Here is a 57,671-nt window from a genome sequence, read left to right on the forward strand (position 1 = left end):
TTTGAGGGTCGTTGTAGACGACGACGTTGATAGGGTGTAGGTGTAAAGACAGTGATGTCAAAGCCGAGCACTACTAATTGCCCAAAGCTTTCAGACACAGATTATTTTCATCCGTTGTGATTTATTTAATCATACATTTTGCTTGTAGATATGTTATTGATATTATAAAGGTATATCAGGCGGTTATAGCGGTGGTGTTCCACCTCTTCCCATTCCGAACAGAGAAGTTAAGCCCACTTGCGCCGATGGTACTGCAATGCAATGCGGGAGAGTAGGTAGCTGCCTTTTTTTTTAGAGAGAGTTTAGTTGAGTAATCAGTTAAGCTCTCTTTTTTTGTGCTTGTATCAGAAGAGGAGCTTGAAGGCATTAAAAAGGAACATCAAAAACACTTATTGAACACTAAATATCTACGTTCCCATATTATGCTTGTATCAAAAGAGGAGCTTGAAAGCATTAAAGAAATACACAATGAATACTTTTTAAGGTCAGAGAGGAAATATTAGTTGGTTAGGTCTGAATGGACTTAGAGGTTAATGAGTATTTGTTCCCCCAAAGCAGAAGAAGGCCTTTTCTATGCATTTATGGAAACCACTTCAGACCAAAGTCCCAATAGATGACTTATGCAGAGAACCTTGTATAGGCCCACAAACACAAATTATAAAGCATTAAAGGCTTGTCTTAGCGACCAGTAAGGAAATACTTCTTAAATAGAAAAGAATGGCTTAGAGGGGATATCTATACATAAGGAAGAGAGTGTGTATCTTGAAGAAATCTTTCTTTTTATTTAAGATAGATATGTTATTGGGAACTTATCAATTTAAAATATGAGATTAATGTAATAAAAAGTGCTGTAAAACCTTATTATGATTAGGAGTATTTTTGTACATTTGTAAGAGACAAAATAAATAAGACGGTCTTAACTATTAATCTCATGAAAGCAAAAGATGTGCCTTGTGAGAATCTATAACCAAAGAAACAAGTTTATGATAAATACAAAAACTACTCCCATGAAAGCATATATTGCGCCCAGAATCCTTTGTGTTCCTTGTGAATGCATTAATTTAATATGTTCAACGGCTCCGCAAGTGCACAATGAGCATAGTAGAGAACGACAACTTTCTCATCCAGACTTTTTACCAACAACGATTGATAATGAGGACTATGAGGAAGAAGATAATTAATAATAACTTTACATATAGATGAGATTCTTAATTGAGATATTTAGAAATCTGATACCAAATAGGTATATTCTATATGAGGAATTAATGTAAGTTACTAATCAAAAATAATATTCTAGAAATATACAAACAACTATGAGAACAATTATTTTAAGTCTTTTATTCATCTTTTCGATATCTCTTGCTCATGCAGAAGAGCTGGTGTTGTATCGTTTTGTAAGTGATCTTAGTACCTTAAAAGTGGGCGATCAGCTTGTTATTGCTAATCCAAAAGCACATGAGGCGATGGGAAAATTCCCTTATACCAAGGGAAGTCATAATCGAGATGCTATTCCATCTCATTTTATTTCCGAAACAGAATTACTTATAAACCCTGAATTTATTGCAGAACTTGTGCTTGAGGGTGATCCCGATGCTTGGCTTTTAAAAGATGAAGAGAGTTATTTGTCTGTGAAGGTAGGAGGGAAAAATGAGCTTTTTGTTGCTTCTTCTCCAAGTCACTCTAGGCGGAATGGGGATAAAGAAACCTTTCTTACCATTTCATTATCAAGTGATAAACGTCACCATAATCTTGTCTTTAATGTCAAATCAAGTTCAAGTTGGATACCCAAACAGCTAACTTATAATGCAGGACTTTATTCTTGTTATTCTAAAAGAGATTCTGAAGTAGCTCTTTATCGCCGTGAACGGATTGTTGATGCCATTGTAATTGATGAGCTTAAAATGGCAACTTATTATTATGGAACAAAGACTTTTGCACTTTCCGAAGGTCTAACCGCCTATACTATTCATGCAAATAATGGAACGTTAATAAAGGGCAGAACATACAAAGGTAATCAGGTTCTACCAGCAAATCAAGCAGTGATAATTGAAGGATCACAAGGAGTGTATTTCTTAAAAGAAGCATCTACCAGCGAAGTAGCCGACCCTGAGAATCTATTACGAGGCAGCGATGTACGCCAAAGCATAGAAGCTGCATCGCCAAATGAGAAGTTATACAAACTAAGTATTGCTGAATCGGAGGGCATAAGTAGTCTTGGTTTCTATTGGGATAATGAAACTGGAGATAGAATCGTTAATCGTCCTCATAAAGCTTACCTTGCTTTTACGCAATCACCAACTTCAACTTTGCATTTTATCAGTATGCCAGTGCCTATAACAATGGGTGTAACTGCCATTCGAAATTCATCTAAAAATGATGTGATATACAATCTGTCAGGGCAAAAAGTGACTCGCCCTGTATCGGGAATATACATCATAAATGGTAAGAAAGTGTATCTAAAATAAATGATTTAAAGCTTTTATCGTATTCATCAGCGATGAATACTTTGTATATTTAGATAGAATATTGTAGATGATCCCTTTCAACAATTAAAGAAATAGGAGTTGTATTGGAGAATAAATGATATAAAAATAGGCTGCGTCAAGATAGTTATTTACTTGACACAGCCTATTTTTTTGTTCAAACTTATTTTTATTTCTCAAGCACCTTGAACTCAGCACCTGCTGCAAAGTCCTGTCCGTTCTGTTCACTTAAGGCAGTAAAGCGAATGAAACGAGCCTTTACAGGAGTGGTAAGCAAGATAGATTTTTCCTTTCTATTGTTCTCAAACTCACCTTCAGCAACAGGTTTGCTCCATGTTTTGCCATCATTGCTAATTTGAATGGTGTATTTCTTAATATTACCATTATTGCTGTTTTGGCGTGGAAGATAAGTAAATCCTTTGATATTCTTCACACTTCCGCAATCGAAATCCACCCAATGAGGAGGAATTGCCACTGTAACAGAGTACATAGTGTGCCAATAAGTATTTGGATTCCCATCTGTTAAGTGAGTTGCATCACCCTCACCACTCTCTTGACTTGATGTAAATACGACAGATAGAGGTATGCTTTCGATGCGTGAGAATGATTGACGTGCCTTGAGCCATTCATTCTCTTTGGTCCATACAGTGATGCTTCCGCCATTGCGAAGATTGATAACCCCAGTATATTTAACAGGCTTTTTGCTGTCATTGATAGTATAGAAGATATCACCCTTCACACCATTTGCATTAATGGTAACATTACCTTGTTCGTCTCTTGCAATGGTAAGCGGTGTTACACTATTAAGACTTATATCCGACTTGTTTAAAAGTTCCTTGCTATCTTTTGAACTTACAGGGCGAATGATGTATCCAAATGTGTGTGGAGTTGCCATTACACGGTCGTGTAATAAAGGACCACCTTGTCCGCAACTGTTACCTCCTAAACCTGTTATAGCCATATCTAGGTGCAAATAAGTGTAATCACTTTGTGGCAATTCGTGTGGGTGATTAGCCATTGCGATAGCATTGTCCGACCAAGGAAGAGCAGAGAAGCTCATCTTATCTTTTGCAATAAAGATTGCCCCAGCATGTGAATTTTTGCTATTGTCAAAGCCTGTGAGCGACAACCAACGAGTATCTTGGTGGTTACCTGTATCTTGTGGCTTAGGGAATGGTACAAATTCGTTGTTTACATCTTTTTGTTCATAGAGTCCAATCATTTGTCCTGTCTTGCGATCAGGGTAGTTATCCACCATACCACGACCATAATAGTTCAGTGTGCTGAGTGATTTTGGTACACGAATAGTGTAACCTAGCTTTGCAAGTACTAAACTAGGCTTGTTACTTGTGATAGAACTCTCGCTTTCAATGCTTCCATCTGGGAATACAGTGTAAACCACTTGGGTGTTAAAGCGGAAGTCGTCCTTTCCAAAAGGCTTATCTTTAAACTCAATAAGCTTCTTCCAATTGGCATTACCACCTTCTAAACGATAGCCATGTGGAGCTTGCGACTCTATACTAAACACAATAGATACAGAACCATTGTTATTTACATGTGTTGTATAGTTGGTGCATTTGTGTTGCAAGTTGTTCAAACCATTAGCATACCAAGCCTCATAAGCCCAGTTATCATTGTTGGTCCATGCACGGAAAGCGTTGAGTTCAGGTCCACAACCATCTTCAATGATAGTCTTACCATCATATTTAAGGTTATAGATAGTACCTTTAGTAAGGTCGAAAGTAGTACTGAATTGATCACCAGAAAGAACTATTTGATTATTCTTTGGTGCTGTTACATTCACTTTTCCTTTAACATCCAATGCAGGACGAACCACTGCTAGCTGCACAGGTAATTGTTCTTCAGCCTGAATATATCCAGCTTTTGCCCATGGCATATCGTGTTTTAGGCGATAAGTGATGTGGAGTAGATATTCTTTATTAGGCTGAAGTCCTTCATTGAGTCCGTTGATTGTGATGTATTTGTGTGTTCTTGCAGGTACACTACCAAGTTCTAAACTTCCTTCTTTAACAGGAATACCATCGGCAGTCAGTGTATAAACCATTTGGTAGCTGCTTAAATCATTAGAATAATAGTTCTTGTTGAACACATCTAATGTAGCAGTTTTAGCGTCTTTCCATGTTGTTCCAATATATTGGTATACCTTTTTCACTTCAAAGTATTGAGGTTTTGGAGCTTCATCACCAAAGATAATACCATTCATAACGAACTGTCCGTCGTTAGGAGTATCGCCAAAGTCACCTCCATAAGCAGCATAACGCTTGCCATCTTTAGTATAATGGTACATACTTTGGTCGATCCAGTCCCATATTGCACCGCCCATGAAGAAGTTTGTAGACTCCATTGCGTCCCAATAATCAACAAGATTGCCTACTGCATTACCCATAGAATGAGCATATTCCGATATATGGAAAGGATATTTGATACCCATTTTACCTTTAACAGCATCACGAGTCCATGCAATACTTGGGTATTGATTAGATCCCATGTCCACAATATCATTGTTACGTTCGTATTGTACGGGTCTTGAAGCATCGAAAGCCTTTAGTGAATCGTATGCAACTACGAAGTTATGACCAGGTCCTGCTTCGTTACCAAGACTCCATATCACGATAGAAGGATTGTTAACAAGTTGATGTGCCATAGTCATTACACGATCAACGTGTGCATCTTGGAACTCTGGAACGTGTGAAAGCGATGCTTTTCCATAGAAATATTCGTGACTCTCAATGTTTGCTTCGCTCTCTAAATAAATGCCATATTTGTTACAAAGGTGGTAGAAATAAGGGTCATTGGGGTAGTGAGCGGTACGGATATGGTTGATATTAGCACGCTTCATCAGCATAATTTCACGCTCCATCTGCTCTCTTGAAATAACTTTACCCGTCAATGGGTTTGTATCATGGCGGTTAACACCCTTGAGTTTTAATGCCTTTCCATTGATATAATAGTATCTTCCAGTCAAACCAAATTCGTCTTCGTGTGCAGGAGTGTCCTTTATCTCAACACTGCGGAAACCAGTTTGGAAACTAATAGTTTCAATAATCTTTTTACCTTGCATCAATTCTCCAACAAGAACATATACATTTGGCTCCTCAGCTGTCCATGGGGCAGCGTTGTTTAAGGTAATGGTTTGCTGAAGATGAGCTAGTTTATTACCACTACATGCAGTCTTTTCCTTTGTTGTTTCAAAGGTAGTAACCAACTCATTATCATCAGAATATAACTTATTTCGATAGATGCTCCAACGTACACTTAGATCTTTTACATTCTTCTTAGTTAGATTTTGAAATGTAGTATTAATGTTAATCGTTCCATTTCCATCTTTATAAGTAGGAATAGCCTTCACATCAGCAATGTGCACTTTAGGTTTTGCAGTGACACTAATATCACGGAAGATACCAGGAAGGCGGAACATGTCTTGTGCTTCAAGGAAACTTCCATCAGAAGAGCGATACACTTCCAATGCAATTTCGTTCTTTCCCTTGTTGATATATGGAGTAATATCGAAATGTGCAGTGTTACGTGAGTTCTTAGAGAAACCTACATAGCGTCCATTAATCCAAAGATAGAAGAAAGAGTCTACACCATCGAAGTTGATATATACTTCCTTTCCGTCCCAATTTGCAGGAACATCAAAACTTCTTCTAAACGAACCCACTTCATTTCTATATTCGTATGTGGTGTAGTTCTTTGGTGGTTCACGCATAACACCCTTCTTCCAGTCGCCTGGTTCGATGTTATATTTAAAGATAACCCATTGATTAACATAGATGGGTACACCATATTTCAATGTTCCATCTTTCTGAATTCCAGCCATATTCCAGCTTACAGGTACCTGTAGTCGGTCCCATTTGCTATCATCATAGCCTTTTATAAAGAAATCTTTTGGACGTTCATCGGGATTCTTAGCAAAGTGAAAGCTCCACTCTCCGTTAAGAGATAGGTAGTCTTTTGCAAATTCTGGCAATACTTTTCTTGCCTCGTTAACAGATGAGAAAGAAGAAAAAAGCGAACGAGCAGGTAGTTTATTATATCCCAACATACCTGGATTTTGCCATTCTTGTCCTGTAGGTGCCATGTCTTGGCCAAATAGATAGCCTCCAACAGGAAGGTTGTCTGCCTGTAAAGGCATGGCTGTTAAAGATGATAACAGCAACGAAAATAACAATTGTTTCTGCATAATAGAATGTTGTTATACTTAGTTATTGTATTAATGGTAGTCCTTCTTAAAAGGAAATGAAAGTTTGTTGTGTAATAAAACCTTAAATAGATATAGATAACACATCTCAGTTCCATTGTCTACAAAGTTAATAAAAAAGAACTAACAAACAACTATTGGCTTGGAATTCCTATGATAATTCCAGTTCTTTTATTCTTTAAGTAAACATATAGCAGAAAAATAGTGATTCTTATGCAGTTTCTTCCATTTCTTGTTCTTTATTCATTCGTCTGAAATAGCATTGCTTTTGACTTGCAATAGCATTGCTTTTGTGGTGTAATTGCATTGAGTTTAAACGATAAAAGCATTAAGTTTGTTTGATAGCTTTTGTATGTTAGCTTGCGAAGCTGTTTCATCTTATTTTCAGATAAATAGCTTATTCAGTAGAAGTGTCTATCCTTTAATCTCCCAATCATAACGACATTAGGGTAAGGACGTGGCTAAATAAAATAGTGAAAATAATTAGTAAAAGGTTTATTTTGAAAAATAAAAAAATATATATACCTTTGCATTACTAACAAAAGATTTAGGATTTAAGCTATATTGCCGATATGGCTCAGTTGGTAGAGCAATTCATTCGTAATGAATAGGTCCCCGGTTCGAGCCCGGGTATCGGCTCTTTTGTGAGAGCAGAAACTTGTAATTAGAATTCTCTAAATTGGTTATTTGAAGAGAGAATTCATTTTTATTCAATTTATTTATTGTAAGAAAGTTGTGAGTTACTATTCTTTTAAAGATAAAAAGAGTAGTATAAGCGTGTGTTTATGCTTGAAATTTAGTTCATTGAGGCGTTATTCTAAAAACCGAAAAACTGTTTTTGGAAACCTGAACGCAGTGGATCAAAACATAGTTCGCCTGTTATATCCTGCTTTTTTGTGCTTATTTCAATTGGATTTGTTTGAAGCCTACCAGCTGATAGGTGCGTTCTCCCTTACCTTTAAAATAGACATAGGCTTGATATGTGTTTTCAGTTTGAAAGAAATTACCTTCTGTTGGGAGGGTGGTGATAGTGCCATTAGGCGTTTTAAGAAGATATTGATACGAGTAATATCCCTGTTTAAGGTTAACAACAGCTGTGTATGCCTTTATTTCTTCGTTATAGGTTAAGCGATATTTTTCAGTAAAACTATTGTTAGTCCACTGACCATTAAGATATATTTCGCCCACTTGTTTGGGAATAGCAAGGGTGAAATGCACATTGATATAATCAGAAGCAGTGTTGTTTTCGATGTTATCACTATTGCGAATATAGAATGCTCCATTAGCATCTTCATCGTAAACATAAGCAAAACGTGCGGTAGTGGGCCATAAAAAGGCGTTGTAGCTATTGTTGTTCCACACCATTCGCTCTACACCCATAGAGGGTTGTGAAGTGTGAAGCGTCTCAAATTTGTGATATTCGTTACCTGCATCAAATATCAATTGCTTGTTGTGTTGCCATATCATCGATTCGGTTGTAACGATTTGAGGCATAAAATCCTTTCTAATGTTATCGAGACGATTATTTTGGGTCACCACAATTTTGAACTCTTCTTTAGGATCTTGCGACACATTAGGTGGGTAATTAAGTACAATGTTCAATTGTTGATGTCGATTGTTGATATCTAAGTCTGTGTTTGTTGTAGCCTCAATACCTATTTTTACTTTAGGATCTACCACCATAAAGTGAGCAACAAGAATTTTAGAATCATTGTTGTTATCATCGTAAACCGTTACCCTATAATTGCCACTCATAAGCAATTGGCACGATTCGTTGGGTATTGAGAACGAATAATGGGTGTATTCTGTGTTGGTATTGATAGAAGGTTGAATGTCTTCTATATTCAAATAGTCTGAAAAGCCTCTGATATAGTCGCTTTTAAAGAGTTGTTTCGACACCGACCAATCGTCTTCGCAATGTTCAACAGTATAAACATAACGATGATAATTGTGGCTTTTTTCGTCGAAAGAGATGTTGATTGGAACGTTATCGTTAAGCGAAATGACAGGCGGTTTGAGCCATTTATTGCCTGCAACAATCTGCAATGAGGCGATATTAGAATGGATTATTCTATTTTGTTGCGCCCATGAAGCATTGCAACACAGCAGGAGTAGAAAGGCAAAAAGACTCTTCATATTAAAAATCTATTGATAAACGTGCATTGATTTGACGACCTGTTAAATAGTTAGGCACGGCATATTGATTATTGGTTACATCGGTAATCCAATAATAAGAGTTTACATTACTTATTCCAAAGAGATTCAAACAATCTACTCCTAACCACATATTCTTAATGAATTTCTGATTGTTTTTGCTATTAAGAAGATTGTAGCTCATACCAATATCAACTCGTTTGTAGGCTGGAGCACGGAAAGTATTGGTCTCTAAGTCTTGATGTGGGGTTGAAAAAGGTAAGCCATCGGCGAATGCAAGCTTAAGAGACATCTTCCAACGCTCTGTTCCTGGGAAGTAATCTGTAAAGAATAGGTTCACAGCATAGCGTTGATCGGTGGGCAATGGAATTTTCTTTCCATTTAAGTTCATTTGTGTATTCATCAAAGAAAGACTTATCCACGAGTCGGTTCCTGGCACGAATTCGCCATAAAGCTTAAGGTCTAAGCCTGCAGCATGGCCGTTGCAGAGCTGATCTCCATAGTAAATAACCTTTACATTGTTGACACTATAAGGAATAAGGTTGCTTAAAGCTTTGTAATAAGCTTCGGCTGTGAATTTATATTGGTGTTCTTTGATCTTAAAATTATAATCTAATCCTGCTATAAATTGTAGCGATCTTTGACTTTTTACCTTGTTATTAAATTGCGCATAAGTCACTCCATTCGAGATGGTTGTATCTCTTAGCTCTTTAAAGAATGGTGCTTGATAATATAAACCAGTGGCGAAGCGCATGGTGACATTATGGTTAAAGGCAGGTGTAATGCCTAAAGACACACGTGGACTGATGATTGTTTCTTTATTGAAACTCCAGTTACTCACTCTAATTCCATAATTAAGTGTGAAGAGAGTGTGTTCGTGTTTACTTGTAAAGCGATAGGTGTCTTGAATATATCCTTCGATTCTTTGACTGCTTAACTCGTTCTTTGCACGTAAAGAATAAATCATATTAAGTGCTTCTGGCGTATTGGGAATGTTGTAACCGCTAGAGTCTCGCATTTCATATTCATTCGAAATCTCTTTGATATTCTCCCATTTCATGGTGAATGCACTCTCTATATTGTGCTTTGAAGTTTTGTGATTAAAAAGCAGCTTTACATTCTTTATGTTGGCTTTTAGATAGTTTCTTGAATGCTGAAAATAGGTTCCTACACCAAGGTTTTCGCTTGTTTCGGTTTGAGTTAGCCAGTATTGACCCTGTATGTCGTATTTCTCTTGCTCCTTAGTAGAGAACGCAGAGGCAATAAGAGATAACGAAGTGTTTTGTGTTAGGTTACGCTTTAAACTGAAAGAGCCGAAGAAGGTTTGGAATAAATCGTTTTCTTGTCCATCGAAATAAACCTTGAAATTCTTTACATTTTTAAATGTTCCGAACTTCGTTTCTCTGTTTTCTGGGGTGAAAGTGTAATGATTATCCGATATACTTCCAATGAATGAGAGTTCCCATCTCTTGTTGGGTTTATAGTTAAAGTAGGTCTGATAATCTAAGAAACGAGGCATATATTCGCCCTTAGTCTCAAGAGTTCCCAATAAATATTTATTGGTTTTGTAGCGAATACTATTACTCCACGAAAGTTTTTGATTGCCTATGGCTGCGTATAAGCCTGCTCCGAGCATACTGATATATGCCGATGCTTCTGACTTTTGTGGTGTTTTATAGGTGATATCTAATGCCGAAGACATCTTATCTCCATATTTAGCGTCGAATCCTCCCGTTGAAAATCCAATCTTTTCAACCATATTTGGGTTGATAATAGATAAGCCTTCTTGCTGTCCACTGCGTACAAGAAAGGGACGAAATACCTCTACATTGTTGATATATACACTATTTTCATCGAACGAACCACCACGAACATTGTATTGAGACGATAGCTCGTTGTGGGTAGAAACGCCCGCTTGACTTTGTATTAACTCTTCAACTGCATTGCCAGTGGCCGACGGATTGTTCTTTAAATCTTCGGTTTTGATATGCTGCATCTGTCCTGTTTGCTTGCGAGCACCCTTCACTGTCACCTCTTCAATCATGTTATCTGAATATAATACGATTTGAAGTTTCAGCTTACCTTTAGGCTTTTGTAATATTCTTGTTTTGGTTTTATATCCTACCATCGAGAATTTTACAGGCACAGAGTCGGCAGTATGCAAGGTTAAAGAGAACTCTCCACGAGGTGAAGTCATCGTCATTTTACCTTGTTTTGCAACAGATACAGTTACGAGTTCAATGGGTTGTTGTTGCTCATCGACAACTTTTCCTTGAAGAGTGAATGTTTGTCCGTGCATTACTACTGCATAGAAGAAACATATAAAATATAGTGCAATTCTTAATTTCATATAAACATTAAACGCAAAAAACGCTGTTATATTGTTTAATTGGAGCGATATAGATAAAAGAAATTACCGTCAAACAAGTATAAATATGCTTGAATGACGGTAATAAGTCTTTTCTATTGAGATCTGACGATTAGTAAACTTCGTCGTCTTTCAATTCTTCTTTGTCTAGTTTTTTCTTGTCCATTACATACCAAACGTAAGCTATATAAGCCACAACGAATGGAACAAGGATTGAAACTACAGACATTGTTTGAAGTGTAAACAAGCTACTGCAGCTGTTTGATATGGTTAAACTACTTTGAATATCAATGTTTGATGGATAGTAAGCAGTGTGATTCCAACCTGCACAGAGTAGTAGTGATAACACAACTAGTACCACTCCGATGCCTGCAAACCATATTCCTTTGGTATAGTTCTTTGTGAATAGAGTCTTACCTAGAGCGTAAAGAAGCATCAAAACACCAACCAATAGCACTACTAATAGATACCACATGGTAACGAAGTTATTAAGATACTTCATTGGTTCCATATAAATGCTACCATCATTTACATTCTCTGCGAATCCATCTTTAAGAAGAGTGCGGATCAAGAATGAAAGGAATAGCACCAAGAATGGAACTGTATTAACCAAAAGTTGTCTCTTTGAGCGTTCTTGTATTACTGCATCATTTACGTTATTGATGATGTAGAATGTACCAAGAATACGTGAAAGGAACATAACTGCCAAGCCAAGTACAAGATTCCAAGGGTCTAATAGAGCATCAAGTCCGTGTGAACCATTAGCCCATTGGCTAATAACAGGTTGTAGACTGTTGGTGATGTTCATCTTGTTCACAACGAAGTTAGATCCATTGAAGAATGTTGCAACAGCTCCACCAAGTAGAACTGGTCCAACAATTCCATTGAGAACTAAGAACCATTGAAATGTTTTTGCACCAAAAATGTTACCAAGTTTGTTTTGGAATTCATAGCTCACAGCTTGTAATACGAATGAGAATAGAATAATCATCCATAACCAATAAGCGCCACCAAAGCTGGTACTATAGAATAAAGGGAATGAAGCAAAGAATGCACCACCGAATGTTACGAGGGTAGTAAAGGTGATTTCCCATTTGCGTCCTGTTGAGTTTACAACCAAACGGCGTTCCTCTGGGGTGTGTCCTAATGAGAAAATAAGAGAATTTGCGCCTTGTACAAACATTAAAAAGACGAGTAATGCTCCTAATAAAGAAACCAAGAACCACCAGTAGTGTTGTAATAATGTGTATGACATAATATCTTGTTTAAATTATTTTGTTATCTTTTCGCTCTCGATTGTGTATTCAGGTCCTTTCTTAATTTGCTTGCAAAGGATATTGATTTCAGTGATAAGCATCGCTGTAAACAACACTAAGAAGATGAAGAAAGTAACAATTACTGAACTAGCTTGAATGTTAGAAACAGCCACCCAAGTAGGAAGTATATCTTGAATTGTCCAAGGTTGACGTCCCATTTCAGCAACAACCCAACCTGATTCTGTTGCAATATAACCTAAAGGAAGTGTGATGATTCCTGCAATAAGTAACCAACGGTGTTTGGTTAGGTCTTTCTTATACACCATAAATAATAGTACTGCAAAGAAAAGAATAAACAAACAGCCAAGTCCAACCATAAGTCTGAACGACCAGAAGCATACAGGAACATAAGGAACTACTTGGTCTGCAGACTTAATATAGCCGTAACCAAAGTACTTCATGTTCTCGTTTAATATCTTAAGATTAGCTTCAATACCTGCTTTGTCGTTAGCTTTTTTAGCCTCACGATAAGCTGGAAGAGCAGTAATAGCTTGTTTACCACGAGCAATCTTCTCTTGAAGTGATGGCTCTTTTACTCCTTCATTGTTGGTATATCCATTGATAATGTCGTTGATTCCTGGTACATATCCTTCGAAATCGTTTGTTGCAAGGAATGAAAGAGCAAAAGGAATATCAATCTTACAAGGATGTTTTGGACAATCTTTAAACTCTGGTTGTGAGAAAGGATCAACCAAACCGAAAGTTGTTAGCGGTTGTGCTTTACCACCATTGTATAGTGCTTCCATTGCAGCAAGCTTCATTGGTTGAGTCTTTGCCACCATATGTGCAGAGTGATGTCCTGTTATTCCTGCTAAAATAGAAGCGGTAAGACCTACAAATGCAGCAATTTTTAAGCTCTCAGTAGCAAGCTTTACTTCTCGTTTCTTAATTAAATAATAACAGCTAACAGCTACAGTAAACACCGCACCAATAATCCAAGAAGAAATTACTGTGTGTAGAAATTTATCAATAGCGAATGGACTAAACGCTACTTCTAGGAACGAATTGAATGATGCAAGCTCGTTTCTCATTGTGTCAGGGTTGAATGTATGGCCCACAGGATACTGCATCCAAGCATTCGCAACCAATATCCACCAAGCAGAAAGAGTAGCTCCTAAGCCTGTTAACCAAGTAGAAGCGAGGTGAAAACCTGCTGAAACTTTCTTCCAACCGAAGAACATTACTGCCACGAAAGTAGACTCCATGAAGAATGCTAGAATACCTTCAATAGCTAAAGGAGCGCCGAAGATGTCACCAACTAACCATGAATAGTTACTCCAGTTAGTACCAAATTCGAATTCAAGGATGATACCTGTGGCAACACCCATAGCGAAATTAATACCAAAAAGCTTTTGCCAAAACTTCGCAACATCTTTCCAAAATGGTTTCTTTGTGCGATAATAGCAAGTCTCAGCGATGCCCATTACAATGGCAAGGCCTAGAGTTAGAGGTACAAAAAGCCAGTGATAAATGGCTGTAAGGGCAAATTGTGCTCTCGACCAGTCAATAGTACTGCTCGAGATGTCTAATAAAAGATGATTAAACATAATGTATTGTTGTTTTAATTATTTTACTTTGAACGTTGAATTAGCTCTTTTGAGACGTATTCTGGTTCGCTTCCTTTTTGTGTCTGATGTTTTATATGATTGGGAAAGAAGAATACTTTTAAGATTGCAAACATTATAAATAGTTTAATTGCAATGATTAACCATAATGTTTTGCCAAGCTTCATGTTCTTAAATCCGTCATAGTATAGATAAAATATCTTTTTAAACAAATTGTTATTGCTCATCTAAACAATTATTCTTTATTGTCGCACAAATATAAATATTTATCCTCAAAGATGAGGATGAGTAGTGCGTTTTTTAATAAAATATGTGAGAAAAGGTACCTAAAACTTTAAATTTGAGGCTCAATAAGGCCATATTTGAATGAAAAAGTCTTTAAAATAGAGTTTTTTACCTTGAAATGCAAGTCGATGAAAAGTACTCTTACATTCTAATAGTTTCCCTCTAATTCCTGTATTTTCTCGTAAACACGATGAACGGGAAGTCCCATTACATTGAAATAACTACCTTTAATACTTGTAATTCCTATGTAACCAATCCACTCTTGAATACCATACGATCCCGCTTTGTCAAAGGGTTTGAATTGCGATACATAATAGTTTATTTCCTCATCTGATAGCTCTTTGAAGCACACCTCAGTTACATCGCTAAACGATATGCTTTTGTCAGAGGTCTTTAAACACACACCTGTAGCCACAGTATGGGTCTTATTACTTAAAAGACGCAACATTTCAAAAGCCTCTTTCTCGTTCTTTGGCTTACCTAAAATTGTGTTATCCACAATCACAAGCGTATCGGCTGTAATTAAAATCTCATTGTCTGCAACCTCATAATTACTGGCTTTCTTCTTCGAAAGATATTCTGGAACATCTAAAGCCGATAGGGTTGAGGGGTAAGACTCGTCGATATCGTTTTTTACCCTGATTGTTATTGATTTGTTTAAGCCCGACAATAACTCTTTACGTCGAGGCGAATTACTGGCCAACACCAGTTGATATTCTTTTTTATTCATTTCTGTTTATAATATAATAAGGTGACAGCTCATTACCAACCGAAGGCAATATTGCTTTCCATCCATTTGCCTTGAGCCTTTAGCACCTGCTCGATAATATCTCTTCCACAGCCGTTTCCGCCAGTAAAGTCGCTGATATAGCAACTAATTTCCTTTATTTCTGGTGCCGCATCTTTGGGACAACATGCACAGCCACACACCCTCATTATTTCATAATCGGGTATGTCGTCGCCCACATAAATAATCTCTTCGTCTTTTAATTGATATTTCTCTTTAAGCGAATCGTATATCTTTATTTTTACACTTGCTCCAAGATGAACCTCTTTTACACCGAGATTTTCATATCTAACCTTCACCGCATTGGTCTTTCCACCTGTTATTATGCCCATAATAAGCCCTTGTTTCTGAGCCAATTGAATAGCATATCCATCTTTAATATTGGCACTTCTTAGCGGTTCTCCACTGCTTGCGAGGGTTATCGTTTGTGTAGATAGAACGCCATCTACATCAAAGAATATCGCACGTATTCTGCTTAAGTCGTAATTAATCATTGTCGTTATGTTGTTCTAATTTGTTTATTATTTGAGAAGACATCTCTTTGTAGAGAGATTGTAATGCCTTGTTGCTTTCTAATAGCTGAATATGGCTTTCTATCACCTTTGTATCTTTGCGTGCTGCAGGACCTGTTTGCGCCTCAATGGCAGACATTTTGTGTACCTTTTTAGCCGTTTCGTCAATCAAAGGCAAAATTACTTCGAATGGGATAGAACGATTTTCTAATAATTCTTGAGCCACACTATAGCAATAATTGCTAAAATTACATGCAAAGATGGCAGCAATATGAAGGTATTTTCGATCGGTATCATCGAGGTGATACACCTTCTTTGAAATACTTGTTGCTATGCTTTTTATTGTATTAAGAGTATCTTCGTTATTTGCATCAATAAAGATAGGTATATTACTGAATGATAATAGCTTATCAATACTAAATGTTTGCATAGGATATAGCACTCCATATCTATTAGCATAGGGTACAAAACTACTCATTAATAGGCTGCCCGATGTGTGTAAAAAGATAGCGTCTTTGCGCTCGTTGCATATCTTTGGGAGGACTTCAAGAAACGCATCGTCTTTTAATGCGATGATGTATAAGTCGGAATCTTTATTGATTTGTTCGAACGAAGTGGTTTTAGAGCAGTTTAAAAGTTCGGCAAGGCGATTAGCAGAATGCTCAGTTCTGCTAAAAACCTCTTTGATATGAAATCCTTTTTCTTTTAGTTCTACACCTAAATTGGTTGCCAGTTTACCTGCTCCAATAATCGTTATATCCATCGTTTAAATCGTTGTTATTTTCTTACCACTTACCAATATGCACCTTTTCCCATTTAATTTTGTCGGCATTATGTGGCGCATTGGTTTTGTTGGGATAGCCAAATGCAATGAGGGCAAGCACCTGTTGATTGGCAGGAATATCGAGAATACCTCGCACAATCTCTTCGCACGAGGTGTTGTCTGAAAGATATCGGTCTCTAATTTGAATCCAACACGAACCCAAAGACAATTCTTCTGCCTGATATTGCATGCTCACTCCAACAATAGAAGCATCTTCAATCCAGCAATCGTTCACGCTTTTATCACCACACAAAACCACCACGAGGGGGGCGTTGGCAATGAAACTGATGTAGTGTTCCTTTGCTTCTGACAGTTTCTCAATGTCTGCTTTGTTGTCAACAGCAATGATGTCCCAACCTTGTTTGCCTTTAGATGAAGGGGCAAAGAAAGCACTTTGAAAAAGTGTTTCGATGTGTTCGGGAGCTATTTCGGTTGTTTTAAAATCTCTACAGCTACGTCTTTCTGTTGAAAGTTGCTTAAATGAACTCATTGTTTTGCCTTTCTTTTGGTTTAAATATTTAGAAAATGCGTTCTACAAAGGTAGATTATTCTTGTTGAACTCACAACATATTGTTCTATAAATATAAGTAGTGCCTTTTAAAAGCATTGATATTGGTGGGTAAAAGCATTGTTATTACTGTCTAAAAACATAGCTTTTGCAAGGTAATATCATAGCTTTTATTTATCGATAAAAGTATAAGGCGTTTTTATTTTGTAAATAATTGTATTTCAATGTGATGTCTACTTTATTTAAAATAGTGATGAGGCTCAATATAAGTAGAGAAATTTTTTATTGTAAAGGGGCTCTTTTTATGTTTGGCAAGGTAAGTAAGTTGAACTCTAGCGCAATACTGAAATAATGTTATTTTATTAGAAGCATATTATTAATAATGTGAATTTAATTATTATTATTAACCTTAATCGATAGATTTTCGTTGAATTATACTACTTTTGTGATATAAAATGTAGTTATGATGAAGAGATATATAATAAGCGCATCGTTGCTTTTGTGCTCTTGTATGTGCACTGTTTCGGCTCAAACTTCAACAAGTAATAAGACAGAGTCGCTTGGAAGTAAGATATCAAGAATATTAAATAGAGCCAGAAAGTCTGCAAATAAAGCTGGAAAGCAAGTGGGTTACACCTTAGATGCAGATGGACATTTGAATAAAGAAAATGACCTTATAAAGGTTAGTGGCCTATATTACATGCCTTTGTACACAGTAAACCTATATCAAGGTAAAGAAGCTGCAGAGTTTAGAGAGACTGTTCGAAAGAAATTTATGGAGAAATATCCCCAAACTAAACTGCAAACTGTGGTGATTCCTCAAACAGATTGGTTGCATGAACCTGTGGAAAAGGGTGATGTGATTATTGGATATTTGCAAACAATGTATTGTTATGCTATTGCACAAGATGGTGAAGAGGGATATATTAATGCAAAGTTCACCTTTCAACGATATAGAGAAGTGGGTGGAGAATATCAACCTTTGCAAGAAAAATGGCCTAAATGGGAACGCACAGACGTGCTTTCTGATAAGGTATATAATAAGTTGTTGACAAAATAATGATTGTCAGTTGAGTGTCGAAAAGAATTTTATTACTTCGTTTTTATCTTGATATGTAATGCTATAAAGTGTTGGATTTTAGAATAAAATAGAAGTATGTAAAACTCTTTTCGATATCAATTATATTCGAATAACAACTCGGGTAGAGTTAAATATAAAACAGATACAGATTTATTTAAATTCTTTATTTCAAATAGTTGCAAATGAGTTGCAAAATAAGTGATATTGAAATAAAATTACATTGATAATAATAACAGTTCTAATATTAGCGATAATTTATATTGTTTTTTTGTACCTTTGCATTGATACAAATAAAGATAAGTAAGAAAAAGATGAAAATTCATTGTTTTAAAATACAGTATTTATTCTTTGCTTTAGCTCTATTTACAGCGTTTTCATGTGGAAATAGCAAAGAAAAAGAACTCGACCGACTTGTTGTTAGCTTAGCTTCAGAAGATAAAGAGATTGACTCTAAAGACTGGCAAGAAATTGTTTCATTTATTAATTCAGACAAAAGAGCATTTAAAGACTTTTGTAATTCGAACGGAGATGTTGATGAGGCGAAGCTTAAAAGCTATATTGTTGACTTAATGAATGGCCGTCGTCCCTCTGTGGAAGTAAGCTTTGTGGGTGTTGGAAAAGAGCAAAATGTGAAGGTAAACTTCTACTTAGAACGCTCAGGAAGTATGATTCCATACGATGATGTGAATGGAAATGGTAACTTTAAAGCAGCTATTGTGCAGTTATTAAACAACCTTCCAGGCGACGTAAACAATAATAAAATATACGTAGTTAATAGCACTATCAACGAATATCCAGAGGGATTTTCTAAGTTTTTGACTGATACCAATATCTTTGAAGCCACTAAGAACATTGGAGATCCAAGTTATACCAACTTTAGTGAGATCTTTAAAACATTGTTGAACAACACAAAAAACAATGAATTAAGTATTCTTGTGTCGGATATGATTTACTCAACTAAAGAGATGTCTGTAGTGAATCCCGAGAAAATCTTTAATGAAATAAAAGGTATGACCCATGCCGTTTTCAATAATATCGTTAAAACAAAATCGATGCTTATATTGAAGATGCAAGGCTCTTACAATGGTTCTTACTACACATATAACTCTCCAAATAAAGGAATAGCATATCAAGGCGACCGTCCATACTATATTGTTATAGTAGGAGATAACGTTCTTCTTGCAAGAATTTCAAAGGATAAGAATTATAGTTCGTTTAGAGATTTTGCTAACTTACCAGGTTTTCAAGAACAATATCTGTTTGAAACATCAGGCATTTATCGTCCTTACTACTCATTTTTGTTAAGTAATAGCTTAATAAAAGGCCGTTTCCGTCCTGAACATAATCAAACAAATAGCATTACAAACATTGAAGATTTAGAGGTAGATAAAGAGAGTGGGGATCTTGATTTGGTGTTGGCTGTAGATCTAAATAATATGTTTATCGATAAAAACTATCTTGTTAATCCTCGCAATTATGAGGTTATTGCAGACGATGCAATACAGATTAAGGCCATAAAACCAATAACTGACAGTGATAGAATGCCTGCTGAAAAGAAATACTTATCTACTGCAACGCATCTATTTGTATTGTCTGCAAAGGAAATATCACACGAACAAGAAGTAAAAATACGACTTATTAATAACTTCCCACAATGGGTTTATGCTTCATCTACAGACGATGACACTCAACCAAACAGCACAACTACATTTGCGTTGAAATACTTGTTGCAGGGAATATACGACTCTTATAAAAAGAATTCGGCTGGAGTCCCTTATTACTTCGAATTAAATATGAACTTAAGAAAATAACAATATAATTAAATGAAGAATTTAATACTGCTAGTGTTTGGTATTGTAATAACACTTATTTTGGTGCTTTTCTCATCACATATCTATGAGGTTTTGTACTATGAACGTGCTTTCTCTGATGCAATGTATAATGGAAACGTCTATTTTATGATTGCTTTATTTAGCTCAATTATACTTTGGGTGATGGCAGTTGTTTACTATTACATTATCAATTCGGTTCGTTTCAGTCGTTGGTATCATTGGTTAGTGATGTTGTTGGGTGCTTCTTGCTTAGCAACAACAGTGAACTACTATTATGCAAAGAGCATCTTTACAGCTGATAAGCTAGATTTCTCACTTCAGTTATTTAACTTCTCTGTTGTTGAAACCATATTAAATATGGTGCTATTTATTGTTGTTTCATTCTCAATTCGTTGGTGGTCGTCTAATTGTAGACATACTCCTATTCCAGAATAATATTATGCGTTTGTTTCTATTTCTAGTTGGTGGGACTGGATCAAGAGTGTTACGTCCCCTTATAATGCAGTTTGCTGCAGGTGTTAGACCACTTGATAACAATGGTAAAGAAATACCTTTAGAGGTTGTACCCATTATTATCGACCCTCATAAAGCAAATGAAGACCTTAAAAGAACAGATAGTTTATTGCGTTCTTATAAGTCTATCAGAAGATCGATATATGGTGAAAACGTAGAAGTTGGAAATGGATTCTTTTCAACAAAGATCTCAACTTTGGCAGATATCATACCCAATGGTTCTACACTTAGTGACACCTTCTTGCTCAATTTGGGAGCAGTTGAATCTACAAAGTTCAAAGATTTTATTGCTTATAACACGTTGGATACTGCTAATCAGGCCTTATGTTCAATGATGTTCTCCGACTATCAGCTCGAAACAAAAATGGATATAGGTTTCGTTGGTAGTCCTAATATCGGTAGTGTAGCACTTAATCAGCTTAAAGATAGCGAAGAATTCAGACAATTTGCTAACGTATTCCAAAGCAATGATCGTATCTTTGTGGTGAGTTCTATATTCGGTGGAACAGGTGCAGCAGGCTATCCTGTGATCGTAAAGAATATAAGAAACGCTGCAAATAACAGCAACTTGAGTAATAGAGGCAGTTTAAGAGATGCCAAAATAGGTGCATTAACGGTGCTACCTTACTTCAATATACAACAAGATGAGAATAGTCCTATCTCACGAGCAGACTTCATTTCGAAAACAAAGTCGGCATTATTCTATTATCACGACAATCTAACAGGATTGAAACAAAATGGAGTTGACTTGCCACTTTCAAAGGTAAACGCTTGTTATTACTTAGGAGATGAAGTGCCAAGTAATCCTTATTACAACGATCCTGGAGACAACGGACAACGCAATGACGCTCATATTGTCGAGTTTGTTGGTGCCCTTTCGGTGCTAGACTTCTTGCAAATAGCTGACGAAGACCTATTAACTATGGAAGGAAACGCCCGCAATCCTATTTATAAAGAATATGGTTTGTCGTTTGATAAGCAAACAATTTCATTGAAAGATCTTGGCTTATCGAGTCGTGCATTGGTGAATAAGCAGCTAATTAAATTCCATTTGGCTTACATGTACTTAACACATCAATTGAAAGAGGATATCGGTCGTGGTTATACTCAAGATGAACCAGCTATTGGAAAGAGCTTTTTATCAACCACATTCTATACTACTTTAATGGCAGATTTCTTCGTTTCATATCGTCAATGGCTAAAAGAATTGACAGGAAACCAAAGAAGTTTCGTTCCATTTAACCTCGCAACAGATAAGTTAAGCGATGTAGTTACAGACATTTCACCTAAAACAGGATTGTTTAAGTCGGCAATTAACTATAAAAATGTATTGTCTTCATTAAACAAAGAGAGCTTACAATCAGTAAAGAACGGTTCTTTAAAAGAGCAAACACCAAGCTATAAGCTATTCACTCTCTTAAATATTGCATTAGATAAGTTGGTGGATGAGAAATACGAAGCAATCGTTTAATATTCAAGAATCAGTTAAAAAGGAAGCAAAGTGAGCAAAATATTATCATATAATAAAAAGACAACAGGAGAAGGTTGGATATCTTTACACAACCAATATGGGGCAGATGAGATCAATATGATTATCGACCCTAATGCTGGTTTGAGTCAAAAACCACGCACAGCGATACCTTCTCCATTTGCACAAATGGACCTTGTTAAGAATGCTTTCAATCGTTTAGCGATGTCAACAACATTAGAAGGAGAAGTGATGGATAAGCTTCTTGTTTCTAATGCCTTAGATATTGCTCAGCTATTCTTTAACTTTGGTGAGATGAAAAACCAACTACGAGTGGTTGAATGGAACAAAGATAAGGCATTGTCAGACTTAAAAAACAACGTACAACACGCCCTTTTAGGTGAAACAATATCGATGTTTTTAGAGCAAGATAAAGAGGCTTTTAACTTTGATAAGTTTGATAAACTCTACTTTTTGTTATATGAAAACAAGGTGATTGGATCTACTTCGCCCATTACTTTGTTCATGGCTACACCCAATGCGCAGCCTGGAAAGTATCCAGTAACAGTGGAACAGAACATCAATTTATTCGATTCTGTTCGTCACTTGCATTGTAGAGATACCCGATTTATAAAGTATCTTTATGCCATGTTCAACGCTTATCCACAGTTAAAGCAATATTGTGGGGAAGTGAATGCTTATCTTGTGAGAGTATTTGAATTGCTCTCTGCAGAAATTCGCAATGAGATTTTAACTGAAATAGGCAATCCTACATCTTTAGACTTAGAGAATATCGAGAAAGCTAAGCTCTTCTTGCAAACCAACTATTTGGCTATTGATGGCGGAGTGCAAATCTTTGGTATTCCATTCTATGGTCTTCGACAAGAAGATGTGTTAGATGGTATTGCTTCAAGTGACTTTGTTATTAACACAAAGAAGACACAAAATGAGCCTTTACCACTTGTTTTACAAAACAACTTGTCATCTTATCAAAATGCACCTTATAAGTATATCACAGGCAATTGGGACGATAAACAACAGATTTCGTACACAGATTATGCGGTAGAACCATCAAAACGCACTCTACCAGGTACGTCTCATGTTTATCCTTGGCTAACAGATGACGACTTCTTCCAGCCTTCTCTTATTAAACTTGATTATACATTAAATAGAGATTGCTATTTCGATGGTAACCTATCTCTATCTACTAAGGATGTAGATGATAACGACTTCTTGCTTCCTATAAAGCCTTTGTTCTTCAAATATTTTGATGTAGAAGACCTAAAGGGTAAGATTGGCGGATTACCTAAATTTGAAATGCGTCATGAAAGAATAGGAGGTAACGAGGCTTTAACTGCAATTTTGCGTATTCCAGTGAAGAAAGAAGGAGGCTTTATCACATTAAAGCGTACCTATCTCAAAGCAATTGATAACAATTATGCTTACGACCGCAAGAATGATAAAGGCTATTTCGTGAATATTGCCTTTACTTTAAACCTCTTCCCATTCATTAAAACGGAAGGGATTAACCATTATAATGTTCAGTTAATTGATAGAGCTTTAGGCGATTTCGATAGCCATGGCATAGGCTTATCATTCTATAAAGAGACAGAAGCTGAGGCTTTAGATACTCAAAAGGTAAATGTTCGAGAAAGAAGTTATAAAAAAGAGAAGCGTGTAGGCTCTTCTTATTATAAAGTAGATGATAACTTCGATTACATACTTGTCAACTTATCAAGTAGCAACTCGTCTACACCTATCGAAGGATTAATATGCCCTAATTGGACAAGTTATATCCCTGGACACGATAGTTACACCTTTGCAGTAGACTTTGGAACAACCAACACTCATGTAGAAAGCATGCAGGCAGGTGCCTTGCCACAACCTCTTATGTTGAATAGTGTGGCAGTTGAGAAGATGGTTGCAACCCTATACAATGGCTCAAGTATTTTATATGATGTTATTTTAAAGCAAGAATTCTTGCCAAAATGCATCGGAGAAGACTATTGTTTCCCACAAAGAACAGTGTTAAGTGAAAGCGAACGTCTTGATATTGTTAGTATAGACCATCTTGTTCCACTAGGAGATACCAATATACCGTTTATATATGAGAAAGAATCTGTGGGCTATGGCAACAACATAGTCACTGATTTAAAATGGTCGGTAGAGCTTTCTTCGAGCAAGAGAGTAAAGGCATTCCTAACCGAACTCGCTTTATTAATGCGTACAAAGGTGCTCTTAGAGCATGGCGATTTAAGCAAGATATCTCTTGTTTGGTTCTATCCTCTCTCAATGAAGATAGGAAATGTACGTAAATTAGGAGAGATGTGGGAGTCTATTTTTGCTGAAGTCTTTGGCGTACAGGCAAATAATAGCAACCTAATACATATGCCCGAATCGGTTGCTCCTTATTATTTCTATAAGAACTTAGGAACCTTTAGAGGCGCAGCTTCAACCGTTGCAAGTATTGATATCGGTGGAGGTTCGAGCGATATTGCCATCTTTAAAGGCACAGAGGCACAGCCATTACTTCTTTCTTCATTTAGATTTGCGGCCAATGCGCTATTTGGAGACGGTTTTTCTGATATCCCAAGAGGTAACAGAAACCCAATGGTTACAACCTATGTCAACTACTTTAAGCGTTTATTCGACGCCGATGACGATAAGTATGGAGAACTAAATGGCATATTAGACGATATTACAGAGAAGCAAAAGAGCGACGAGATCAACGCCTTCCTCTTCTCAATTATCAACAATCAGGCAGTTCTTGGAAACGACGTGTTCTCGTATAATAAACGACTTAACGAAGATGCGCATCGCAAAATCATCTTCCTTTATTTCTATTCTGCGCTTATTTATTATGTAGCTAATGTAATGAAGCATCACAATATCGATAAACCTCGTAACGTGATGTTCAGCGGAACAGGTAGTAAAGTGTTGGATATCGTTGGTAGTCAACGTGATTTAGATATGATGACACAGGCTATCTTCGAACGAGTTTATAACGAAACATATACTGATAGCACCTTCTCTGTGGTGATGGAGCGTCGTGAGCCAAAGCAAATAACATGTCGTGGTGCATTGATGCAGATGAAAGATCCTACAGGAACTCAGCTCATTAATGAGCTAAACAATATCATGGACGGTTTCGATAACACCATAAAAGTGAACTATTCATTGTTAGATAAAGAGCAATTGACCTATGGTGATATGGACGACACAGCCATTCAGCAAGGTGTAATCACTAAAGTAAAAGAGTTTAACAGCTTCTTTATCGAGCTTTGCGATGCTCTTCGAGTTGTTGATAGATTCTTGGTTGATAACCAATCTTATCAAAAGTTCAAAGCAATAGTTAACAATGATCTCGATCATCATTTAGTAACTGGCTGGAACTTCATTAATAAGAATGCCCAAGATAAGAATAAAGAAGACATAATTGAAGATACAATGTTCTTCTATCCAATTATTGGAACCATTCGAGATAACTTGATAGAAGGATTAACCAACTAAGAATTAACGAGATAATGTTTTCAAAAATATTCCGTTCGGAACAAGAAAATAAAGACGAAGAGAATAATTCATTGGGTTTTACAACCGAAGAATTAGTAAAGAGAATAGAGGCTTTAGAAACAAAAGTAGCGTCTTTAGAGGCTTTATTAGCTGATTATGGCGAATTAAAAAGCACAATAGCTCAATTTCAAAAGACTCAGGGAAAGCCTGAAATCTCTGCTTCAAATAAGGAACATACGATAGCAAAAGCTCCTCAAAAAGTAAGCAAGTTATACCTCGATGCACCGCTTCAAGATGGTTCTTTCAGTACTTTCTCAAGCGAAGAGCATGTGGGGAAGAGCTTGTATGTATTAGAAACACAGGATTCTAAAACAGGAACTTTCCGTGTATTAGAATCGAATGACGCTCTTGCAACATTGCTAATCAGCACTTCTCAGTTTGTAAAACCAGTGTGTAAGCTGATAGATTCGAAGGTAAGAATGCCTCAACGAATAGTAACTGTTGAAGAAGGACAAGCCATTTTTGTTGATGGCGTGTGGAAAACAACTCAAAAAGCAGTTGTAAGATTAGAGTAGTAGCTCGATAAAAGATAGATGTGTTAGATGGAAATAGAAGTAAAATGTCCTAAATGTAGATTCCGATTTGATACAGAAGTACATCGTGGAGCAACAGAAATAACAACAGCTTGTCCTCGATGCGGATTTCCTTTTAGTCATGTTCTCGATGAGGATGTGATACAAGAAGCACTTGCTCAGCCCGAAGAGGTAAAGGAACCCGTTTTGAATGATGTATCCACTGAAAATCAAGAATATACAAAAGAGGAAGTAAAAGCAGTGCAAAAGCATGATGAAAGCAATGCTATTGCACCTCAAAAGCAATCAGTTTACACTCCAAAAGCACCTCAATTACGACCCAATAGAATTGAACGTTTACCCAAGAACTATGTCACTCGTCCTTTGAATGATAATGAAGGCAAAGGAAAAGTGATTGGTGTTGTGGCTTTTGTAATCGTTTTAGTGCTTGGTTGTTTATATCTTTTTAAAGGCTTTTTATTTGGAGAAAATAACAATCAGTTTACAGAAGCATCGAAATATGTAAACGATTTGCAATACGATTCACTCAAAGTTGTGAAAGACAACGCATTTTCTTCGGCTGCCGACACAGTGGGATTTAATGGCATAAAGCCCCAAAAGCCACCCGCTTGGATTCAAGGAATATGGCGAGCTACAACCGATTATGGAGTGATTACCTTAAAAATCAAAGGCAACACCATCATCGAAAGCATCGAAGATCTAAGTTCTGAAGGTACATTCTTTTATAATGATGGTGTTTTGTATTGCACTTTCCCCGAGAAAACAAAGATGCGTTATTATCTCGATACAGATAATTTAGTTATTCAACTCGATAAACTCAATGCATTCACAAAGAAGAGATAGGCCGTATTAGAACTTCTTTTAAGACGCAAAGCATTGATGTTTTCTTTTGAAAAGATATGAATATTCGAAACAAACAGATACTAAATCTTGCCCTTCCTTCAATCATTTCCAATATAACAGTTCCGCTTTTAGGTCTTGTAGACCTTGCTATTGTGGGGCACCTTAATAACATCGCCTTGATAGGAGCAGTGGCAGTGGCAACCACTATCTTTAATGTTCAATATTGGTTGTTAGGCTTTTTGCGTATGGGAACAAGTGGTTTAACCGCACAAGCATTGGGAAAAAGAAACTTTCACGAAGTGTTGAAAGTGCTTTTAAGAGCCTTTTTTATTGCAACCTCAATCTCATTGCTGCTCATTGCAATGCAACAGGGAGTTTTGTGGGGTGCTTTGAAGATGATGGAGCCCTCTAATAGTGTTGCAACCTTTGTAGAAATCTATTTCAATATCTGTATTTGGGGTGCACCTGCAACGCTCGGTCACTATGTATTAAACGGCTGGTTTGTAGGCGTTCAAAATACAAAAATTCCCATGTTTGTAGCCATTTTTCAAAATATAGTGAACATCTTAGCAAGTCTTTTGTTTGTCTTTGTTTTTAAAATGGATATTGCAGGCGTGGCTCTTGGAACGCTAATATCTCAATGGTTGTCGTTCTTTGTGTCAGTAGGGCTACTCTTTTTGCACTATTCTAAATTAAGAAAATACCTTTCTTTCAATAATTTATGGAATAAAGAAGAACTTAAACGCTTCTTTAATGTCAATAGAGACATCTTCTTGCGCACCCTTTTCTTGGTGCTTGTAAATCTCTTTTTTGTAGCAAGAGGAACTCGACAGGGCGATTTAATCTTATCTGCTAATACCTTGTTGATGACCTTCTATACCATTTTCTCTTATATCTCCGATGGCTTTGCCTATGCTGGTGAGGCTTTAAGCGGTAGATATTATGGAGCAAAGAACATAAAGGTGTTCAATGAAATATACACTAGTCTGTTTAAATGGGGCATCGGTTTAGCTCTTATTTTCACCTTATTATATCTTGTTTTGGGGCTTCCTTTCTTGTCGATCATCACCAATGAGGAGCAAGTTGTGTTGGCAGCAAAAGATTATATGATATGGGCTGCAATGATTCCTATCGTTGGTATTGCTGCATTTGTGTACGATGGCATCTTTATAGGCATAACAGAAACACGAGGAATGCTTATATCTTCGTTTGTTGCAGCATGTCTTTTCTTCGTTGTATCCATCTCAACAGCAACCTTATTAGGCAATCATGGCTTATGGCTTGCAATGCTTGTGTTCTTAGGTGTGCGTGGTTTGGTACAAGGAATTATAATGAATAAGAAAATAAAAACACAATGGAAATAGTATATATATTAGTAGGCTTGTGCGTGGGAGCAGTTGTTATGCATTTTTATAACTTAGTGAAAGTGAAAGATATGCAAAGTGGTGAGTTGCTTTTGAAGCAGACCTACGAGCAAACAAAACTGCAATTGGAGGAAAAAGAGCGTGAATTGCGAGAACTAAATGCAAGTAGAGATCAACTAAACGATGAGTTGGTGGCTGCTAAGGTGGATTTAGAACGTGCATTAACACAACTCACTTCAGAACGCAATCAAAACTCTAAAGAGGCATTATTGCGCCAAGAGCAATTTGAAGAGCAGATAAAAACGCTGAAAGAACAGTTCTCTAACTTGGCAACAAAAGTGTTAGAGTCGACAGGAGAGAAGCTTAAAGCTACTAATAACGAGGCTTTAGAGCTGATAACAAAGCCTCTTCTGCAGAATTTAGACCAGCTTCAGCAAGCAATAAAGCATACCAATACAGAAACAGCTCGTTCTACTTCGGCACTATCAGAGCAACTTAAAACAATGGCTTTGCATACGCTTAAAATAGACGAAACGGCTAATCGCCTTACAAATGTAATTAAAGGTGGAAATAAAGAGCAAGGAAAGTGGGGCGAAAGAATGTTGATTGATATCCTTGAGTCGCAAGGTTTGCAGCGAGGTGTTGATTATGATATTCAACAAACCATTACAGATAGAAAAGGAAATGCCATTATTAATGAAGATAGTGGAAAGAAAATGATTCCAGATGTTATTCTTCATTATCCCAATAACGAAGATATCATCATCGATTCTAAAATGTCTATTGAGGCATACTATAACTATATGAATGCCGAAACCGATGCTGCTAAAGCACAATATGCTGCCGATTTGGTTAGAAGTATTCGCAATCAGGCAAACGATTTGGCAAAGAAAGATTATAGTAGATATATTGCAAAGAACAGAACAGCTGTAGACTTTGTTATTATGTTTGTACCTAACGAAGGGGCATTGCAACTTGCTTTGGCAAAAGAACCTAAGCTATGGGGTGAGGCTTTTGATAAACAAGTGTTTATAACAAGTCAACAAAACCTATTAGCGGTGTTGAAAATGATTCAAATGTCGTGGCGACAATTCCATCAAACAGAAAACCAAAAGCGGGTGTTTGCTTTGGCAGAAGAATTATTAAAGCGTGTAGGTGATTTTATAAAGCGATTTGACAAAGTGGGAACAGCAATAGATAACCTTAAAGGAAGCTATGATGAAGCTTATAAAAAGGCTTATACAGGTAGACAAAGTGTTGTTCAAAAAGCAAATGAAATAAAAGAACTTGGAGTGAAAGAGTCGTCTCTTTCTCCTTTAAAAGAAACAGAAAATCAATTATTTAACGACGATGGAAAAGAATAAATTACTCTTTGTTTGTTTAGGAAATATATGTAGAAGTCCAGCTGCAGAAGGTGTTATGAAAGCCTTTGTGCAACAAAGTGGACGTGAGAATGAGTTTGAAATAGACTCAGCAGGAATAGGAGGGTGGCACATAGGGCAGCTTCCTGATGAGCGAATGCGGAAACGTGGATCGCTAAGAGGATATAACTTTAATTCTCATGCACGTCAGTTTCAAATAGAAGACTTTGATAAATTTGATAAAATCCTTATTATGGATCATGAGAATTACAAAGCTTTGAAGACTAAAGCACCTAATGATGAGGCTTTAAGTAAGGTGGAAATGTTGGCTGATTATATGACTTCTCACCCTAATCAAGATATTATTCCAGATCCATATTATGGCGGAATATCTGACTTTGATTATGCTCTTGATTTAATTGAGGATGCATGTGAGTCGCTATTAAAAAGCTATGATAAATAAATAGGACAAAAGGTAGAAGAGAATAGGCTGTTATAATAGTGATAGAACCATCTAACTAGTCTGAAAATGTTTGATATAGAATGAGATGTTGTATGCTTAATAGGTGCAATGTCTCATTTTTTTGTTTTAAAAGAGAGGGGGTAGTTGCAAGGCTTCATTCCTTTTGTAGAATAAATAGAGTAGATTTTAAGACTTTACTTTCAACCTTATTTGATTAAAAAACTACAAAATAAGTCTCTAATGGAGTGGTATTCAGATGCTTTTATTTATATTTGTTCCAGACAATACTATAACCATTAAGTACTAAAAGTATAATGAAAAACTTTGATTGCATTACACCTAATAAAGAACATCTATTGATCTGTTTCTTTTTATGTCTGGCATTGGGCTTATATGCCGATGAAAAGATTGATAGTATCAAAGCGAAAGAAGCACCAGTTGTGTCGGATACTATTTTAAGAAGTATTCAATATCCCACTAATGCTCTTATCCTTCCAGGGGTAGTAGTGTATGGTAAGTATCCAAAGATGAAGATAAAGCCTTTTAAAAATAAAATGGAACAAGAGCTTGCGCTATCTCCAAGTAGTGGTTTTAACCCTTTGGCGTTTATCTATTGGATGTTGAAACTGATTCCACAAAAGCATAAAAAGATGGAAACTGCGAAAGAAAAGAATCAAAGAATATTGTCAGAATGGGATAGGTATATTGCTCCTGCAGAGAAAAAGGATTGATATTTCTGCGTACTTATAGTATAAATGGTGGGAGCTGTATTGTTATTGGTTGGGGAATGTATTATAGAAAGGGTATATAAAGAAAGCAAGAATGAACTTTTTGTATATCTGTTCATTCTTACCTCAAACTATTTAGTATTTCGATTTATTTGTAATCAACTTATTTTGATATTGAAATAATCCTTACAAGTGTTGCTTCTTACTTGCCACAAGCTTTGCAATAGTCGGTAATTAGCTGCTTTAATCCATCAATTGTTGTGGTGTCATATTTAGTCGCATCTATCGAAGGACATTGTAAATATTCAGTTGTAAGCTTTGCTTTTGACTTCTCGCTACGTGAACCTAGCAATGCTTTATTACCAAGATAAATTGCTTCTTCTTTGTTCTTGAGCTTTAAATAGAGTTCACCTTTATCTAAAGGATGTTGCAAAATAAAGTTTTCTTTGCCATCATTGTAAAGTACTTCGAAGAATTGAGAACGACGAGTTCCGATGTTTAGTGATGAACTTCCGCCTACATTGTTTAATACTCCGTCTTTAGAACCTTTACTTCCTAAGAAACTTCTATTGTTAAAGTGGATCATTATACCTTCAGATGCTTTATACTTCTTTTCTGTTTTATTTCCATTGGCATCTGTTTGAGCTAGTAATGCTGTTGTTCCTAAGGCTGGAGCGTCGAGATCTATGATACCACTTACGCCTCTTCCCATTTTCTTTTCGATAGATTCAAAGAGGATTGTAATAGCTCCTTCGGCTGTGGTTCCATCTTTAAGAACGACTTTTCCTGGTGTATTATAAATATTAACAGATGCTTCCATCGCCGCTTTCACTTCTTGCTTTTCTAGGTTGAGGGCTTGTTGCTCTTTTCTTTTAGCATTGTTTTCTAAGCGATCTTTAATATCTTCGGTCATATCTCCAAGTGGATATCCTTGTGAAAGGAGCTTTGCAACGAGGTGAAGAGCTGCGTTGTCTGCAGACAATTGGGGTGCAGATTTATATTCTAAAAACATCAAGCGATTATTATCGCAAGTGGTAATTGGACTGAAATTACTGCTTCCTGTCCATGAAGGAGTTTCTAACTTCGCTATTTGATTACCTTTTGCATCCTTAATGTAATAGGTAGAACTACCCATTGTTTGCTTGTTTACGAATACTTTTCCTATGATATTCTTATTGCTAATGATTTCTCCTGCATTGTTAATAACGAAAGTCTTGTTCGTAATAAGCTCTTCTTCTTTCTTTTCTTCGTCTTTAAGTTGATTATAAATGCTATCCCATTTGTGTGAGAAAGGGTGGGAGCCTTCTTCAAAAAGCTTAGCTATAGTGTTCTTATCTAATCCATTTGTGGTGAGAAGTTGAGGATTGCTGTCGAATAGTTTGTGTGTATAAACCTTATTGAAAGAGAGTAGTAAGCGATCTTTAGGGTTGGGTAATTCAAATGTTTTGCCGTCTGGTGAGGTGCAAATCAGCCATTGGTCGGGAGTTTGTACCTTTCCTTTGGTATATGATGTAATGTAAACGGTGATGACAGGTGAACCATCTGGATTTGAAAAGAGATAGCCGTTCTTCTCTTCTTTGATAGATGCAACAACGTTATTGTCTATCATAATTTGGCCTTTCTTCACTTTTATGTCTTGTGCATAACTTGAAAATACACATGCGCAAGCTAATAAATTCAATACGAATGTCTTCATTTTTTCTTCTTGTTGTCTAAGTTTTATAGAATAAATAATAACTAATAGTTGAACAAACTAATTATGTTGCAAATATAAATAAAATAACTAAAATATGAAAGTTTTTATTATTATTTACACAATAACCAACTTTCTTATTTTAGTTTTTGCTCAAATTGAGTAAAATAAAATATTGACTTCTTAGAATTTGTGTTGTAAAATCTGAATATAGAAGAAAAAATAAATACAAAGTTGTAAAGACAAGAAGAAGGATATTGCTTGTGTTAGAAAGTGAATGGAGATGAGGTAGAATTTAATTTAGGACTTAAGGTAAAGAAAAAGAGTACGCAACATAAAATAAATGTTGTGTACTCTTGCACTAGAAATAATGTAGGTTGAGTTTAACCTAGGTATTTCATTAATATTTTAGCATTACCGCTGTCTCTTAGTTTTGCAATACTCTTTTCACGAATCTGTCTAACACGTTCTCTAGTTAAGCCGAGTTGATCTCCAATTTCTTCAAGACCTTTCTCATGACAGCCTATACCAAAGCATTCACGAATGATGGTTATTTCTCTGTCTTTTAATACTTTGTTGAGAACTGCTTCAAGCTCTTGTGCCATAGACTCATGGTCTACTTGACGGTCGGTGCGGCTATCATCGCTCGAAGGCATCACGTCTAACATACAATTATCTTCGCCATCTTGGAATGGTGCGTCGATACTTACGTGGTGACCATCGGCCATTAAGCTCTGTCCTATCTTCTCTTCGTCGATGTTTGTGGCATCAGAAAGCTCAGAAACAGAAGGGTGTCGTTGATTCTCTTGCTCGAACTTGTTAATCTCATGATTAATCTTGTTAAGCGAACCAACCTGATTTAAGGGTAAACGAACAATTCTACTTTGTTCTGCTATGGCTTGTAAGATACTTTGACGAATCCACCAAACTGCGTAAGAAATGAACTTAAATCCACGTGTCTCGTCGAACTTTTGAGCTGCTTTAATCAAACCAATATTGCCTTCATCGATAAGGTCAGTGAGGGTTAAACCTTGATGTTGATATTGCTTTGCAACCGAAACGACAAAGCGAAGATTTGCCGTTACAAGCTTGTCTTTTGCTCGTTCGCCTTCAGGACCACCTTTTTTGATCTTTTGTGCAAGTTCAATTTCATCGTCAATAGATATCAATGGGGCACGACCTATCTCTACTAAGTACTTGTCAAGTGCTTCACTAGAACGATTGGTAATACTCTTTTGAATTTTTAATTGTCTCATCCTAAATATCTTAGCCTTTCTAACTTGTTGGTTATTAAATGAATTGTTAGATACAATTGTTATAACCTTGCAAAGGTAAGAAAAATAATTAATATACTATTATAATGTATAGTTAAAAGTAATTGATGTGATGTGCTTTTGTGTTTTATTTGATTTAAAGCAATTGATTTTGTCGGAATTTGAACAAGTGCTTTGTTGCTGGGGCTGCTGTCTTAGTAATAAAAGGGGAGAAGAAAGATGTGTAACCTTATTTATTGTTAAAAAGAAACGTCATATTTCTCTTTAAAAACTTTGATTATAGATATATTTTATTACCTTTGCATTATTATGACATTGGTGATAATTGTTATATTGTTACTGGGGTTATTGCTGATTGCATCGGCGCATCTCACCCATGTTAATAAAGCTGCGATTGCAGTTTTTATGGGGACGGTGTGTTGGGTTCTTTACATTTGCTATGGAACCGATTATGTAATGAGTTTTCATCAACTGGATTATCTAGGCTTTTTAGAAGGTTCGAAGGCAACCAGTGTTGCTGTGAAGCATTATATTGCTCAAAATATCTTTCTTAACTATGTAGGTAAGGCTGCAGAGGTTGTATTGTTCCTGTTGGTAACAATGACCATTGTTGAGATCTTAAATAATAATGGTTGCTTTGACTTCCTTATCAAATTTCTCAAAACAAGAAATAGTAAAACTTTGTTGTGGAGTTTATCTGTTGTCACCTTTTTACTCTCTGCCAACTTAGATAATCTAACAACAACGGTGATGATGCTGACCATTATGCATCAATTGTTGTCGAGCAGACGCTTGAGATGGCTTTATGGTTCAGCTATATTCTTATCTGCAAGCTGTGGAGGTATCTTTACGGTGATTGGTGATCCTGTTGGATTAGTATTATGGAGTGGAGGTTTAGTTAGTGCTACTTCTTTCTCATCTTTATTAATCTTACCTTGTTTGGTTGCATGGGCTCTTCCTATATTTATGATAGGTAGAGAGCTTCCAGAACGTTTAGATTTGTCATTCTCAATGCCTTACAGAGGTGATGATACTAATTTGAACGTATGGCAACGCTTTGCAATGTTGCTATTAGGTATTGGTGGACTTTGGTTTATTCCAACTTTTCACAATATAACAAAGCTTAGTCCTTTCTTAGGAGCATTGTGCGTGCTTTCTTTGTTGTGGATTATTAATGAGATTTTTAATAGAAAATTGATGAACGTTGATGATATGATCCAACGCAGAATACCACGAGTTTTGCAATATGGTGTGATTCAAATGATATTTTTTGTGATGGGGATTATATTGTCATTTGGCGTTATTCAAGAGACAGGATTCTTCGTATTGGTAAGAGAAAACTTTGGTTCTCTCTTTAATGACAGAATGTTATTAGGCGTTTCTGCAACTGTAATGAGCTTGTTTCTTGATAACTTCGTAACGGCAATGCTGCATGTTTCTATAAATCCTTTCCGTGAATTAAACGATTCTTCTTGGGCTGTTATAGCCTATGGAGCGCAGGTCGGCGGTAATATTTTTATGGTGAGCTCTTTAAGTGGGATAGCTTTTATGAAAGCAGAGCACATCTCAATAGGGTGGTATTTTAAGCATGTAGGTTGTTATGCCTTGTTAGGTGGCATATTAGGATTGATAATTTTATATTTAACATTATATTTATAGTATAGTTATGGCAAAGATAAATACAATAGGAATTTTGACTTCTGGAGGTGATGCACCAGGTATGAACGCTGCAATTCGTGCAGTGACACGTGCCGGAATATGTAATGGATTTAATATAAAAGGAATATATAGAGGTTATGAAGGACTGATAAACGACGAGATAAAAGATTTTACCACAGAGAATGTGAGTGGAATTATTATGTCGGGAGGTACCATTTTAAAGAGTGCTCGCTCTAAAGATTTCTTTACAAAGGAAGGTCAAGAGGCTGCATATAATAATATGGTGAAGCATGGAATCGATGCTCTTGTAGTTATTGGAGGAAATGGTTCGCTAACAGGTGCAATGAACTTTGCAAGAGAATACGATGTTTGTTGTATTGGATTGCCAGGTACAATTGACAACGACTTGTATGGAACTGATTCAACAATTGGTTACGATACAACTCTAAATACTATTGTTGAGTGCGTCGACAGAATTAGAGATACAGCCCAAAGTCATGAAAGAATCTTCTTTGTTGAGGTGATGGGACGAGACGCAGGCTTCTTAGCTCAGAACAGTGCGATAGCATGTGGGGCCGAAGCTGCAATCATTCCTGAGGATAGTACCGATGTAGACCAGTTGGCAAACTTCATGGAACGTGGTATACGTAAGTCGAAAAAGTCTTGTATCGTAATCGTTTCTGAAAGCAAGAAATGTGGAGCTTTGTATTATGCAGATCGTGTTCGTAATGAATTCCCACAATATGATGTGCGTGTTTCTATCTTAGGTCACTTACAAAGAGGTGGTCGTCCAACTGCACACGACCGTATTTTGGCTAGTAGAACAGGCGTTGGTGCTATCGATGCAATTATGCAAGGACAGCGCAATGTGATGATAGGTGTAAGAAATAACGAGGTGGTTTATGTGCCATTGTCTGAGGCAATACGTAGCGATAAGCCATTTGATAGAAAGTTAATAAACGTTCTAGATGAGCTAAGTATTTAATATGCAAAAGTATGTTATAAATCCAATGCAACATTAGAAAAATGCCTTTTGTTGCTTTGGTTACATAAAAAAAAGCTACTTTTGTATATCATCGTACTCGATGAGTTGTAAAATAGAAAAATAAATATTATATATGTCACAGATAAAAGGACACATCTCTCAGATTATTGGACCGGTTATTGACGTTCATTTTGAAGTAGATGGTTTAGAAGTTGGTAAAGTTCTACCAAAGATTCACGAAGCATTAACATTGAAACGTGCTAATGGTGAAGACCTAATTATTGAGGTTCAGCAGCATATTGGTGAAGATACTGTAAGATGTGTTGCTATGGATAATACTGATGGTTTGCAACGAGGACTAGAAGTTATACCAACAGGTAAGCCAATTGTGATGCCTGCTGGTGAGCAAATTAAGGGTAGAATGCTTAATGTTATTGGCAAGCCTATTGATGGAATGGAAAGCCTTAACATGGAAGGTGCATATCCAATACACCGTGAACCACCAAAGTTCTCAGAGCTATCTACAAAGAAAGAGATGCTTGCTACAGGTATTAAGGTGATCGATTTGCTAGAGCCTTATATGAAAGGTGGTAAGATTGGACTCTTTGGAGGTGCTGGAGTTGGAAAGACAGTGCTTATCATGGAGCTCATTAATAATATCGCAAAGGGTCACAATGGCTACTCAGTTTTTGCTGGAGTAGGTGAAAGAACCCGTGAAGGAAACGACCTTATTCGTGATATGCTCGAGTCAGGAGTAATCAAATATGGTGAAAAATTCAAGAAAGCAATGGAGGAAGGCAAGTGGGATTTGTCTTTAGTTGATAAAGAAGAACTAAAGAAATCTCAGGCAACTCTAGTGTATGGACAGATGAATGAGCCACCAGGTGCACGTGCTTCAGTTGCTCTTTCAGGTCTAACTGTTGCTGAAGAATTTAGAGATCATGGTGGAAAAGATGGAGAAGCAGCAGATATTATGTTGTTTATTGATAATATTTTCCGTTTCACTCAGGCAGGTTCTGAGGTGTCAGCGCTATTAGGACGTATGCCATCTGCTGTGGGATATCAACCCACTTTGGCTTCAGAAATGGGTGTAATGCAAGAGCGTATTACTTCAACAAAGAATGGTTCTATTACCTCAGTGCAAGCTGTTTATGTGCCTGCGGACGACTTAACCGACCCAGCTCCTGCAACAACCTTTACTCACTTAGACGCAACTACAGAGTTAAGTAGAAAGATTACAGAGCTTGGTATTTATCCTGCAGTAGACCCACTAGGCAGTACCTCTCGTATTCTTGATCCATTAATTGTAGGTAAAGAACATTATCAATGTGCACAAAGAGTAAAGCAAATTCTACAAAGATATAAAGAGTTACAAGATATTATTGCTATTCTTGGTATGGACGAATTATCAGATGAAGACCGTTTGGTCGTGAATCGTGCTCGTAGAGTGCAACGTTTCTTGTCTCAACCATTTGCAGTTGCAGAGCAGTTTACAGGTATTAAGGGAGTAATGGTTCCTATTGAAGATACAATTAAAGGCTTCAACATGATCTTAGATGGTGAGGTTGACCACCTACCAGAACAAGCTTTCTTGAATGTTGGTACAATTGAAGATGCAATAGAGAAGGGTAAAAAGCTAATCGAACAAGCACAATCATAGTATATAATAGGTGATGTTGAATTTAAAAATAGTTTCTCCTAGTGGAGTATTATTCGATAACTCTGTAGAGAGTGTCATGGTTCCAGGAACACTTGGACCCTTTGAAATATTGAATAACCATGCTCCAATCATCTCATCTTTAGAGCCAGGGGAAGTCTCTTTTAAGACAGGAGACGGTAAACTAGAAACAAAAAGAATAGCAGGAGGCTTTGTTGAAGTACAAAAAAACGAAGTACGTCTCTGCGTAGAGTTGTAATAGATGATATATGTCTGATTGGAATTTAAATAAAGTATCTTCTCGATTTAGAAAGATCTCAATAGGAATAATTGCAGGATTGTCGCTTTTATTGTTATTGTTGTCTAATGTATTTTCGGAGTTTAACTTTATACATGGCATTCTTGTTGGGGCAGTTTATTCAATCATTTTTAGTACAGCTTATTTAGAGTCTTGGCGAGTAGTTACCGTAAAGGCACCTTCAGCAACTACAAAGTTCTATTTGGTGTTTATGGCCTTACGATTTATTTTAGGAGCATTAGTGATATTAAGCTATTGTTTACTGAATAATAAAAGAGAAGCTATTATTGGCTTTGTGACCGTTTTCTCAGTATATTATCTTGTGATGATGATCTTTGAAACGAGCTATTTCGTAATAATCGAACAAAAGAAAATAAGATGAATAAATATATAACACATCTAAGACTCTTGTGTCTAAGTTTATTTTTGCTGTTGAGCATTAGTCCTATTTCGGCTAGTTCTCATTCAAAAGACGGCAAGTTAGATATACAAGAGATCTTATTTGGACATATTAACGATTCATATGAATGGCATATAACCGATATTGGTGGTCATCCTGTGGTGTTGCCTCTTCCCATTATAGTGAAGAGTTCAACAGGTTTTCATGTATTTCTTAGCAATCAATTTTCAGAGGAGCATGATTCTAAAGGCAATCGTCAAGGCCCTTACGGATTATATATCTCAGGAAGCGAATCAAATAAAGATAAGATTTGTGAGCAAGTTGATGGAAAAGAAGTACGTCCGCTAGATATCTCACTTACAAAGAGTGCCGTTGTGCTTTTCATAAATGCCATAGTAATGTTATTATGCATTTTAATTCCAGCACAATGGTGCAAGAAACACAAACCATCAGACCCTGCACCAAAAGGATTTGTGGGTTTGATGCACATGTTTATTATGTCGGTATATGACGATGTGATAAAAGCAACGCTAGGAGAGAAGGCAGATAAGTATGCACCTTACCTCTTAACTTGTTTCTTCTTCATCTTTATATCGAATTTAATGGGTATCATTCCTTTCCCACCAGGAGGCGGAAACGTTACAGGCAACATCACCATTACCTTCTTTTTAGCTCTTTGTACCTTTATTGTTACCAATGTAACAGGTACAAAAGAATATTGGAAAGAAATATTTTGGCCTGATGTTCCAACATGGTTAAAGGTACCCGTGCCCTTAATGCCATTCATAGAATTCTTCAGTATCTTAACAAAACCATTGGCATTGATGATCCGTTTGTTTGCCAACATGCTTGCAGGACACGCCATTGCGCTATCGTTAACATGCACCATATTTATTATGTTTGCTATTAATTCAGCAGCAGGTTCGTTAATGACAGTAGCAAGTGTGGCAATGAGTGTATTTATGATGCTCCTCGAGTTACTTGTATGTTACATTCAAGCGCTTGTGTTCACAATGTTAAGTGCTGTATTTATTTCGTTATCAAACATTCAACATGCAGAGCATGAAGAATCAAAATAGAATTTATAAATAGTAATAATTAAAAAAATAAAGATTATGTTATCATTATTATTGGCAGCAGATGCTGTTGCAAAATTGGGTGCCGCTATTGGCGGAAGTATAGCTGCAATCGGTGCAGGTATTGGTATTGGTAAGATTGGTGGCAATGCAATGGACGCAATGGCACGTCAACCTGAAAAGATAGGCGAGCTTCGTTCTGCAATGATTATTGCGGCAGCGCTAGTAGAAGGTGTAGCTTTCTTCGCCGTAATTATCGCCTTGCTTGCATTATTCGTATAATCATTGTGCTGTAAAGCAGAAACTTAAAAAATAAAGTATGTCATTAATAACTCCGGATTTTGGTTTGTTCTTTTGGATGACCGTTGTTTTTATCATTGTCTTCACAATCCTTAAAAAGAAAGGATTCCCTGTAATTACGGCAATGGTAAACGAGCGTAAGGCATTCATAGACGCAAGCTTACAAAAAGCCCACGAGGCAAATGAGAAGCTTGCCAACATCAAGAAAGAAGGTGAATCCATCCTCCAGGAGGCAAGAGAGAAGCAGGCTCGTATTCTAAGAGAAGCTGCAGAAACTCGTGATAAGATTGTTGAAGAAGCACAATTAAAGGCAAGAGAAGAGGCTCATCGCATCATTGAGGAGGCTCGCTTGCAGATTGCTAACGAGAAACAGAACGCCATTAAGGACGTAAAAGGACAAGTGGCATCTATTTCTGTTCAGATTGCAGAGAAGATTCTTCACAATAAATTATCTGACTCTGATTGTCAGATGGATTTAATTGATTCTATACTGAAAGATGTTTCTGTTCAAAAATAATTATATTAAATAGGTAATATGGATATAGGACTTATTTCTGTGCGTTATGCTTTGGCGCTTTTAAAAGGTGCTCAAGAGGCAAATAACGAAACAGAAGTATACAATTGTATGCAATCTTTGTTTAATGCTTTTCTCGAGGTGAAGCCTTTAAGAGAAGCAATGAATAATCCTACGCTTTCGAAAGGGCAGAAGAATCAATTGCTCTTAACGGTATTTCAAAATGAAGTTCCAACCATTCTAAAGCGTTTCATAACTCTTGTACTCAATGAATCACGAGAAGATCTTCTCCAATTCATGGCCGCTTCTTATATCACATTATATCGTAAGGACAAGAACATCATAAGTGGTAAACTCATAACTGCTACCGAAGTAACTCCCGAAATGGAGCAAAAGATGGCAGATATGATTAAGAAGAAGACAAACGGAACAGTTGAATTCGAAACAAAGGTTGATCCAGAGATTATTGGCGGATTCATATTAGAATACGACACCTATCGAATGGACGCCAGTGTAAAGAGCGAACTCAACAAACTTTTAGTTTCATTGAAAGGCTAGAGGTTTACTTTTTGTCTATTCCTAGTAAATAAATAAAAAAGAAAAGATGTCAGATAAAATAAAGCCAAGTGAAGTTTCTGAAGTTCTTCTTCAGCAATTGAAAGACTTTGAAGACTCTGCAAAGTTCGATGAAGTGGGTACAGTGCTCACTGTTGGAGACGGAGTTGCACGTGTTTATGGCTTAAGAAATGCCGAAGCGAGCGAACTTCTTGAATTCGAAGACGGAACAATGGGTATTGTGATGAACCTCGAAGAAGACAACGTTGGATGTATTCTTTTAGGTTCTACCGAAGGTATCAAAGAAGGACAAACGGTAAAACGTACTCATCGCATTGCATCTATTCGAGTAAACGACAATATGCTTGGAAGAGTTATTAATCCACTTGGAGAAGCAATTGACGGCAAGGGAGATATCGATTTAACCGAATCTTTCGAAATGCCACTCGATAGAAAGGCGCCAGGAGTTATCTATCGTCAGCCTGTTAAAGAACCTCTTCAAACAGGAATCAAGTCTGTCGATTCAATGATTCCAATCGGTAGAGGACAACGTGAGCTAATTATTGGTGACCGTCAGACAGGTAAAACAGCCATAGCTGTCGACACTATTCTCAATCAAAAGAGTTTCTACGAACAGGGAAAGCCCGTTTATTGTATCTATGTAGCAATTGGACAAAAGGCTTCAACCGTTGCAACTCTTGTGCAAAACCTTAAAGAGCGTGGTGCAATGCCCTACACAATAGTTGTGGCTGCTACTGCTGCAGATTCTGCTGCGATGCAATATTACGCTCCATTTGCTGGTGCTGCAATTGGCGAATACTTTAGAGATAGAGGCCATTCTGCACTTGTTGTGTACGATGATTTATCTAAACAAGCTGTTGCTTATCGTGAGGTGAGTTTGATTCTTCGTCGTCCTTCAGGTCGTGAAGCTTATCCAGGAGACGTATTCTACCTACATTCTCGTTTGTTAGAGCGTGCTGCACGCATCAACGACCAACAAGAAGTGGCAGAGCAAATGAACGACCTTCCAGAGTGTATGAAGGGACATGTTAAAGGAGGTGGATCGCTAACCGCTCTTCCTGTTATTGAAACACAGGCAGGAGACGTTTCAGCTTACATTCCAACTAACGTGATTTCAATTACCGATGGACAGATATATCTTGAGAGCGACTTGTTCAATCAAGGTTTCCGACCAGCTATTAACGTAGGTATTTCTGTATCTCGTGTAGGTGGATCTGCGCAAATCAAGAGTATGAAGAAAGTGGCAGGAACACTTAAAATCGATATGGCTCAATATCGTGAGTTAGAGGCTTTCTCTAAATTCTCTAGTGATATGGACGCTGTAACCGCAATGACTCTAGACAGAGGACGTAAAAACAATCAGCTACTTATACAGCCACAATACAGCCCTATGCCTGTAGGCGAGCAGATTGCCATATTATATTGTGGTGTAAAAGGATTGATGAAAGATATTCCTGTAGAGCAAATCAGAGAGAGTCAAGACCTCTTCCTCGAAACCATGCGCAACAATCATCAAGCGGTGTTAGCATCTCTTGGTGCAGGAGAGTTGACAGACGAAGCTATAAAGGCTATCGAAGAGGTAATGGCTAGCATCTCTCAACAATATAAAAACTAAGCTATGGCGTCACTGAAAGAAATTAAGAATAGAATAGCAAGCGTCAATAACACCCGTAAGATTACGAGTGCTATGAAAATGGTTGCATCTTCTAAGTTGCATCATGCTCAGCAAATGATAGAGAACATGTTGCCCTACGACAATATGTTAGAGCACATTCTAAAATCGTTTTTAGTTTCTTCTCCCGACGTGTCGAGCCCTTTCTGCCAAGAAAGAACAGCAATTAAAAGAGTAGCTTTAGTAGTATTCTCGTCTAACAGTCCTTTGTGTGGGGGCTTCAATATGAATGTCCTTAAGAAGATGCAAGCCGTTGTAGACAGCTATTCGCATCTTTCTAAAGAAAATATTGTAGTTTATCCCATAGGAAGAAAAGCATACGATAAAGCTCAAAAGCTAAATGTTACATGTGCGGGAGATTTCTCTCAGCTCATAGATAATGGTAGTGCACAAGATTGCCAACGCCTTTCTCAAAGCATTGCAGCGAAGTTTATTGATGGAGAGTTCGATAAAGTAGAACTCGTTTATCATCATTTCGAGAGTGTAGGTTCACAGGTTTTAACTCAAAGAACGTTCCTTCCTATCGATTTAGCCACAGAGGTGAATAGAGAAGAAGAGCGAGATTTAAAATCAGTTCTTGCAACAGCCGAGAGTCAAGAATATCTAAAGCAGCATAGGGTAGAGCGCAGCTCAGGTTCAAAAAAAGAAAAGGTGCTTTATCATGACAATTTTATTGTTGAGCCAAGTGTGTCTACAGTGTTAGAAACGCTTATCCCTAAACAGCTTAATTTGATGTTCTATACTGCTTTGCTCGATAGTGTTGCCAGCGAACATGCTGCCCGAATGGTGGCAATGCAAACAGCAACCGACAATGCAGATGAGTTGTTAAGAGGATTAAGTTTGCAGTATAACAAAAGCAGACAACAAGCTATTACAAATGAATTGCTTGATATTGTTGGAGGATCAATTAATAATTAATAGATTAGCTCATCATCATAAAAGCGATAAACAACACCGATTGTTTATCGCTTTTGTTATTTATATCCCTTATAAGCCTTTGTTTTTGTTATAACATGCATATACTTAGCTTTGTCGAATAAGGTTACTACACGGCAAACTATACACGTCTTTCTTGCAACGACTTTCTTTTCAATCTACTTTTGCACTCGGACTATCAAACGAGGGGGAGGAGTTGAGGGGCGAAGAGTGTGTTATTTGTTGATGGTGTGAAATGAGTGGTGTGAGAGAATATGTGTTGAGGAGATAGAAATAAAGTGATTGTTGGTTGTAGGTTATTGGTATTCTCTTTGTGATAGTTGTTCTTTTCGTTTATTGGTGATGTTCTTTTATTTAAAGATACAATACTTATATTCTTGAAGATCGTTGCTCTTATCGCAATTAAATGGTGTTATCTTCTTTTTAGGCATAAGTTTTTCATTTCGTAATAGCATTGTTGTTGCAAAATAAAAACAATGCTATTATGAGGTAAAAGCAATGTATTTGCGTTGTTATTACATTGATGTTTAAACAAAGAAAAGGCACAAAGCTGGTTAATTAGCTTTGTGCCTTTTTATATTTATCACCTTTTCAGGTTATAAAAGATTTGTCTCTCTTAGTCTTTTGCTGGAGTGGTTCTCCACAAACGAACTGGAGCTTTTTCTATCAAGTTTTGTTGATAGCCTGAAGCATTTGAAGATAAATGCTGGTTGGTTGGAACACCTGGATATAGATAGAAATAGAATCCACTCATACCATTGATATAATCAATTGGTCTAAATGTTACACTTTGGTAAGGTGCTCTATGAGAATTATCTTCAGTGTAGCCATAAGGGAAGGTTAATGCGTTTGAAGCCGCATAGCGACCACCTGATAATACAGGGTCGGTTGTCCAATATTGGGCACTAACTCCCTTACTATTGTTGTTAATAAACCATGCTTTAATCTTGCCTGTGAATACAGCATCGGTAGATTGAACATCATTGAATGTGTAGTAACCACTTAGTGGGAAGGTTCTAGAGATATCGGCTGGATATTCGTTTGCAGAATTTGGATTCAAATTCCAGAACTCTTCATATGCGATATCGTCCATATCAAGAACGAAACGAGGACCTAAGTAACGTTGTGTAAGAACTGCTCTACCTGTTGTAGCATTTGCATAGTCTTGGTCTTCCCAACGTATAACATATTGATATTTATTGTCACTTACCCAATTAGTATTGTCACTTGCGCTTCTAGCCATTCCAGATGGCATGTCAACAGCTGGTTGTTTTGTTCTTCCATAATAAACTTTTCCTTCAGTATCGTCTGTTATATAGTTTGGCTTTTTAGACATACCTATCATATAAGCAATGTGACCTTGTTTAGTTGCAGGTAAGTTTTGACCAGAGCTATAGGTATGGAACACACGTACAGGTTGTGAACCTGCGTTAGGCATTTGTGCATAAGATACGCAACCGATAGAATAGGTAAACTTCAAAGGTTTTGTGATATCATAATAGTCACCTGTTCTTAAACCAGAGAATGCATGTCCTTGTGCAAAGATGGTACGCCAATGTAAGTTACTTGCAAGTTGGTAACCACTTGGAATTGCACCAGAGCTAAGCTGACTAAATGCATAGCGATTTGTTGCTGTAGTAGTTTGATTTGAAGTGCTTTCTACTTCTGCTTCTGTACCAAAGTTGTCGTGTTTAGCGATGTAGCTTAGAGGAGCATACTCGAATACTACCTTACCATTTGCTACATAGTTCGCACCTGAAAGGTAGCTCTTAAGTGTTCCGTAAGCAGGAATCATATTGATTGAAGTTGGAACTGGCTCGTTATTTGCACGTGTAGATGTTGCTCCATCTAAAGGTTTAGCAAATAATAAGAACTGAGTCTTTTGAACATGTTCTACTGTTGGAGTACCACTTCCTTCTGCAGTGTTAGGATATGTCTTAACAGCTTGTGTTTGTGGAGCCATCCATACATAGATGTAGCTAGGTGCTTTTTGACCATTAAGAACTTTGTCCCAAGCACGATTTAAGAAGATGTGATCGTAATATGTAAGAGCAGTGTTGTCTACTTTCTTAGTAGCATCGCTTTCTTGTTCATAGTCTTTATTGAATTTTCCAAATACTTTGATCTCACCTGTCATGGCAGCATCACTTGATGGACGTTGATAGAACTTGAACATTTGGAATGCCTTTTGGAAAGATTCTGAAGATGCACTTGCAACGTCGCTATCTTGTGTGTCCTTAAGAGTGCTAGCAAGGAAATCATGATATTTCTTATCGAAAACCTTAAGGTCAAATTGTCCACGAAGAATGTTACTTGTGATGATACGAACACCATTGTATTGGAAATCGAAACCTGTATTGTTTTCAACTCTTAGACGAACGATAGTACCGAATTGCTTAAATAGAACCGCTTTGTCTGCCTTAAAAGATTTCTTAGCAGCATTTGCTTCAAGCTTTCTCCAACCAAATAAATAAGGAATATCAGCTCCCCATGTTACTTCTTTGCCAGCTTGTGAGATAGTTGTGTGACCTTCTGAATAACCATTGAACTTCACCTGTGGTTCTGCTATCTTAAGAAGTTGCTCTCCACCAAGGATACCACAAACATACCAGGTACCCTTTGTAAGATCTGTTCCTGCTTCCATTTCGAATGTGCTAGTAGGAGCTAAACGAAGGTTTCCGCCCTTTTTATAGGTCCACTTTGTTACAACTCTTGTAACAGGTTGGTCTTTATCTGTACTCTTGAAGATACAAACAACAGGAACTTCTGTTCCATCTGCAATTTCTTTTCCATCAATACCTCTTTGGTCAAAGATGCCTAAAGGAATGGGGTAGCCATGACTTTTTGTTGGGTCTGCATTTTCATTACCCTTGTAACCGATTGCACGAGTTCCCTCTGGTGAATTTGGAGTTTCCAAATTAGCAGCCAAATCCATAGATACAGTTATGCCTGGTTCAGTACTTTGTGTACTTGTTGTAGGCATGTTTTCGTCTGCACATCCAGTAAATAAAAGCACACTGAATGCGATGCACGATAATAAATACTTTTTCATTGAACGTTTTAATTTTACGCTTTTGTTAAACTTAAATTTCTTGATTACTTGGATTAATGGTTCTAGAAGATTAGTCTTCTATGTCACCCATGTCGTCACCACCTGTTAAAGAGCCATTAATACCACTGTGAGTATGGAAACCATCGTCCATGAGATTTTCGATATTAGCCAGAACTACTATTGATTGAGGGCTAACATAACTTTTCTTTTCCATTTTCATGTTAAATAAATATTCGGCACGATTGCCTGTTATACTAAAAACAATTATTCTAAAAAATTAAAAATACGTTGTTAAACTTCTACTTTTATCATTTAAAATATCTCCGTTATTATCTTGGAGACATAATTCCTGAAATCGTTTGCAAAGTTAATAGCCTTTTTTATAAAATGATATTATTAGAAGTTTTATTTCAATATTATTAATACTTTTGTGTGATTTATGGAGTTAAAATAACAATTATTTTTGAATTTAATATTTATTCTTTTTAATTTATACTTTGTTTTATATTTAAGAAAGAGATGTATGCTGAGCCTTAAAAAGGAAAGAAAAGAGATCCTAGTGACCCCAAAATGTGTCATCTATAATCCTTTTAGGATGCTTATATAATATATTAAGGTGAAATTAAAGTATTAATCTTTATGGTTCGTGCCTTTTTTACATCATTTTTGCGTATCTTTGCAACACATTATAATGGTCACTATATTCTTAAAATAAAGTTTGATACATTGGGTTTTGCCAAAGCAAACGTAAGGATTTTAGCATAAATCATGAGAATAATAGCTAAGAAAGAATTTAAATTGTAACAAAGAAGATATAAGCTATGGGTATATTTGGATTTTTTAATAAGAATAAAAAAGAAACATTAGATAAGGGATTAGAGAAGACCAAGCAGAGTGTTTTTGGTAAATTAGCTAAAGCAATCGTTGGAAAATCTAAGGTAGATGATGATGTCCTTGATAGTTTGGAAGAGATCTTGATTTCTTCTGATGTTGGTGTTGACACCACTTTGAAAATCATTGAGCGCATAGAAGAACGCATAGCACGAGATAAATATGTATCAACAAGTGAGCTAAATGGAATCTTGCGTGAAGAAATTTCAGCCCTCTTGACTGAGAATAACACATTTGATAGCGACTCTTGGGATCTTCCTTCCGATCGTAAACCATATGTAATACTTGTAGTTGGCGTGAATGGAGTGGGTAAAACTACTACCATTGGTAAACTAGCTTATCAGTTTAAGAAAGCAGGAAAGAAAGTATATTTAGGCGCAGCAGACACCTTTAGAGCTGCAGCAGTTGAACAAATATCTATTTGGGGCGAACGAGTTGGTGTGCCAGTTGTTAAACAACAGATGGGAGCAGACCCCGCTTCAGTAGCTTTCGACACGCTTTCTTCTGCCAAAGCAAATGATGCAGATGTGGTATTAATAGACACTGCAGGTCGTTTGCATAATAAAGTTGGCTTGATGAACGAGTTGAAGAAGATTAAAGATGTGATGAAAAAAGTATTCCCAACAGCTCCAGATGAGGTATTATTGGTACTTGATGGCTCTACAGGTCAAAACGCTTTTGAACAAGCAAAGCAGTTTTCTGCAGTGACACAAATTACCTCTTTGGCTATAACAAAACTCGATGGAACAGCTAAGGGCGGTGTGGTTATTGGTATTTCAGACCAATTAAAAGTTCCTGTTAAGTACATCGGACTAGGCGAAGGTATGGAAAATCTACAGCTATTTAATAAAAAGCAGTTCGTTGATTCACTCTTTAACGAAAACCAATAGTCCTTCTTTCGGTAAAGAAATAAAAACAAAAACATTATACAAAAAAAATATTGTAGTTTAGGATAATAGTAAATGAAGAAGAATCAGATAGATATCGTAACCATGGGATGCTCGAAAAATCTTGTGGATAGCGAAACCTTAATGAAACAATTCGAGGCAAATGGCTATCATTGCACACACGATGCAAAGCGTCCACAAGGTGAGATCGCAGTTATAAACACCTGCGGTTTTATTGAAAGTGCAAAAGAAGAGAGCATCAATACGATATTAGAATTTATACAAGCAAAAGAAGAAGGACGCCTAAATAAATTGTATGTGATGGGTTGTCTTTCGCAAAGATATAAAGATGAGCTCGAAGCAGAGATGCCACAAGTAGACAAGTTCTATGGTAAGTTTAATTATAAACAACTGCTTGCAGATCTCGGAAAGTCATTTGTTCCATCGTGTGATGGCCAAAGACACTTAACAACTCCACGTCATTATGCCTACCTTAAGATTAGTGAAGGCTGTAATAGACAATGTGCTTATTGTGCAATTCCTGCAATGACAGGTAAGCATCAGAGTCGAAAGAAAGAAGAAATTATCAACGAAGTAAAAGAACTCGTTGCGCAAGGAGTTAAAGAATTACAGATAATTGCCCAAGAGTTAACCTATTATGGAGTTGATTTAGATGGCAGAAGACAAGTTGCAGAATTGATAGAAGCTATTGCAGATGTACCTGGAGTGAAATGGATTCGCTTGCATTATGCTTATCCTAATGAGTTTCCACTCGAGCTTTTAGATGTAATGCGACGTAAACCAAATGTTTGTAAGTACTTAGATATCGCCCTACAGCATATCTCTGATCCAGTACTTGCGAAGATGAAACGCAATGTTTCGAAAGAAGAAACATTGAACCTGATAAAGAAAATACGTGAAGCAGTTCCTGGAATACACCTAAGAACCACTCTTATGGTAGGACACCCAGGTGAAACAAAAGAAGCTTTTCAAGAGCTTTTAGACTTTGTTCGTGAAACTCGTTTCGAGAGAATGGGTGCTTTTGCTTATTCAGAAGAAGAGGGAACATATAGTGCTTGTCATTATGAAGATGAGATTTCTGCAGAAGAAAAGCAGAGAAGACTCGATGAACTGATGGCACTTCAACAAGAGATTAGCTCTGAAATAGAAGAAGAAAAGGTAGGAAAAGTATTACTTACAGTCATAGATAGAAAGGAAGGCGACTACTATATCGGTAGAAGTGAGTTCTGTTCTCCTGAAGTTGACCCAGAAATACTTATCCCCGCAACTCGTCGTTTGCGTGTTGGTACATTCTATAATGTAAAAATAACAAGTAGCGACGCATTCGATTTATATGGAGAGATAGTGTAAAACAATGAATAATAAAGAGTTTATTACCGAATTATCACGACAGTTAGAATACACACAAGAGCATACTCAAGGGTGTATTCGCTGTGTCATTGATGCAATGTCGATGGCTTTCGACAATGGAGAAAGTGTGTCTGTTGCTGGCTTTGGATCGTTTGAAGTGAAGAAAAGGCTAGAAAGAATAATGGTGAATCCATCGACAGGACAACGTATGATTGTTCCTCCAAAATTGGTTTTAAACTTCAAACCGGCTGCATCTATCAAGGAAGAATTGAAGAAAGGAGGATTAGCTGATGTCTAAAAACTCGTTTCTTATAGATATGCTTACTTCTAAAATGGGTTTAGAAGTGGCAGAAACAGAGGCCTTTATCGCTGCCATGTTTAAGGTGGTGAATGAAGGTTTGAAAGAAGATAAGCTGGTAAAGATAAAAGGACTGGGCACTTTTAAGCTGACAAAAGTGAGTGCAAGAGAAAGTGTTGACGTGAATACAGGTGAGCGTATCGTTATTGAAGGACGAGAAAAAATTTCGTTTACCCCCGATAATTATATGCGAGACTTGGTGAATAGTCCGTTCTCTCAATTCGAAACAGTTGTTCTTAGCGATGGAGTAGACTTCTCAGCTATTGATGAAAAATATGCTTTGAATGAATTAGAAGATGATTCTTCCTTGCTTTTGTCGAATGAAGAGTCTCTCGAACCCATAGCAGAAGAACCTAAAAGTATTCTTTCTTCTATTGAAGAGGCAAAAGAAGCATTGGCTCAGTTGAATGAGAAAGAGGAAGAAGGAACAGTTGAAGAACCTGTTTTGTCTGCAGAATTAGAAACAGAAAACCTGTTAGTTATAGAGCAAGAAGAAAGTAACGAAGAGACAAAAAGTCAGATGTCTGTACCTATTTCTTTACAACTCTCTCCACAGCAGTTAACTGCTTTAAATACAAAAGAAAGTGTTTCTGATCGTGAAGAGAAAGTAGAAGAGTCTGAAGTACTTTCAGCTGTGGTTGAAAATGAGTCGTCTCAAATTGAAGAAGCGCCTCAATTTGTTATTGAAACAGAAAAAATAGAGGAAAAAGAAGAGACGAAGCCCATCGAAGAGGAATCTGAAGAGGAGGAAGATACAGAGGAATCAAGTTCTCGAAGTTATGTAAAACCTTTGTTGTTTGCATTTCTTCTCATTGCCTGTTTAGCTATTGGAGCGGGTGTTGGATATTATTTCTTTCAACAACAATCTAAAGAAATGTCAGTAGCCCAATCGCCACAAACTACCAATAAAGTGGTCGTTTCTGCAAAGAAGGCTAACAGCCCTACTGCGGTTGTAGATAGTTCACAAAAGAAGCAGGCGGCTGCACTGGTTGATTCTATCACTAAAAAGAATACTCAAGCAGTGGTTGTGAAGACCGAACAGCCTGAAGTGAAAGACGAAAAAACTGTTTTTGACTCAAAACAATATAACAAAGATCCTCGTGTTCGCACAGGTGCCTATATAATAATAGGTGTAGAAAAAGAAATAGAAGTAAAGGCTGGACAAACTTTATATTCGTTAAGTCGAAGATATTTGGGTCCAGATATGGAATGCTATGTTGAGGCCATAAATGGTAAAAAGGAGTTTAAGGCAGGCGAAAAGATGAAGATTCCAACTTTGAAGCTAAAGAAAAAGAAGCACAGAGTGCATGTAGAAGTGGAGGAGTAAGATAGTACTTGCACTTCAAAGCCTAAAAGCTATTATTTAAAAGAGAAAATATTATGATGAAATTCTATCTAACTTGAAATATAGTTAGGTAGAATTTTTTATTTTAAGAAATGAGAGTTGGTGTTTAAAATATTCGAATAAAAGAAGAATAAGAGTATTAAAAACAAAAAAGAGATGATCAAAAATCATCTCTTTTTATGTACACCCTTAGGGATTCGAACCCTAGACCCACTGATTAAGAGTCAGTTGCTCTACCAACTGAGCTAAGGGTGCTTAAGAACAACCTTGGAATGTACACCCTTAGGGATTCGAACCCTAGACCCACTGATTAAGAGTCAGTTGCTCTACCAACTGAGCTAAGGGTGCATACATTCAACTATAACGCTGTTTTCTTAATGCTGTGCAAAGGTATTCTTTTTTTGTTTAATAACCAAACAAATGCAATCTTTTTTATAAAAATAATTATTCATTCCTTATGAATATTACTTTTAGATACCTTTTTGTGGTGATATAAGGAATATTTATTACCTTTGCAAGGTATATAAAGAATTATAATTGAAACATAAAATAATCATGAGTAGACAATTAGAAAAGATCAAAGAGCTTATCGCAAAGCGTGAAAAAGCTCGTCTCGGAGGTGGCGAAAAGGCCATAGAAAAGCAACATGAACGTGGTAAATACACCGCTCGTGAAAGAATTGACATGTTGGTTGACGAGGGTTCTTTTGAAGAATACGATATGTTTAAGCTTCATCGTAGCCATAACTTCGGCATGGAAAAGAAACAATTCTTAGGAGATGGCGTTGTTGCTGGTAGCGCAACTATCGATGGAAGACTTGTTTATGTATATGCACAAGACTTTACAGTGAACGGAGGATCATTGTCAGAAACAATGTCTCAGAAGATTTGTAAGGTCATGGACATGGCTATGCAGAACGGAGCTCCTATGATTTGTGTAAACGACTCGGGTGGTGCTCGTATTCAAGAAGGTATCTGTGCGCTTGCAGGTTATGGTGAAATCTTTGAAAGAAACATTCTTGCTAGTGGCGTTATTCCTCAAATTAGCGCAATTTTTGGTCCTTGTGCAGGTGGAGCTGTTTACTCACCAGCTCTTACAGACTTTACTCTTATGACAGAAGGAACATCATACATGTTCTTAACAGGTCCTAAAGTGGTGAAGACTGTTACTGGAGAAGATGTTGATGCAGAAAGCCTTGGTGGTGCAAGTGTACACTCAACAAAGAGTGGTGTTACTCACTTCACAGCTAAAACAGAAGAAGAAGGCATTGCACTTATTAAGAAATTGTTGAGCTATATCCCTTCTAATAATATGGAAACTGCACCAGTTGTAGAGTGCAACGACCCAATTAATAGAATGGAAGACTCGTTGAACGAGATATTACCAGAAGATCCAAACCAAGCATACGACATGTATAAGGTTATCACAGCGATAACTGATAATGGTGAGTTCTTCGAAGTTCAACCTAAATTTGCTAAGAACATCATTACAGGTTTTGCACGTTTCAACGGACAAAGCGTTGGTATCGTTGCTAACCAACCTGCTGCTTATGCTGGTGTTCTTGATGTAAACGCTTCAAGAAAGGGCGCTCGTTTCGTTCGTTTCTGCGACGCTTTCAATATTCCAATTGTGTCTTTAGTTGACGTTCCTGGTTTCTTACCTGGAACAGGACAAGAATATAATGCTGTAATTCTTCACGGAGCACAACTTCTTTATGCTTATGGAGAGGCTACTGTGCCTAAGATCACAATCAACTTGCGTAAGAGCTACGGTGGCTCTCACATCGTAATGGGTTGTAAGCAATTGCGTTCAGACTTGAACTTTGCATGGCCTTCTGCTGAGATCGCTGTGATGGGAGCAGGTGGAGCTGTTGCTGTTCTTTATGCAAAAGAAGCTAAGACACACGAGGATCCACGTTCTTTCCTTGCAGAAAAAGAAGAAGAATACACAGAAATGTTTGCAAATCCTTATCAAGCAGCACAATATGGCTACATTGATGATGTGATTGAACCACGGAATACACGTTTCCGTATCTGTAGAGGATTGGCTCAATTGGCTAACAAACGTCAATCGTTGCCAGCTAAGAAACATGGTTGTATGCCAATGTAATTTAAACTTAAAAGCATAATTTATATGGTTAAAGATAAAAATGTTTATGCAGCCATTGCTTTAGCACTTCACGAGTTTAAAGGAAATAACGTGCACGACAAAGAATCGGGCATTATAACCATTAAGCAAAAGCAAACAATGTGGAATGCAAAGTTCCTTTCTTTCACTCAAAAACCAGGACGATAAGGAACGAATAAACGTTACAATGACAAAATAAAAAATTGTAGAAATGAAAGAATATAAATATATCATAGACGGAAAAGAATATAAAGTTGCTATCAATGATGTGGTAGACAATATTGCCAATGTAACTGTAAATGGTGATTCTTTTCAAGTTGAAATGGAAAAAGAGGCTGAACCTGAGAAGAAAAAAGTGGTTCTTGGAAAAGCTGAAAACAAAGCTGAAGAGAGTGAAACAACCACAACTTCTGCTGCAAATGTAAATACAGACAATGCTGTTAAGGCTCCTCTTCCAGGTGTAATTCGTGACATTCCTGTTGCTGTTGGTGACACTGTTGCTGTTGGTGACACTGTTGTTGTGCTCGAAGCAATGAAGATGGCAAACAACCTTGAGGCTGAAAAGGCTGGTAAGGTTACAGCTATTTTAGTGAAAGTGGGCGAGAATGTTCTTGAAGATACAGCACTTGTTGTAATCGAATAAGAGTTTATCGTTTCGATTTGAAACGACGCTATAAATTAAAAAGGACATGTAGTGATCTTACTACATGTCCTTTTATTTTTCTATACTATTTGTAAGTGAGAATTGTTAGCTTCGTTTAGTGGTATAAATGTTGAATTTTAACTAATGAAACTTTGTTGCTTTCTTGAGATATTCAGATAATAGTAGTATTGTTTTCTTTATTCTGATGGTGCAAAAGCATAGCTTTTAAGACGTAAAAGGAATGATATTACCTTGTAAAAGACATATTTTTAGAGGGTAATAGTGATGTTATTCCTTTTGTTTATGCTAGGAATAGAGACTAAAAGAATTGGTGCTAGGTCTTAATAGTTAGTCGATAATTCTGATATAATCCTCTTTTCTATCGGCTTGCACTTTGGGCTCATTCTTTTGATAGCCCATAATACAGAAAGCAATGCCCTCATAGTGATCGGCAACTCCCCATTCTTTTAGAAGCTGTTTGCCCTCTTCTAACTTAAAAACCTCTTTTGCTCGGTGAATCCAACAGCTGCCAATACCTTCTGAATGAGCTGCAAGCATAAGGTTAGCCATAACCAAACTGCCATCATAAAGATAGGTTGGACGATTGGTGTCGGCAAGAACTGCAACCACAACGGGGGCTTTATAGAATGGGTCGATAGGTGAACCGAGCACTTGAGCGTTGAGCTTTGATAAAAGATTGCGTGTTTCTTTGTTATAGACGCAAATCATAATGGGAGATTGTTTGCCCATTCCTGTAGGAGAATAAGTGGCAGCTTTCAGAATTTTATCCATTGTTTCACGAGGTGGGAAATGGTCTTCTTCGTAGCTTTTTACACTTCTTCTTGATATGATGTCTTCAATTGTGTTCATTTTCTTATATTGTTTTATGTTATTGGTAATCAGTTGTTTTCTCCTTCTATCTTAAATAATAATCTAAGTATAGTTGCTGGACATTTTGTAAAAGCAAAAGTTAGTCCTCCTCGTAGTATTGAGGTAGTTGTCTAAGCTCTTGATAAGTTTGCTGGATATCTTCAGGAGTGATATCAAAATGTTTATCTATAGTTCGTGGATTATCTTGTAAAGAATGAGAGAAAAGCCAATCGTAGGTCTTTTGCAGGTAGAACAAACGAGCAAGAATTCCATGTGATCCGCCTTGTAGCCAATCGTATCTTAAAAGCTTGTCGTTGCCTTTTTCTTGTAGCTTTTCAACTACAATCTGTGATTGTTTCACAGAAACCGCTCTGTCTGCAGTGCCGTGCATGATCCACAAAGGAACCTTTCCAAGAGGCGAAACATCTCTTAATGAGCAACCACCACATAGTGCCATGGCTGCAGCTATCTTCTTTGGATAAGCTCCAACGAAGTCCATTGTGCCATAACCACCAAGACTCATACCCAAAACATAAACCCTTGTAGTGTCTACTTTGTAGTTTCTCTTGGCCCATTCCAGTAGCTCGTTCAACTTATGGGCATTCCAAGCACCGCCTGGATTTTGTGGAGCAACAACCAAAGTCGGAATAATTTTACCCTTATCAATAGCGTCTAAAACGCCATATCTACGTACCTTTTGAATGTTATTTCCGCATAAACTTGCTCCGTGTAAGAAGATAACAAGGGGCAAGGGGTGTCCGTTGGGTTCGTAATCGTTTGGAGTATAGAGCCAAAAGTTATAGCCAACCGTGTTGAGTTCTTTGTGAATTGAAAACTCGCCATAGTTTGTTCTTTGCGCAAAAGAAGGCGTCCCAATTACAAAAAGTAAGCATATTGCGATAAAAAAATAATGTTTTAAGGTGCTCATAATCAGGATCTCCGTGTTAATTAGTTGTTCAAATCTTTCTTTGTCAAAATCATTTTTCTAAGCATTTGTTTTGAAAGAAAGATGCCAATACTTCTATTTTGTAAACGAAAAAGAATCTTGATATAAAATCTTTGTAGGTTCTTTGGTTGAATGAACGATGTAAACAAACTTAAAACCAGCCTCTTTATAGCTTTTAAGTCCTGGGTTATCGGTCAACATTTTCTGTATTCCTTCGTGAATGGCCTGCTTGTTTTTGTTGACAATTTCTTCGTTGTCGAAAGCGTCTGAGAATGAGCAATAATAAGTATAGCTTTTTGTTGATTTATAGAATACAACGCTATCGGTTCTTGTATAGTTAACAGTTGGAGTGGGGCAGAATGATTTTGTGTATTCTTTAGCCTCTCTTTCAGCTTTGTCTTCCAAGCTTTCTTGACACGATTGCGCACAAAATGCAACGCAAGCGATTAGTGCATATAAAATCTTTCTCATGTTTGTTATATTTTATCGCAAAGATAATAAGAAATTGCGATTAATTTATTAACTTTGCCCTAAATTGTGAATAAGAATTAGTTAATGGATAATATAAGAAACTTCTGCATCATTGCGCATATCGATCATGGTAAGTCTACATTGGCAGACCGCTTGTTAGAGTACACAAACACCATTAAAGTGACAGGTGGACAAATGCTAGACGACATGGATTTGGAGAAAGAACGTGGCATAACTATTAAGAGTCACGCTATCCAAATGGAATATGAAACAGGTGGACAGAAGTATATTCTCAACCTCATAGATACCCCAGGACACGTCGATTTCTCGTATGAAGTATCGAGAAGTATTGCTGCGTGCGAAGGAGCATTGTTGCTTGTAGATGCTACTCAAGGTGTTCAAGCACAAACTATTTCGAACCTTTATATGGCTATCGAGCATGATTTGGAGATTATTCCAGTCATTAACAAAGTGGATATGCCAAGTGCAATGCCCGAAGAAGTAGAAGATGAGATCGTAGAACTAATCGGTTGCGACCGAAAAGATATTCTTAGAGCTTCTGGAAAGACAGGAGTAGGAGTGCCAGATCTGCTTGAAGCGGTGGTAAATAGAATCCCTGCACCTAAAGGAGACCCACAAGCTCCATTGCAAGCACTTATCTTTGACTCTGTGTTTAACTCATTTAGAGGTATTATCGCATATTTCAAGATAGAGAATGGTAGTATTCGTAAAGGCGACAAGGTGAAGTTCTTTAATACAGGAATGGAGTATGTTGCCGACGAGATTGGCGTTTTAAAGATGGATATGATTCCTCGTCAAGAAGTGAAAACAGGCGAGGTAGGATATATCATCAGTGGTATTAAAGACGCAAAAGAAGTAAAGGTGGGTGAT

At 36.9% G+C, this 57,671-nt stretch carries 48 protein-coding genes, 3 tRNA genes and 2 rRNA genes (1 of these 53 running past the window's edge); 34 read left to right on the forward strand and 19 right to left on the reverse strand.

All coding sequences use genetic code 11. The features are described 5' to 3' along the window. From A3GM_RS0100005 to A3GM_RS0100020, 3 genes are all read left to right on the forward strand, one after another. A 23S ribosomal RNA gene (locus A3GM_RS0100005) occupies positions 1–98 on the forward strand; the annotation flags it as partial. 77 nt (positions 99–175) lie between these two features. Further along, positions 176–288, forward strand: a 5S ribosomal RNA gene (gene rrf, locus A3GM_RS0100010). Positions 289–1,313: 1,025 nt separating this feature from the next. After that, complete coding sequence (locus tag A3GM_RS0100020; RefSeq protein WP_018361337.1) at positions 1,314–2,465, forward strand: hypothetical protein; 1,152 nt, start codon at positions 1,314–1,316, stop codon at positions 2,463–2,465. Positions 2,466–2,652: 187 nt separating this feature from the next. On the opposite strand, the gene A3GM_RS0100025 is transcribed toward A3GM_RS0100020, so the two are convergent. After that, positions 2,653–6,687 carry a glycoside hydrolase family 2 TIM barrel-domain containing protein gene (locus tag A3GM_RS0100025; protein ID WP_018361338.1) on the reverse strand — a complete coding sequence of 1,345 codons (4,035 nt, stop codon included), beginning with the start codon at positions 6,685–6,687 and terminating at the stop codon, positions 2,653–2,655. Positions 6,688–7,271: 584 nt separating this feature from the next. Here A3GM_RS0100025 and A3GM_RS0100035 point away from each other — a divergent pair. Further along, a tRNA-Thr gene (locus A3GM_RS0100035) sits at positions 7,272–7,344 on the forward strand. A 261-nt stretch (positions 7,345–7,605) separates the two neighbouring features. On the opposite strand, the gene A3GM_RS0100040 is transcribed toward A3GM_RS0100035, so the two are convergent. From A3GM_RS0100040 to A3GM_RS0100080, 9 genes are all read right to left on the reverse strand, one after another. Beyond that, positions 7,606–8,841, reverse strand: coding sequence for a type IX secretion system plug protein (locus A3GM_RS0100040; protein WP_025829786.1), 1,236 nt, complete (start codon positions 8,839–8,841; stop codon positions 7,606–7,608). 1 nt (position 8,842) lies between these two features. Then, positions 8,843–11,209 (reverse strand): TonB-dependent receptor, encoded by a 2,367-nt coding sequence (locus tag A3GM_RS0100045; protein ID WP_018361341.1) that lies wholly within the window; start codon positions 11,207–11,209, stop codon positions 8,843–8,845. Between the two features lie 130 nt (positions 11,210–11,339). Then, positions 11,340–12,482: a cytochrome d ubiquinol oxidase subunit II gene (locus A3GM_RS0100050; protein WP_018361342.1), complete on the reverse strand. Its 1,143-nt coding sequence runs from the start codon at positions 12,480–12,482 to the stop codon at positions 11,340–11,342. A gap of 15 nt (positions 12,483–12,497) precedes the next feature. Next, on the reverse strand, positions 12,498–14,090 hold the full coding sequence (locus A3GM_RS0100055) for a cytochrome ubiquinol oxidase subunit I (RefSeq protein ID WP_018361343.1): 1,593 nt from the start codon (positions 14,088–14,090) through the stop codon (positions 12,498–12,500). A gap of 23 nt (positions 14,091–14,113) precedes the next feature. Beyond that, a complete protein-coding gene (locus A3GM_RS0100060) occupies positions 14,114–14,335 on the reverse strand; it encodes a DUF4492 domain-containing protein (protein WP_018361344.1) in 222 nt (73 codons plus the stop codon). A gap of 206 nt (positions 14,336–14,541) precedes the next feature. Further along, complete coding sequence (locus A3GM_RS0100065) at positions 14,542–15,123, reverse strand: Maf-like protein (protein WP_018361345.1); 582 nt, start codon at positions 15,121–15,123, stop codon at positions 14,542–14,544. Positions 15,124–15,155: 32 nt separating this feature from the next. After that, entirely contained in the window at positions 15,156–15,674 is a 519-nt protein-coding gene (locus tag A3GM_RS0100070; RefSeq protein ID WP_018361346.1) for a KdsC family phosphatase, read from the reverse strand. Continuing rightward, positions 15,667–16,455, reverse strand: coding sequence for a Rossmann-like and DUF2520 domain-containing protein (locus A3GM_RS0100075; RefSeq protein ID WP_018361347.1), 789 nt, complete (start codon positions 16,453–16,455; stop codon positions 15,667–15,669). The genes A3GM_RS0100070 and A3GM_RS0100075 overlap by 8 nt, the downstream gene beginning before the upstream one ends. A 22-nt stretch (positions 16,456–16,477) precedes the next feature. Further along, on the reverse strand, positions 16,478–17,005 hold the full coding sequence (locus A3GM_RS0100080) for a nitroreductase family protein (RefSeq protein ID WP_018361348.1): 528 nt from the start codon (positions 17,003–17,005) through the stop codon (positions 16,478–16,480). A 481-nt stretch (positions 17,006–17,486) separates the two neighbouring features. Between A3GM_RS0100080 and A3GM_RS0100085 the strand changes: the two genes are divergently transcribed. From A3GM_RS0100085 to A3GM_RS0100135, 11 genes are all read left to right on the forward strand, one after another. Further along, positions 17,487–18,083 carry a hypothetical protein gene (locus A3GM_RS0100085; protein ID WP_238299208.1) on the forward strand — a complete coding sequence of 199 codons (597 nt, stop codon included), beginning with the start codon at positions 17,487–17,489 and terminating at the stop codon, positions 18,081–18,083. 332 nt (positions 18,084–18,415) lie between these two features. Beyond that, the gene (locus A3GM_RS0100090; RefSeq protein WP_018361350.1) at positions 18,416–19,915 is read left to right on the forward strand and encodes a hypothetical protein; all 1,500 of its coding nucleotides are present in this window, start codon (positions 18,416–18,418) and stop codon (positions 19,913–19,915) included. Positions 19,916–19,927: 12 nt separating this feature from the next. Continuing rightward, positions 19,928–20,371 carry a hypothetical protein gene (locus A3GM_RS0100095; RefSeq protein WP_018361351.1) on the forward strand — a complete coding sequence of 148 codons (444 nt, stop codon included), beginning with the start codon at positions 19,928–19,930 and terminating at the stop codon, positions 20,369–20,371. 64 nt (positions 20,372–20,435) lie between these two features. Next, positions 20,436–21,920: a hypothetical protein gene (locus A3GM_RS0100100; protein ID WP_018361352.1), complete on the forward strand. Its 1,485-nt coding sequence runs from the start codon at positions 20,436–20,438 to the stop codon at positions 21,918–21,920. A gap of 30 nt (positions 21,921–21,950) precedes the next feature. Beyond that, positions 21,951–25,427, forward strand: coding sequence for a hypothetical protein (locus A3GM_RS0100105; RefSeq protein WP_018361353.1), 3,477 nt, complete (start codon positions 21,951–21,953; stop codon positions 25,425–25,427). Between the two features lie 14 nt (positions 25,428–25,441). After that, positions 25,442–26,002, forward strand: a complete 561-nt coding sequence (locus A3GM_RS0100110) for a hypothetical protein (protein WP_018361354.1) — start codon at positions 25,442–25,444, stop codon at positions 26,000–26,002. 27 nt (positions 26,003–26,029) lie between these two features. Further along, the gene (locus tag A3GM_RS0100115) at positions 26,030–26,863 is read left to right on the forward strand and encodes an FmdB family zinc ribbon protein (RefSeq protein WP_018361355.1); all 834 of its coding nucleotides are present in this window, start codon (positions 26,030–26,032) and stop codon (positions 26,861–26,863) included. 56 nt (positions 26,864–26,919) lie between these two features. Continuing rightward, a complete protein-coding gene (locus A3GM_RS0100120) occupies positions 26,920–28,227 on the forward strand; it encodes an MATE family efflux transporter (RefSeq protein ID WP_018361356.1) in 1,308 nt (435 codons plus the stop codon). Further along, on the forward strand, positions 28,218–29,591 hold the full coding sequence (locus tag A3GM_RS0100125; RefSeq protein ID WP_018361357.1) for a DNA recombination protein RmuC: 1,374 nt from the start codon (positions 28,218–28,220) through the stop codon (positions 29,589–29,591). The genes A3GM_RS0100120 and A3GM_RS0100125 overlap by 10 nt, the downstream gene beginning before the upstream one ends. Beyond that, positions 29,578–30,051, forward strand: a complete 474-nt coding sequence (locus A3GM_RS0100130) for a low molecular weight protein-tyrosine-phosphatase (protein WP_018361358.1) — start codon at positions 29,578–29,580, stop codon at positions 30,049–30,051. Before A3GM_RS0100125 ends, A3GM_RS0100130 begins: the two co-directional genes overlap by 14 nt. 314 nt (positions 30,052–30,365) lie before the next feature. Next, entirely contained in the window at positions 30,366–30,782 is a 417-nt protein-coding gene (locus A3GM_RS0100135) for a hypothetical protein (RefSeq protein WP_018361359.1), read from the forward strand. A 199-nt stretch (positions 30,783–30,981) separates the two neighbouring features. Here A3GM_RS0100135 and A3GM_RS0100140 read toward each other — a convergent pair whose 3' ends face one another. Together A3GM_RS0100140 and A3GM_RS0100145 are read right to left on the reverse strand one after the other, a co-directional pair. Further along, complete coding sequence (locus A3GM_RS0100140) at positions 30,982–32,475, reverse strand: hypothetical protein (protein ID WP_018361360.1); 1,494 nt, start codon at positions 32,473–32,475, stop codon at positions 30,982–30,984. A 380-nt stretch (positions 32,476–32,855) separates the two neighbouring features. Further along, positions 32,856–33,728, reverse strand: coding sequence for a sigma-70 family RNA polymerase sigma factor (locus A3GM_RS0100145; protein WP_009227455.1), 873 nt, complete (start codon positions 33,726–33,728; stop codon positions 32,856–32,858). Positions 33,729–34,055: 327 nt separating this feature from the next. Between A3GM_RS0100145 and A3GM_RS0100150 the strand changes: the two genes are divergently transcribed. The 11 genes from A3GM_RS0100150 (at position 34,056) to A3GM_RS0100200 (ending at position 43,801) form a co-directional block, all read left to right on the forward strand. Beyond that, positions 34,056–35,405, forward strand: a complete 1,350-nt coding sequence (locus A3GM_RS0100150; RefSeq protein WP_025829779.1) for an SLC13 family permease — start codon at positions 34,056–34,058, stop codon at positions 35,403–35,405. A 7-nt stretch (positions 35,406–35,412) separates the two neighbouring features. Continuing rightward, positions 35,413–36,390 (forward strand): 6-phosphofructokinase, encoded by a 978-nt coding sequence (gene pfkA / locus A3GM_RS0100155; RefSeq protein WP_018361362.1) that lies wholly within the window; start codon positions 35,413–35,415, stop codon positions 36,388–36,390. Positions 36,391–36,523: 133 nt separating this feature from the next. Further along, complete coding sequence (gene atpD / locus A3GM_RS0100160) at positions 36,524–38,050, forward strand: F0F1 ATP synthase subunit beta (RefSeq protein WP_018361363.1); 1,527 nt, start codon at positions 36,524–36,526, stop codon at positions 38,048–38,050. Positions 38,051–38,063: 13 nt separating this feature from the next. Then, a complete protein-coding gene (atpC, locus tag A3GM_RS0100165) occupies positions 38,064–38,306 on the forward strand; it encodes an ATP synthase F1 subunit epsilon (RefSeq protein WP_018361364.1) in 243 nt (80 codons plus the stop codon). A 10-nt stretch (positions 38,307–38,316) separates the two neighbouring features. Further along, on the forward strand, positions 38,317–38,727 hold the full coding sequence (locus A3GM_RS0100170) for a hypothetical protein (protein WP_018361365.1): 411 nt from the start codon (positions 38,317–38,319) through the stop codon (positions 38,725–38,727). Next, positions 38,724–39,824: a F0F1 ATP synthase subunit A gene (atpB, locus tag A3GM_RS0100175; protein ID WP_018361366.1), complete on the forward strand. Its 1,101-nt coding sequence runs from the start codon at positions 38,724–38,726 to the stop codon at positions 39,822–39,824. Before A3GM_RS0100170 ends, atpB begins: the two co-directional genes overlap by 4 nt. 36 nt (positions 39,825–39,860) lie before the next feature. Continuing rightward, positions 39,861–40,103: an ATP synthase F0 subunit C gene (atpE, locus tag A3GM_RS0100180; RefSeq protein WP_009227448.1), complete on the forward strand. Its 243-nt coding sequence runs from the start codon at positions 39,861–39,863 to the stop codon at positions 40,101–40,103. Between the two features lie 37 nt (positions 40,104–40,140). Continuing rightward, on the forward strand, positions 40,141–40,638 hold the full coding sequence (atpF, locus tag A3GM_RS0100185) for a F0F1 ATP synthase subunit B (RefSeq protein WP_018361367.1): 498 nt from the start codon (positions 40,141–40,143) through the stop codon (positions 40,636–40,638). A gap of 18 nt (positions 40,639–40,656) precedes the next feature. After that, a complete protein-coding gene (locus A3GM_RS0100190; protein ID WP_018361368.1) occupies positions 40,657–41,193 on the forward strand; it encodes a F0F1 ATP synthase subunit delta in 537 nt (178 codons plus the stop codon). 46 nt (positions 41,194–41,239) lie between these two features. Then, entirely contained in the window at positions 41,240–42,826 is a 1,587-nt protein-coding gene (gene atpA / locus A3GM_RS0100195; protein ID WP_018361369.1) for a F0F1 ATP synthase subunit alpha, read from the forward strand. Between the two features lie 3 nt (positions 42,827–42,829). Next, positions 42,830–43,801: a F0F1 ATP synthase subunit gamma gene (locus A3GM_RS0100200; protein ID WP_025829776.1), complete on the forward strand. Its 972-nt coding sequence runs from the start codon at positions 42,830–42,832 to the stop codon at positions 43,799–43,801. Between the two features lie 634 nt (positions 43,802–44,435). On the opposite strand, the gene A3GM_RS0100205 is transcribed toward A3GM_RS0100200, so the two are convergent. Together A3GM_RS0100205 and A3GM_RS11480 are read right to left on the reverse strand one after the other, a co-directional pair. Beyond that, positions 44,436–46,871, reverse strand: a complete 2,436-nt coding sequence (locus A3GM_RS0100205) for a hypothetical protein (protein ID WP_018361371.1) — start codon at positions 46,869–46,871, stop codon at positions 44,436–44,438. Positions 46,872–46,941: 70 nt separating this feature from the next. Continuing rightward, on the reverse strand, positions 46,942–47,085 hold the full coding sequence (locus A3GM_RS11480; RefSeq protein WP_018361372.1) for a hypothetical protein: 144 nt from the start codon (positions 47,083–47,085) through the stop codon (positions 46,942–46,944). A gap of 607 nt (positions 47,086–47,692) precedes the next feature. Between A3GM_RS11480 and ftsY the strand changes: the two genes are divergently transcribed. The 4 genes from ftsY (at position 47,693) to A3GM_RS0100230 (ending at position 51,705) form a co-directional block, all read left to right on the forward strand. Next, a complete protein-coding gene (ftsY, locus tag A3GM_RS0100215) occupies positions 47,693–48,652 on the forward strand; it encodes a signal recognition particle-docking protein FtsY (protein ID WP_018361373.1) in 960 nt (319 codons plus the stop codon). A 72-nt stretch (positions 48,653–48,724) separates the two neighbouring features. Beyond that, on the forward strand, positions 48,725–50,020 hold the full coding sequence (rimO, locus tag A3GM_RS0100220; protein ID WP_018361374.1) for a 30S ribosomal protein S12 methylthiotransferase RimO: 1,296 nt from the start codon (positions 48,725–48,727) through the stop codon (positions 50,018–50,020). Between the two features lie 4 nt (positions 50,021–50,024). Beyond that, the gene (locus A3GM_RS0100225; RefSeq protein ID WP_018361375.1) at positions 50,025–50,318 is read left to right on the forward strand and encodes an HU family DNA-binding protein; all 294 of its coding nucleotides are present in this window, start codon (positions 50,025–50,027) and stop codon (positions 50,316–50,318) included. 19 nt (positions 50,319–50,337) lie between these two features. Continuing rightward, the gene (locus A3GM_RS0100230; RefSeq protein ID WP_238299205.1) at positions 50,338–51,705 is read left to right on the forward strand and encodes an HU family DNA-binding protein; all 1,368 of its coding nucleotides are present in this window, start codon (positions 50,338–50,340) and stop codon (positions 51,703–51,705) included. A gap of 200 nt (positions 51,706–51,905) precedes the next feature. Here A3GM_RS0100230 and A3GM_RS0100235 read toward each other — a convergent pair. Both A3GM_RS0100235 and A3GM_RS0100240 read right to left on the reverse strand, forming a co-directional pair. Next, positions 51,906–51,978, reverse strand: a tRNA-Lys gene (locus A3GM_RS0100235). Between the two features lie 20 nt (positions 51,979–51,998). After that, positions 51,999–52,071: transfer RNA gene (locus tag A3GM_RS0100240), tRNA-Lys, on the reverse strand. 207 nt (positions 52,072–52,278) lie between these two features. On the opposite strand from A3GM_RS0100240, the gene A3GM_RS0100245 reads away from it, so the two are divergent. From A3GM_RS0100245 to A3GM_RS0100255, 3 genes are read left to right on the forward strand one after another with little or no spacing between them, the layout of a single operon-like run. Next, the gene (locus A3GM_RS0100245) at positions 52,279–53,832 is read left to right on the forward strand and encodes an acyl-CoA carboxylase subunit beta (RefSeq protein ID WP_018361377.1); all 1,554 of its coding nucleotides are present in this window, start codon (positions 52,279–52,281) and stop codon (positions 53,830–53,832) included. 24 nt (positions 53,833–53,856) lie between these two features. Next, the gene (locus A3GM_RS11660) at positions 53,857–54,018 is read left to right on the forward strand and encodes a hypothetical protein (protein ID WP_018361378.1); all 162 of its coding nucleotides are present in this window, start codon (positions 53,857–53,859) and stop codon (positions 54,016–54,018) included. 43 nt (positions 54,019–54,061) lie between these two features. Beyond that, entirely contained in the window at positions 54,062–54,493 is a 432-nt protein-coding gene (locus A3GM_RS0100255) for an acetyl-CoA carboxylase biotin carboxyl carrier protein (RefSeq protein WP_018361379.1), read from the forward strand. A gap of 348 nt (positions 54,494–54,841) precedes the next feature. Here A3GM_RS0100255 and A3GM_RS0100260 read toward each other — a convergent pair whose 3' ends face one another. The 3 genes from A3GM_RS0100260 to A3GM_RS0100270 form a co-directional block, all read right to left on the reverse strand. After that, positions 54,842–55,363, reverse strand: coding sequence for a nitroreductase (locus A3GM_RS0100260; RefSeq protein ID WP_018361380.1), 522 nt, complete (start codon positions 55,361–55,363; stop codon positions 54,842–54,844). 100 nt (positions 55,364–55,463) lie between these two features. After that, complete coding sequence (locus tag A3GM_RS0100265) at positions 55,464–56,291, reverse strand: carboxylesterase family protein (protein WP_018361381.1); 828 nt, start codon at positions 56,289–56,291, stop codon at positions 55,464–55,466. Between the two features lie 93 nt (positions 56,292–56,384). Beyond that, on the reverse strand, positions 56,385–56,780 hold the full coding sequence (locus A3GM_RS0100270) for a hypothetical protein (RefSeq protein ID WP_018361382.1): 396 nt from the start codon (positions 56,778–56,780) through the stop codon (positions 56,385–56,387). 84 nt (positions 56,781–56,864) lie between these two features. Here A3GM_RS0100270 and lepA point away from each other — a divergent pair, with 84 nt between their 5' ends. Then, positions 56,865–57,671 carry the 5' portion of a translation elongation factor 4 gene (gene lepA, locus A3GM_RS0100275; protein WP_018361383.1) on the forward strand. The gene runs 975 nt beyond the window's last position, so 807 of the gene's 1,782 nt are visible here — the first part of the coding sequence; its start codon is at positions 56,865–56,867; the stop codon falls past the right edge of the window.

The organism is Hoylesella nanceiensis DSM 19126 = JCM 15639, assembly GCF_000379965.1.
GTDB classification, from domain to species: Bacteria; Bacteroidota; Bacteroidia; order Bacteroidales; family Bacteroidaceae; genus Prevotella; species Prevotella nanceiensis.

Excerpts from the sequence above, each read along its gene's own strand:
- A3GM_RS0100020 (WP_018361337.1), top strand. The coding sequence starts at position 1,314 with ATGAGAACAATTATTTTAAGTCTTTTATTCATCTTTTCGATATCTCTT.
- A3GM_RS0100025 (WP_018361338.1), bottom strand. The coding sequence starts at position 6,687 with ATGCAGAAACAATTGTTATTTTCGTTGCTGTTATCATCTTTAACAGCC.
- A3GM_RS0100040 (WP_025829786.1), bottom strand. The coding sequence starts at position 8,841 with ATGAAGAGTCTTTTTGCCTTTCTACTCCTGCTGTGTTGCAATGCTTCA.
- A3GM_RS0100045 (WP_018361341.1), bottom strand. The coding sequence starts at position 11,209 with ATGAAATTAAGAATTGCACTATATTTTATATGTTTCTTCTATGCAGTA.
- A3GM_RS0100050 (WP_018361342.1), bottom strand. The coding sequence starts at position 12,482 with ATGTCATACACATTATTACAACACTACTGGTGGTTCTTGGTTTCTTTA.
- A3GM_RS0100055 (WP_018361343.1), bottom strand. The coding sequence starts at position 14,090 with ATGTTTAATCATCTTTTATTAGACATCTCGAGCAGTACTATTGACTGG.
- A3GM_RS0100060 (WP_018361344.1), bottom strand. The coding sequence starts at position 14,335 with ATGAGCAATAACAATTTGTTTAAAAAGATATTTTATCTATACTATGAC.
- A3GM_RS0100065 (WP_018361345.1), bottom strand. The coding sequence starts at position 15,123 with ATGAATAAAAAAGAATATCAACTGGTGTTGGCCAGTAATTCGCCTCGA.
- A3GM_RS0100070 (WP_018361346.1), bottom strand. The coding sequence starts at position 15,674 with ATGATTAATTACGACTTAAGCAGAATACGTGCGATATTCTTTGATGTA.
- A3GM_RS0100075 (WP_018361347.1), bottom strand. The coding sequence starts at position 16,455 with ATGGATATAACGATTATTGGAGCAGGTAAACTGGCAACCAATTTAGGT.
- A3GM_RS0100080 (WP_018361348.1), bottom strand. The coding sequence starts at position 17,005 with ATGAGTTCATTTAAGCAACTTTCAACAGAAAGACGTAGCTGTAGAGAT.
- A3GM_RS0100085 (WP_238299208.1), top strand. The coding sequence starts at position 17,487 with ATGATGAAGAGATATATAATAAGCGCATCGTTGCTTTTGTGCTCTTGT.
- A3GM_RS0100090 (WP_018361350.1), top strand. The coding sequence starts at position 18,416 with ATGAAAATTCATTGTTTTAAAATACAGTATTTATTCTTTGCTTTAGCT.
- A3GM_RS0100095 (WP_018361351.1), top strand. The coding sequence starts at position 19,928 with ATGAAGAATTTAATACTGCTAGTGTTTGGTATTGTAATAACACTTATT.
- A3GM_RS0100100 (WP_018361352.1), top strand. The coding sequence starts at position 20,436 with ATGCAGTTTGCTGCAGGTGTTAGACCACTTGATAACAATGGTAAAGAA.
- A3GM_RS0100110 (WP_018361354.1), top strand. The coding sequence starts at position 25,442 with ATGTTTTCAAAAATATTCCGTTCGGAACAAGAAAATAAAGACGAAGAG.
- A3GM_RS0100115 (WP_018361355.1), top strand. The coding sequence starts at position 26,030 with ATGGAAATAGAAGTAAAATGTCCTAAATGTAGATTCCGATTTGATACA.
- A3GM_RS0100120 (WP_018361356.1), top strand. The coding sequence starts at position 26,920 with ATGAATATTCGAAACAAACAGATACTAAATCTTGCCCTTCCTTCAATC.
- A3GM_RS0100125 (WP_018361357.1), top strand. The coding sequence starts at position 28,218 with ATGGAAATAGTATATATATTAGTAGGCTTGTGCGTGGGAGCAGTTGTT.
- A3GM_RS0100130 (WP_018361358.1), top strand. The coding sequence starts at position 29,578 with ATGGAAAAGAATAAATTACTCTTTGTTTGTTTAGGAAATATATGTAGA.
- A3GM_RS0100135 (WP_018361359.1), top strand. The coding sequence starts at position 30,366 with ATGAAAAACTTTGATTGCATTACACCTAATAAAGAACATCTATTGATC.
- A3GM_RS0100140 (WP_018361360.1), bottom strand. The coding sequence starts at position 32,475 with ATGAAGACATTCGTATTGAATTTATTAGCTTGCGCATGTGTATTTTCA.
- A3GM_RS0100145 (WP_009227455.1), bottom strand. The coding sequence starts at position 33,728 with ATGAGACAATTAAAAATTCAAAAGAGTATTACCAATCGTTCTAGTGAA.
- A3GM_RS0100150 (WP_025829779.1), top strand. The coding sequence starts at position 34,056 with ATGACATTGGTGATAATTGTTATATTGTTACTGGGGTTATTGCTGATT.
- pfkA (WP_018361362.1), top strand. The coding sequence starts at position 35,413 with ATGGCAAAGATAAATACAATAGGAATTTTGACTTCTGGAGGTGATGCA.
- atpD (WP_018361363.1), top strand. The coding sequence starts at position 36,524 with ATGTCACAGATAAAAGGACACATCTCTCAGATTATTGGACCGGTTATT.
- atpC (WP_018361364.1), top strand. The coding sequence starts at position 38,064 with ATGTTGAATTTAAAAATAGTTTCTCCTAGTGGAGTATTATTCGATAAC.
- A3GM_RS0100170 (WP_018361365.1), top strand. The coding sequence starts at position 38,317 with ATGTCTGATTGGAATTTAAATAAAGTATCTTCTCGATTTAGAAAGATC.
- atpB (WP_018361366.1), top strand. The coding sequence starts at position 38,724 with ATGAATAAATATATAACACATCTAAGACTCTTGTGTCTAAGTTTATTT.
- atpE (WP_009227448.1), top strand. The coding sequence starts at position 39,861 with ATGTTATCATTATTATTGGCAGCAGATGCTGTTGCAAAATTGGGTGCC.
- atpF (WP_018361367.1), top strand. The coding sequence starts at position 40,141 with ATGTCATTAATAACTCCGGATTTTGGTTTGTTCTTTTGGATGACCGTT.
- A3GM_RS0100190 (WP_018361368.1), top strand. The coding sequence starts at position 40,657 with ATGGATATAGGACTTATTTCTGTGCGTTATGCTTTGGCGCTTTTAAAA.
- atpA (WP_018361369.1), top strand. The coding sequence starts at position 41,240 with ATGTCAGATAAAATAAAGCCAAGTGAAGTTTCTGAAGTTCTTCTTCAG.
- A3GM_RS0100200 (WP_025829776.1), top strand. The coding sequence starts at position 42,830 with ATGGCGTCACTGAAAGAAATTAAGAATAGAATAGCAAGCGTCAATAAC.
- A3GM_RS0100205 (WP_018361371.1), bottom strand. The coding sequence starts at position 46,871 with ATGAAAAAGTATTTATTATCGTGCATCGCATTCAGTGTGCTTTTATTT.
- A3GM_RS11480 (WP_018361372.1), bottom strand. The coding sequence starts at position 47,085 with ATGGAAAAGAAAAGTTATGTTAGCCCTCAATCAATAGTAGTTCTGGCT.
- ftsY (WP_018361373.1), top strand. The coding sequence starts at position 47,693 with ATGGGTATATTTGGATTTTTTAATAAGAATAAAAAAGAAACATTAGAT.
- rimO (WP_018361374.1), top strand. The coding sequence starts at position 48,725 with ATGAAGAAGAATCAGATAGATATCGTAACCATGGGATGCTCGAAAAAT.
- A3GM_RS0100225 (WP_018361375.1), top strand. The coding sequence starts at position 50,025 with ATGAATAATAAAGAGTTTATTACCGAATTATCACGACAGTTAGAATAC.
- A3GM_RS0100230 (WP_238299205.1), top strand. The coding sequence starts at position 50,338 with ATGCTTACTTCTAAAATGGGTTTAGAAGTGGCAGAAACAGAGGCCTTT.
- A3GM_RS0100245 (WP_018361377.1), top strand. The coding sequence starts at position 52,279 with ATGAGTAGACAATTAGAAAAGATCAAAGAGCTTATCGCAAAGCGTGAA.
- A3GM_RS11660 (WP_018361378.1), top strand. The coding sequence starts at position 53,857 with ATGGTTAAAGATAAAAATGTTTATGCAGCCATTGCTTTAGCACTTCAC.
- A3GM_RS0100255 (WP_018361379.1), top strand. The coding sequence starts at position 54,062 with ATGAAAGAATATAAATATATCATAGACGGAAAAGAATATAAAGTTGCT.
- A3GM_RS0100260 (WP_018361380.1), bottom strand. The coding sequence starts at position 55,363 with ATGAACACAATTGAAGACATCATATCAAGAAGAAGTGTAAAAAGCTAC.
- A3GM_RS0100265 (WP_018361381.1), bottom strand. The coding sequence starts at position 56,291 with ATGAGCACCTTAAAACATTATTTTTTTATCGCAATATGCTTACTTTTT.
- A3GM_RS0100270 (WP_018361382.1), bottom strand. The coding sequence starts at position 56,780 with ATGAGAAAGATTTTATATGCACTAATCGCTTGCGTTGCATTTTGTGCG.